This window comes from Sphingobacterium sp. BS-2 (genome assembly GCF_046161205.1).
GTDB classification, from domain to species: domain Bacteria; phylum Bacteroidota; class Bacteroidia; order Sphingobacteriales; family Sphingobacteriaceae; genus Sphingobacterium; species Sphingobacterium mizutaii.
Map to the genome: position 1 here is coordinate 1 of NZ_JBIXGO010000017.1, position 57,671 is coordinate 57,671.

Annotated in this window: 42 protein-coding genes, 1 tRNA gene and 2 rRNA genes (1 of these 45 running past the window's edge); 29 read left to right on the forward strand and 16 right to left on the reverse strand. The window is 42.2% G+C overall.

Annotated features, from left to right (window positions below; translation table 11 throughout):
* Window positions 1-64: 64 nt before the first annotated feature.
* The 4 genes from ACK2WI_RS08815 to ACK2WI_RS08830 all read left to right on the forward strand — a co-directional run bounded on the left by ACK2WI_RS08815 (window position 65) and on the right by ACK2WI_RS08830 (window position 4,710).
* Window positions 65-138 (forward strand) — tRNA-Ala (locus ACK2WI_RS08815).
* Window positions 139-390: 252 nt separating this feature from the next.
* Window positions 391-3,274, forward strand: a 23S ribosomal RNA gene (locus ACK2WI_RS08820).
* A 94-nt stretch (window positions 3,275-3,368) separates the two neighbouring features.
* Window positions 3,369-3,480: ribosomal RNA gene (rrf, locus tag ACK2WI_RS08825) — 5S ribosomal RNA — on the forward strand.
* A gap of 267 nt (window positions 3,481-3,747) precedes the next feature.
* Window positions 3,748-4,710 (forward strand): TIGR01212 family radical SAM protein, encoded by a 963-nt coding sequence (locus tag ACK2WI_RS08830; RefSeq protein WP_185213486.1) that lies wholly within the window; start codon window positions 3,748-3,750, stop codon window positions 4,708-4,710.
* A gap of 48 nt (window positions 4,711-4,758) precedes the next feature.
* On the opposite strand, the gene ACK2WI_RS08835 is transcribed toward ACK2WI_RS08830, so the two are convergent.
* Together ACK2WI_RS08835 and ACK2WI_RS08840 are read right to left on the reverse strand one after the other, a co-directional pair.
* The gene (locus tag ACK2WI_RS08835) at window positions 4,759-5,226 is read right to left on the reverse strand and encodes a nucleoside triphosphate pyrophosphohydrolase family protein (RefSeq protein WP_254528156.1); all 468 of its coding nucleotides are present in this window, start codon (window positions 5,224-5,226) and stop codon (window positions 4,759-4,761) included.
* Window positions 5,227-5,300: 74 nt separating this feature from the next.
* A complete protein-coding gene (locus ACK2WI_RS08840) occupies window positions 5,301-6,797 on the reverse strand; it encodes a pseudouridine synthase (RefSeq protein ID WP_409150414.1) in 1,497 nt (498 codons plus the stop codon).
* Window positions 6,798-7,335: 538 nt separating this feature from the next.
* On the opposite strand from ACK2WI_RS08840, the gene ACK2WI_RS08845 reads away from it, so the two are divergent.
* The 9 genes from ACK2WI_RS08845 to ACK2WI_RS08885 all read left to right on the forward strand — a co-directional run bounded on the left by ACK2WI_RS08845 (window position 7,336) and on the right by ACK2WI_RS08885 (window position 18,605).
* Window positions 7,336-7,980 carry a lytic transglycosylase domain-containing protein gene (locus ACK2WI_RS08845; RefSeq protein WP_409150416.1) on the forward strand — a complete coding sequence of 215 codons (645 nt, stop codon included), beginning with the start codon at window positions 7,336-7,338 and terminating at the stop codon, window positions 7,978-7,980.
* Between the two features lie 468 nt (window positions 7,981-8,448).
* Window positions 8,449-10,596, forward strand: coding sequence for a cytochrome-c oxidase, cbb3-type subunit I (ccoN, locus tag ACK2WI_RS08850; RefSeq protein ID WP_312697971.1), 2,148 nt, complete (start codon window positions 8,449-8,451; stop codon window positions 10,594-10,596).
* 24 nt (window positions 10,597-10,620) lie between these two features.
* Window positions 10,621-10,818, forward strand: coding sequence for a hypothetical protein (locus ACK2WI_RS08855; protein ID WP_093094859.1), 198 nt, complete (start codon window positions 10,621-10,623; stop codon window positions 10,816-10,818).
* Entirely contained in the window at window positions 10,815-11,726 is a 912-nt protein-coding gene (locus ACK2WI_RS08860) for a cbb3-type cytochrome c oxidase N-terminal domain-containing protein (protein WP_409150417.1), read from the forward strand. Before ACK2WI_RS08855 ends, ACK2WI_RS08860 begins: the two co-directional genes overlap by 4 nt.
* A 16-nt stretch (window positions 11,727-11,742) precedes the next feature.
* On the forward strand, window positions 11,743-13,143 hold the full coding sequence (gene ccoG / locus ACK2WI_RS08865) for a cytochrome c oxidase accessory protein CcoG (protein ID WP_409150418.1): 1,401 nt from the start codon (window positions 11,743-11,745) through the stop codon (window positions 13,141-13,143).
* Window position 13,144: 1 nt separating this feature from the next.
* Complete coding sequence (locus ACK2WI_RS08870) at window positions 13,145-13,570, forward strand: FixH family protein (RefSeq protein ID WP_093094864.1); 426 nt, start codon at window positions 13,145-13,147, stop codon at window positions 13,568-13,570.
* 1 nt (window position 13,571) lies between these two features.
* A complete protein-coding gene (locus ACK2WI_RS08875; RefSeq protein WP_409150420.1) occupies window positions 13,572-14,264 on the forward strand; it encodes a sulfite exporter TauE/SafE family protein in 693 nt (230 codons plus the stop codon).
* Between the two features lie 90 nt (window positions 14,265-14,354).
* Entirely contained in the window at window positions 14,355-15,824 is a 1,470-nt protein-coding gene (gene cls, locus ACK2WI_RS08880; RefSeq protein ID WP_409150422.1) for a cardiolipin synthase, read from the forward strand.
* A gap of 78 nt (window positions 15,825-15,902) precedes the next feature.
* On the forward strand, window positions 15,903-18,605 hold the full coding sequence (locus tag ACK2WI_RS08885; protein ID WP_409150423.1) for a carboxypeptidase regulatory-like domain-containing protein: 2,703 nt from the start codon (window positions 15,903-15,905) through the stop codon (window positions 18,603-18,605).
* Window positions 18,606-18,671: 66 nt separating this feature from the next.
* On the opposite strand, the gene ACK2WI_RS08890 is transcribed toward ACK2WI_RS08885, so the two are convergent.
* The 3 genes from ACK2WI_RS08890 to ACK2WI_RS08900 are packed head-to-tail and all read right to left on the reverse strand — an operon-like array spanning window position 18,672 to window position 22,264.
* Window positions 18,672-19,511 carry a DMT family transporter gene (locus tag ACK2WI_RS08890; protein WP_197700980.1) on the reverse strand — a complete coding sequence of 280 codons (840 nt, stop codon included), beginning with the start codon at window positions 19,509-19,511 and terminating at the stop codon, window positions 18,672-18,674.
* A complete protein-coding gene (locus tag ACK2WI_RS08895) occupies window positions 19,511-20,494 on the reverse strand; it encodes a YihY/virulence factor BrkB family protein (RefSeq protein WP_093094871.1) in 984 nt (327 codons plus the stop codon). The genes ACK2WI_RS08890 and ACK2WI_RS08895 overlap by 1 nt, the downstream gene beginning before the upstream one ends.
* Window positions 20,495-20,497: 3 nt before the next feature.
* Window positions 20,498-22,264: a long-chain fatty acid--CoA ligase gene (locus ACK2WI_RS08900; protein WP_093094872.1), complete on the reverse strand. Its 1,767-nt coding sequence runs from the start codon at window positions 22,262-22,264 to the stop codon at window positions 20,498-20,500.
* A gap of 181 nt (window positions 22,265-22,445) precedes the next feature.
* On the opposite strand from ACK2WI_RS08900, the gene ACK2WI_RS08905 reads away from it, so the two are divergent.
* The gene (locus ACK2WI_RS08905) at window positions 22,446-22,949 is read left to right on the forward strand and encodes a hypothetical protein (protein WP_409150425.1); all 504 of its coding nucleotides are present in this window, start codon (window positions 22,446-22,448) and stop codon (window positions 22,947-22,949) included.
* Window positions 22,950-23,376: 427 nt separating this feature from the next.
* Here ACK2WI_RS08905 and ACK2WI_RS08910 read toward each other — a convergent pair whose 3' ends face one another.
* The 4 genes from ACK2WI_RS08910 to ACK2WI_RS08925 form a co-directional block, all read right to left on the reverse strand.
* The gene (locus tag ACK2WI_RS08910; protein ID WP_409150427.1) at window positions 23,377-24,084 is read right to left on the reverse strand and encodes a hypothetical protein; all 708 of its coding nucleotides are present in this window, start codon (window positions 24,082-24,084) and stop codon (window positions 23,377-23,379) included.
* 194 nt (window positions 24,085-24,278) lie between these two features.
* Window positions 24,279-26,015: a M61 family metallopeptidase gene (locus tag ACK2WI_RS08915; RefSeq protein ID WP_409150428.1), complete on the reverse strand. Its 1,737-nt coding sequence runs from the start codon at window positions 26,013-26,015 to the stop codon at window positions 24,279-24,281.
* Window positions 26,016-26,055: 40 nt separating this feature from the next.
* A complete protein-coding gene (locus ACK2WI_RS08920) occupies window positions 26,056-26,553 on the reverse strand; it encodes a dihydrofolate reductase (RefSeq protein WP_409150430.1) in 498 nt (165 codons plus the stop codon).
* A gap of 17 nt (window positions 26,554-26,570) precedes the next feature.
* Complete coding sequence (locus ACK2WI_RS08925) at window positions 26,571-27,392, reverse strand: thymidylate synthase (RefSeq protein ID WP_312697962.1); 822 nt, start codon at window positions 27,390-27,392, stop codon at window positions 26,571-26,573.
* Window positions 27,393-27,571: 179 nt separating this feature from the next.
* On the opposite strand from ACK2WI_RS08925, the gene mtaB reads away from it, so the two are divergent.
* Window positions 27,572-28,891, forward strand: a complete 1,320-nt coding sequence (mtaB, locus tag ACK2WI_RS08930; RefSeq protein WP_312697961.1) for a tRNA (N(6)-L-threonylcarbamoyladenosine(37)-C(2))-methylthiotransferase MtaB — start codon at window positions 27,572-27,574, stop codon at window positions 28,889-28,891.
* Window positions 28,892-29,150: 259 nt separating this feature from the next.
* On the opposite strand, the gene ACK2WI_RS08935 is transcribed toward mtaB, so the two are convergent.
* Both ACK2WI_RS08935 and ACK2WI_RS08940 read right to left on the reverse strand, forming a co-directional pair.
* Window positions 29,151-31,418 carry an inorganic phosphate transporter gene (locus tag ACK2WI_RS08935; RefSeq protein WP_093094881.1) on the reverse strand — a complete coding sequence of 756 codons (2,268 nt, stop codon included), beginning with the start codon at window positions 31,416-31,418 and terminating at the stop codon, window positions 29,151-29,153.
* Between the two features lie 96 nt (window positions 31,419-31,514).
* Entirely contained in the window at window positions 31,515-32,402 is an 888-nt protein-coding gene (locus ACK2WI_RS08940) for an EamA family transporter (RefSeq protein WP_409150432.1), read from the reverse strand.
* A gap of 261 nt (window positions 32,403-32,663) precedes the next feature.
* On the opposite strand from ACK2WI_RS08940, the gene ACK2WI_RS08945 reads away from it, so the two are divergent.
* The 7 genes from ACK2WI_RS08945 to ACK2WI_RS08975 all read left to right on the forward strand — a co-directional run bounded on the left by ACK2WI_RS08945 (window position 32,664) and on the right by ACK2WI_RS08975 (window position 40,101).
* Entirely contained in the window at window positions 32,664-33,251 is a 588-nt protein-coding gene (locus tag ACK2WI_RS08945; protein ID WP_093094884.1) for a C40 family peptidase, read from the forward strand.
* A gap of 108 nt (window positions 33,252-33,359) precedes the next feature.
* Window positions 33,360-33,860 (forward strand): hypothetical protein, encoded by a 501-nt coding sequence (locus tag ACK2WI_RS08950; protein ID WP_409150434.1) that lies wholly within the window; start codon window positions 33,360-33,362, stop codon window positions 33,858-33,860.
* 315 nt (window positions 33,861-34,175) lie between these two features.
* Window positions 34,176-34,901, forward strand: coding sequence for an aquaporin Z (gene aqpZ, locus ACK2WI_RS08955; RefSeq protein WP_093094887.1), 726 nt, complete (start codon window positions 34,176-34,178; stop codon window positions 34,899-34,901).
* A gap of 270 nt (window positions 34,902-35,171) precedes the next feature.
* Window positions 35,172-36,992: a DNA polymerase III subunit gamma/tau gene (locus tag ACK2WI_RS08960; protein ID WP_409150436.1), complete on the forward strand. Its 1,821-nt coding sequence runs from the start codon at window positions 35,172-35,174 to the stop codon at window positions 36,990-36,992.
* A 70-nt stretch (window positions 36,993-37,062) separates the two neighbouring features.
* Window positions 37,063-37,839, forward strand: coding sequence for a 23S rRNA (guanosine(2251)-2'-O)-methyltransferase RlmB (rlmB, locus tag ACK2WI_RS08965; RefSeq protein ID WP_093094891.1), 777 nt, complete (start codon window positions 37,063-37,065; stop codon window positions 37,837-37,839).
* A gap of 2 nt (window positions 37,840-37,841) precedes the next feature.
* Window positions 37,842-38,468 (forward strand): HPP family protein, encoded by a 627-nt coding sequence (locus tag ACK2WI_RS08970; protein ID WP_409150437.1) that lies wholly within the window; start codon window positions 37,842-37,844, stop codon window positions 38,466-38,468.
* 100 nt (window positions 38,469-38,568) lie between these two features.
* Entirely contained in the window at window positions 38,569-40,101 is a 1,533-nt protein-coding gene (locus tag ACK2WI_RS08975) for a glutamate racemase (protein WP_409150438.1), read from the forward strand.
* 40 nt (window positions 40,102-40,141) lie between these two features.
* Here ACK2WI_RS08975 and ACK2WI_RS08980 read toward each other — a convergent pair whose 3' ends face one another.
* A complete protein-coding gene (locus ACK2WI_RS08980) occupies window positions 40,142-41,980 on the reverse strand; it encodes a DEAD/DEAH box helicase (RefSeq protein ID WP_093094896.1) in 1,839 nt (612 codons plus the stop codon).
* Window positions 41,981-42,444: 464 nt separating this feature from the next.
* On the opposite strand from ACK2WI_RS08980, the gene ACK2WI_RS08985 reads away from it, so the two are divergent.
* Window positions 42,445-43,935 (forward strand): amino acid permease, encoded by a 1,491-nt coding sequence (locus tag ACK2WI_RS08985; RefSeq protein ID WP_313367934.1) that lies wholly within the window; start codon window positions 42,445-42,447, stop codon window positions 43,933-43,935.
* Window positions 43,936-44,009: 74 nt separating this feature from the next.
* On the forward strand, window positions 44,010-44,198 hold the full coding sequence (locus ACK2WI_RS08990; protein ID WP_409150440.1) for a KOW motif-containing protein: 189 nt from the start codon (window positions 44,010-44,012) through the stop codon (window positions 44,196-44,198).
* 129 nt (window positions 44,199-44,327) lie between these two features.
* Here the strand turns inward: ACK2WI_RS08990 and ACK2WI_RS08995 are convergent, their stop codons facing one another.
* The 3 genes from ACK2WI_RS08995 to ACK2WI_RS09005 all read right to left on the reverse strand — a co-directional run bounded on the left by ACK2WI_RS08995 (window position 44,328) and on the right by ACK2WI_RS09005 (window position 47,472).
* Window positions 44,328-45,653 (reverse strand): OmpA family protein, encoded by a 1,326-nt coding sequence (locus ACK2WI_RS08995; protein ID WP_093094900.1) that lies wholly within the window; start codon window positions 45,651-45,653, stop codon window positions 44,328-44,330.
* 106 nt (window positions 45,654-45,759) lie between these two features.
* Window positions 45,760-46,617, reverse strand: a complete 858-nt coding sequence (locus tag ACK2WI_RS09000) for a universal stress protein (protein ID WP_409150441.1) — start codon at window positions 46,615-46,617, stop codon at window positions 45,760-45,762.
* A gap of 15 nt (window positions 46,618-46,632) precedes the next feature.
* Entirely contained in the window at window positions 46,633-47,472 is an 840-nt protein-coding gene (locus ACK2WI_RS09005) for a universal stress protein (protein WP_312698088.1), read from the reverse strand.
* A gap of 134 nt (window positions 47,473-47,606) precedes the next feature.
* On the opposite strand from ACK2WI_RS09005, the gene alaS reads away from it, so the two are divergent.
* The 5 genes from alaS to ACK2WI_RS09030 all read left to right on the forward strand — a co-directional run bounded on the left by alaS (window position 47,607) and on the right by ACK2WI_RS09030 (window position 56,256).
* Window positions 47,607-50,222: an alanine--tRNA ligase gene (alaS, locus tag ACK2WI_RS09010; RefSeq protein ID WP_409150442.1), complete on the forward strand. Its 2,616-nt coding sequence runs from the start codon at window positions 47,607-47,609 to the stop codon at window positions 50,220-50,222.
* 5 nt (window positions 50,223-50,227) lie between these two features.
* The gene (locus tag ACK2WI_RS09015) at window positions 50,228-51,334 is read left to right on the forward strand and encodes a redoxin domain-containing protein (RefSeq protein ID WP_409150443.1); all 1,107 of its coding nucleotides are present in this window, start codon (window positions 50,228-50,230) and stop codon (window positions 51,332-51,334) included.
* Window positions 51,335-51,434: 100 nt separating this feature from the next.
* Window positions 51,435-52,127: a response regulator transcription factor gene (locus ACK2WI_RS09020; RefSeq protein WP_093094910.1), complete on the forward strand. Its 693-nt coding sequence runs from the start codon at window positions 51,435-51,437 to the stop codon at window positions 52,125-52,127.
* Between the two features lie 129 nt (window positions 52,128-52,256).
* The gene (glmS, locus tag ACK2WI_RS09025) at window positions 52,257-54,098 is read left to right on the forward strand and encodes a glutamine--fructose-6-phosphate transaminase (isomerizing) (RefSeq protein WP_312698084.1); all 1,842 of its coding nucleotides are present in this window, start codon (window positions 52,257-52,259) and stop codon (window positions 54,096-54,098) included.
* Between the two features lie 4 nt (window positions 54,099-54,102).
* The gene (locus ACK2WI_RS09030; protein ID WP_409150444.1) at window positions 54,103-56,256 is read left to right on the forward strand and encodes a DUF4954 family protein; all 2,154 of its coding nucleotides are present in this window, start codon (window positions 54,103-54,105) and stop codon (window positions 56,254-56,256) included.
* Window positions 56,257-56,320: 64 nt separating this feature from the next.
* Here the strand turns inward: ACK2WI_RS09030 and ACK2WI_RS09035 are convergent, their stop codons facing one another.
* A protein-coding gene (locus ACK2WI_RS09035; protein WP_409150679.1) for a DUF1080 domain-containing protein crosses the window boundary here: on the reverse strand, window positions 56,321-57,671 show its 3' portion. The gene runs 44 nt beyond the window's last position; only the last 1,351 of its 1,395 coding nucleotides appear in the window; its start codon lies beyond the right edge, outside the window; the stop codon is at window positions 56,321-56,323.

Below are 57,671 nucleotides of genomic sequence, written 5' to 3' on the forward strand. Positions count from 1 at the left end.
GTTAGAGCACTACACTGATAATGTAGGGGTCAGCAGTTCAAATCTGCTCGGGACTACCACACACGGGGGATTAGCTCAGCTGGCTAGAGCACCTGCCTTGCACGCAGGGGGTCAACGGTTCGAATCCGTTATTCTCCACAGGTTAGATATGAGAAGTGAGATCTGAGATATGGGACGGTGCAATGCCGGTCCATGCCAGAGGGTCACAAGGAGCTATGTAGGTTAAGGGATTTTATATCTCATATCCCACATCTCGATACTCACATCTGAACAGAGAGTTCTTTGACATATTGGAAGAAAAGAGATTAACAAGAGAAGACAACAGAGGCTCCATACTTTATGTATGGGACCAAAAGCAACCTACCACTTGGCAAAAGGGGTGGTAGCGTGAAGAAAGTAAACAAGGGCACACGGGGGATGCCTAGGCTCTCAGAGGCGATGAAGGACGTGATAAGCTGCGATAAGCCACGGGGATCGGCAAATGCGACTCGATCCGTGGATTTCCGAATGGGGCAACCCGGCATGTTGAAGACATGCCATCTAATGAAGCGAACGCGCTGAACTGAAACATCTAAGTAGGCGTAGGAGGAGAAAATAACAATGATTTCCCAAGTAGTGGCGAGCGAACGGGAAAGAGCCCAAACCGTCCATGTCAAGGCATGGGCGGGGTTGTAGGACCACGGCATTGTACTGTGCTATGAACTGGAAGCAGGTGGGAAACTGCGCGATAAGGGTGAGAGCCCCGTACAGGCAAAGAATACAGGCATAGTGGTATCCTGAGTACCGCGGGACCGGAGAAATCCTGTGGGAATCCGCCAGCACCATCTGGCAAGGCTAAATACTCCTGAGAGACCGATAGTGGACCAGTACCGTGAGGGAAAGGTGAAAAGAACCCCGAACAGGGGAGTGAAAAGAACCTGAAACCGTGTGCTTACAAGCGGTCGGAGCGGAGCGATTCCGTGACGGCGTGCCTTTTGCATAATGAGCCTACGAGTTACTCTTGTCCGGCAAGGTTAATGGCTTAAGGCCAGGAGCCGAAGCGAAAGCGAGTCTGAACAGGGCGCACAGTCGGACGAGGTAGACGCGAAACCTTGTGATCTACCCTTGGGCAGGTTGAAGGTGCGGTAACACGTACTGGAGGACCGAACCGATAAACGTTGAAAAGTTTCCGGATGACCTGAGGGTAGGGGTGAAAGGCCAATCAAACTGGGAAATAGCTCGTACTCCCCGAAATGTTTTTAGGAACAGCGTCGGCATGGAGTCTAGCAGAGGTAGAGCTACCGATTGGGTGCGGGGGAGTCAAATCCTACCAAATCCAGACGAACTCCGAATGCTGCTAGATATGGCCGGCAGTGAGGCTTTGGGTGCTAAGGTCCAAGGCCGAGAGGGAAAGAACCCAGACCATCAGCTAAGGTCCCCAAATCCGTTCTAAGTTGAACTAACGAGGTCCGGTTGCCCAGACAGCTAGGATGTTGGCTTGGAAGCAGCCATTCATTTAAAGAGTGCGTAACAGCTCACTAGTCGAGCGGCCGGGCGTGGATAATAAACGGGCATCAAGAACGGTACCGAAGCTATGGATTGCAATTTATTGCACTGGTAGGGGAGCATTCCATCGGGGGCGAATCCGCGGGGCGACCCGTGGTGGACCTGATGGAAAAGCAAATGTAGGCATAAGTAACGATAAGGCGGGTGAGAAACCCGCCCACCGAAAGACCAAGGTTTCCTGATCAACGCTAATCGGATCAGGGTCAGTCGGGACCTAAGGCGCATCCGAAAGGAGGCAGCCGATGGCCAACGGGTTAATATTCCCGTACTGTTGATGGCTGCGATGTGGTGACGGAGTAGTGACACTGCCGCGAACTGACGGAATAGTTCGTTGAAGGGCAAAGGTATTGGACCGGTAGGCAAATCCGCCGGTACAGCCGAAGCCCGATAGTACAGCAAACCCTCGGGGGCGCTGATAGCGCAGGTAAGCAGACTTCCAAGAAAACCCGCTAAGCTCCAGGCCATCAAGACCCGTACCGCAAACCGACACAGGTGGTCGAGGAGAGGATCCTAAGGTGCTCGAGTGAATCATGGCTAAGGAACTCGGCAAAATGGCCCTGTAACTTCGGGAGAAGGGGCGCTTCCTCCAGCGATGGAGAAGCCGCAGTGAAAAGGCCCAGGCGACTGTTTAGCAAAAACATATGGCTTTGCGAAATCGAAAGATGAGGTATAAGGCCTGACACCTGCCCGGTGCTGGAAGGTTAAGAGGGGATGTCATCCGCAAGGAGAAGCATTGAATCGAAGCCCCAGTAAACGGCGGCCGTAACTATAACGGTCCTAAGGTAGCGAAATTCCTTGTCGGGTAAGTTCCGACCTGCACGAATGGTGTAACGATCTGGGCGCTGTCTCAGCCATGAGCTCGGTGAAATTGTGGTATCGGTGAAGACGCCGGTTACCCGCAACGGGACGGAAAGACCCCATGAACCTTCACTATAGCTTAACATTGGAATTGGGTACAGGATGTGTAGGATAGGCGGGAGTAATTGAAGCGGTTTCGCCAGGAATCGCGGATACGACCTTGAAATACCGCCCTTTCTGTATCCGGTTTCTAATCCCGTTATACGGGAGACATTGTTTGGTGGGTAGTTTGACTGGGGTGGTCGCCTCCAAAAAGGTAACGGAGGCTTTCAAAGGTAAGCTCAGTACGCTTGGTAACCGTACGTGGAGTGCAATGGCATAAGCTTGCTTGACTGTGAGACCTACAAGTCGACCAGGGTCGAAAGACGGACATAGTGATCCGGTGGTTCTGTATGGAAGGGCCATCGCTCAAAGGATAAAAGGTACTCTGGGGATAACAGGCTGATCTCCCCCAAGAGCTCATATCGACGGGGAGGTTTGGCACCTCGATGTCGGCTCGTCACATCCTGGGGCTGGAGAAGGTCCCAAGGGTTGGGCTGTTCGCCCATTAAAGTGGCACGCGAGCTGGGTTCAGAACGTCGCGAGACAGTTCGGTCCCTATCTGTTGTGGGCGCTGGAAGTTTGAGTGGATCTGACCTTAGTACGAGAGGACCGGGTTGGACGGACCGCTGGTGAACCTGTTATGCCGCCAGGTGTACGGCAGGGTAGCTACGTCCGGGATAGATAAGCGCTGAAAGCATCTAAGTGCGAAACTAGCCACGAGATGAGACTTCCTCACAAGGGTCGTCGGAGATTACGACGTCGATAGGCCACAGGTGTAAAGGTTGAGAGACCAAAGCCGAGTGGTACTAATAGCCCGAAGCTTTCCAATGCGGATAGACCTGTTGTCCTCTCTCTTTTTCTGATCTTTTCTTCCAATAACATGTCAATGTACGCTGCCCCAAGGGGCATGTACAAAAAGGTATTCAGGTGCCTATATCGGCGGTGTCCACCTCTTCCCATTCCGAACAGAGAAGTTAAGCCCGCCAGAGCCGATGGTATTGCCGTAACAGGTGGGAGAGTAGGTCGGTGCCTAATTTTATAGAGAGGCCCGCTGTCAACAGACAGCGGGCTTTCTGTTTTTGGGGACTTTGGGGAAGCGGTAAGGGAGCAGGCAGGTCCGGTGCATGGCGGCGGGCGGATGCGATCCGCCCCTACGGAATGGGGGACTTTCAGGCGGAAGTATGTTTTCCATGACGGTCTTGGTATATCCTCCCATCCCATCCATCCTGGTTCAACCATCCCTTCAACTCCCTTAAACTCAATTCATTTATTTCTTTCAAAATTCCTTATCTTTGCATTTCAATGGGTACACAATTAGATAATGGGATCAAGCCTTATAACCACTATGGGGCTTATCTGAAAGAGAAATACGACGGACAAAGGGTCTTTAAGGTTATCGTAGATGGTAATTTTACCTGTCCGAACCGTGATGGTAGCAAAGGTTATGGGGGCTGTACCTACTGTAATGTAGATTCTTTTACGCCTGATACGGCACGCAAGATCCCTTCCATCCGTGAACAGGTGGAAAATGGTATTGAACGCGCGAGGAATAGCTATGGAGCTGAAAAGTTCATTATCTATTTCCAACCCAATACCAATACCTATGCGCCTACGCATCTGTTGAAGATGATGTATGACGAGGCCTTGAGTATCTGTCCGGAACATACCTTGGGTCTATCCGTTGGTACCCGTCCAGACTGCTTGGACTTTGAGAAGATAGCATTATTGGAAAGTTATACCGATCGCTATGATGTGGATCTGGAAATGGGTATGGAATCGATCTATAATGACACCTTGGAACGGATCAACAGGGGTTGTTCGCATGATGAATTTATTTCAACCATGAAGATGTTGGAAAACACTTCCTTGGAACTTTGTGTACATACCATCTTTGGATTCCCATGGGAGACTGAGGAAATGATGTTGAAGTATGCCGATGAAATTAATAAGCATCCGAAGATCAAGTTTGTGAAATTGCACCACCTTCATATTGTAGAAGGTTCTATCATGGGGGTAAAGTATAAACGCGAACCTTTCCATTTGTTCAGCATAGAAGAGTATACCGATTTCTTGGCGAAGTTTATTCCATTATTGAGACCTGATATCATTATCCAGAGGATATTTGGTATCGCAGACAAGGAATTGCTGATTGCGCCGAATTGGGGATTCCCTAAATCGGGTATACAGACCAAGATTGATAAGGGATTGGAAGAAAGAGGAGTGAAGCAGGGTTCAGCCTATAGAGAAGCTGATCTGACGATATAAAAAGAAAAGGATGCCGATTGGCATCCTTTTTTATGTGGTTCTAATTTCTTATTTCTCCACGATCGTCTTCAGATCGGCTGGCGAATAATAAATTGATTTTAAGGTCTTGTCATCTCCTTTTCTGAAGACCAAGTATTTACCATCGATTTCCTTATAGTAAGATTCCACTCCCTTAGCAAGGTAATGTTCTTGGGTTTCGATAGCTTCTTGTTCTGTTTTGCAAGCTTTGCTCATGTTAGAGCGCTGTACCTCATTGAATAGGTCATTGAATTTATCCTTTAATCCAAATTCTAAGATCGCTCCTGAGAGTACATATTGGATATCACAAAGAGCATCAGCGATTTCTACTAAATCTTTGTCCTGTATAGCCTCTTCAAGTTCTTTCAGTTCCTCAGCGATCAAGGATACTCTCAGTTTGCAACGAGTTTCAGATGGGATTGTAGGTTGATCTAAAATCGGGTGCTGAAATGTTTTATGGAATTCAGCCACCGACGTTAAACATTTAGGGTCTGTCATATCAATTCTAATTTTGTTAAAAATACGAAAGTGGGCTCAAATAAAAAAGGCGCAATCCAATTGCGCCTTGTATGCTATTTCATTAAATGCTTTAATTGGATGATTTCCTTCTCTTCAAGGTATCTCCAACGTCCGCGAGGAAGATCTTTTTTGGTCAGGTTGGCATAAACCACACGGTCCAGCTTTTCAACCTCGTATCCTAGGGATTCAAAGATGCGTCTTACGACCCTGTTTTTACCACTATGGATCTGAATGCCAACTTCTTTTTTCGAACCGCCTACAACGAAGCTAAGGTCGTCTGGTTTGATAAAGCCATCCTCTAGTTCAATACCGAATTCGATTTTGTTGAAATCTCCTTGGCTAAGGCTTCTGCTCAACTCAACATTGTAGATTTTGCTGATGTTATTTCTCGGGTGAGATAATTTCTCTGCAAGGTTTCCATCGTTGGTAAGAAGAAGTAAGCCTGTTGTATTTCTATCCAAACGTCCAACAGGATAGATACGCTCTTTGGTCGCTTTAGCAACAAGTTGCATCACGGTTTTGCGCTCTTGTGGATCATCTGTAGTGGTGATATAATCTTTTGGTTTGTTCAAAAGAACATAAACCATTTTCTCACGTTTCAGACGTTCGTCGTTATATCTGATTTCATCTTTAGCGGGGTCAACCTTGGTTCCCAATTCAGTAACCACAACACCGTTTACGGAGATGACACCAGCTTCGATTAGCTCATCAGCCTTTCTACGTGAACAGATACCAGAATTTGAGATATAACGGTTCAAACGGATCAAACCATCATCTTCTGCATTGAAGTTTTTCTCTTGCTTAGGTCTTCTGGAATTGTCTTTACGGAAGTCGCGATCTGATCTTTCATCATTGTCACGGGAATAGCGTTTGTTTCCAAAGTCTTTTCCTTTTCCATCAAACTTTTTATATGGACGGTCGGAGTTGAAAGGTTTTTCAAACTTACCGTCTCTATTGAATTTAGAGTCTTTTCCGAATTTAGAACCTCTTTTAGGTGTAGCTTCATCGCCATACCTTGATTTTCTTTCTGGTCTGTCCTCTCTATTGAAATTTGAATCTCTATCTGGTCTAGAATCTCTTCCGAATTTGGAATCTCTATCTGGTCTAGAATCTCTTCCGAACTTGGAATCTCTATCTGGTCTAGAATCTCTTCCGAACTTGGAATCACGATCAGGTCTTCCTTCTCTATTGAATTTAGAATCTCTGTTGAATTTAGCGTCTCTACCGAACTTCGCGTCTCTATCAGGTCTTCCGTCTTTATTGAATTTGGAGTCTCTGGCGAATTTAGAATCCTTGTTGAATTTGGAATCTCTTCCAAACTTGGAGTCTTTGTCAAATCTGCTCTTGTCAGAATTGGAGTCGCGATTAAATTTGTCGGATTTGTAACTTCTCGATGAGTCGAAGGATGATTTATCATCCTTTTTGTTGTTTCTGAAGCCGTCTGAACTGCTTCTTGATTTTCTGGAGTTGTCGTCTCGACTGTTCCTTTTGCTATTGAATGGCATAATTCGAAAAAATGAGCCACAAAGATAGGCAATTTTTTCACTCATTCATCATTTAAACACAATACTTTGTTAAATATTAGAATGCTTCAACAATAGTATGGGCTAAAACTCTCTTTAACCTCAATTAAGGGCTAATAATCTAATTTATAATGTTTTATAGGTTTTGTTTGAAAGTTCTAAAAATTCGTAATAACATGTTGTTGTAATTGCTCTATTTTATATTGGAATCATTGTTTTTAGTACAAAATAGGTTTACTATGATTCATAAATCATAAATATTCGTTCAAAAATGTTACAAAATGGAGAGTTTGAGAAAAGTTACTTTAAATTGCTTTTAACGTAGGTTTTACTTGGTTTTAACTTTAATTAACTTTCTTTATTAATACTATTGTTTGTGCGTTAAAGTAATAAGCTGTACTTTTGGAGCTTGATTTTTCACCAAGCTACTTTTTGATCGGTATTAACAAGTTCCGTGGATAGGGTGGCAGTAAGGGAATGAATGGTTAAAAAAAGAGTATTATGTAGTAGTGCGCTTTTGATGTTAATGCTAATGTCAAACTTGTACTCGAAACCCCAACCAGAGATGGCCGATCCTTTTAGAAAGGCGTTGGACCACTCGATGAAAGCCAATATTTCTGAAACATTGGCTAAAAAAGAGGCAGAAAACGACCCTTATAGTCAGCTCTCTTTTGCAGAAACTGACATTCCTTTGGAAGAAGTTACTGTACAGAAAAAACTAGACAAGTACCTGAGTAGGTTTGCTTATCTAAAAAAGCCCTCACATCACATTCACAAAAAGGCGGATCAATTACTTCCCCGCATTGCAAAAATCCTGAAAAGTTATGGTGTTCCTGAAGACTTCAAGTACATTGCTGTAGTTGAAAGTAGCTTGAACCCGAAAACAACTTCTCATAAAGGAGCTGGTGGCTACTGGCAATTTATGCCGGCAACCGCGAGATTGTACGGATTGAAAGTGAATGGTAGTGTGGATGAGCGCTTGGACTTGATAAAGTCTACACATGCAGCGGCAAAATATCTGAAATCATTGCACAAAGAGTTCGGTGATTGGACATTAGCAGCAGCAGCTTATAACGTTGGTGGCGGAAGTTTAAGAGCTTCCCTAAGAAGACAAAAGAAAGACAGTTATTATGACTTGAAATTGAATTCCGAAACTGCAGCCTACGTATATAAGATCATTTCCATGAAAGCAACCTTGGAAACGATATAAAGCGCGAAAGCCTAATTTTATGAACAATACCAAATCAGGAAACCCAGAGGTTTCCTTTTTTTGTGCCTTATATAATAGGTATATAATTACTAAACAAATACCTGAAAATTAATATAGGTAAACATTCTATGTTTAGTGGAATTTACCTAAATTTAAAATAATGAAATCCCTTACAGGGATTTTTTGTTGACCTAATGAAAAGCGTATTGAGTGGATTGGAGGAAAACTAAAGAGAAGTTATTTGCCGTATCCCATTTTTTCGAAAAGATCAGGAATTGTCCCTGGTCCTCTATAAGATTATGAAACCTAAAGGACCTGTTAAATCTTCTTTTTATGTTATCCGTTTTTGCGATTGCCACTTTCCTAAATAAAAAAGTGATTGAAATCACATTTTCTTGCTTCTCATTATCATTAGAATGTCATGGGCAGACTGGTAATTTTGAATCGTTAACTTAATATATAAGAATAATGCAGGTAGAGCAATTTAATTATGACAACAAGATTGTCAGAGATTTTGGAATCGCAACTGTAATCTGGGGGATCGTCGGGATGACTGTCGGGCTAATCGCAGCCTTGCAGTTAGTATGGCCAGAGGTAAACTTTGGACTTCAGTATTCCACATTCGGACGTATTCGACCTTTACACACCAACGCAGTAATCTTTGCCTTTGTAGGAAATGCCATTTTTATGGGGGCTTATTATTCCATGCAGCGGGTTTTAAAGGCCAGGATGTTTAGCGATTTACTTAGTAAGATCCACTTTTGGGGTTGGCAATTGATCATTGTAGCCTCAGCAATTACCCTTCCGTTAGGCTTGACCAGTTCACATGAATATGCTGAAATGGAATGGCCAATTGACCTTGCCATTACCATTATCTGGGTTGTGTTTGGTATCAACATGTTCGGAACGATCATCAGACGTAGAGAAAGACATATGTATGTAGCCGTATGGTTCTACATTGCGACTTTCGTTACAGTTGCCGTTCTTCACATCGTGAACTCCATTCAGATGCCAGTGGGTATGTGGAAAAGTTATTATGTTTATTCAGGTGTTCAAGATGCATTAGTACAATGGTGGTACGGGCACAATGCGGTTGCATTCTTCCTTACGACTCCGTTCTTAGGATTGATGTACTACTTCTTGCCTAAAATGGCTAACCGTCCTGTATATTCCTATAAATTAAGTATTCTACACTTCTGGTCCTTGATCTTTATCTATATCTGGGCTGGACCTCACCACTTATTGTATACCTCTTTACCAAGCTGGGTACAATCATTAGGTGTTGTATTCTCCATTATGTTGATCGCTCCTAGTTGGGGTGGTATGATCAACGGTCTATTGACTTTGCGTGGTGCATGGGATAAAGTTAGGACAGAACCTATCTTGAAATTCATGGTGGTTGCATTGACCTGTTATGGTATGGCAACCTTTGAAGGACCAATGTTATCCTTGAAACAAGTTAACGCTATTGCCCACTTTACTGACTGGATTGTTGCACACGTGCATATCGGTGCGCTAGGATGGAATGGTTTCATGACCTTCGCTATCTTATATTGGTTGATCCCTAGGATCTATAAAACTCAATTGTACTCTAAGAAATTGGCAAATGCACACTTCTGGATCGGTACATTAGGTATTTTGTTCTATGCGATTCCTTTATATTGGGCAGCAGTAGTTCAAGGTTTGATGTGGAAAGACTTTACTCCAGAAGGTGTATTGAAATACCCTAACTTCTTGGCTACAACTCTAGAGATCCTTCCGATGCACATGATGCGTGCCGTAGGTGGTATCCTTTACCTGACTGGGGTAATCATGATGACCTACAACTTGGTTAAGACCATCAAATCTGGATCTTTGGTTGCCAATGAGCCTGCTGAAGCACCAGCACTAGAGCCAATCCAAAAAACAGAAAAATCTGCTCACCGTCGTTTAGAGCGTAAGCCTATCTTGTTTATGGTGTTGTCATTGATCGCTATCCTGATCGGGGGTATCGTCGAGATGATCCCAACCTTTACTGTGGCGAACAACGTTCCGAAAATTGCTTCGGTGAAACCTTATACCGCACTGGAATTGACTGGTCGTGACCTCTATATCCGTGAGGGCTGTGTGAACTGTCACTCGCAAACTATTCGTCCATTCCGTTCAGAGACTGCACGTTATGGTGAATACAGTAAAGCCGGTGAGTTCGTATATGACCATCCATTCTTATGGGGATCTAAGCGTACTGGACCAGACCTTCACCGTATCGGTGGTAAATATCCACACAAATGGCACTTTGACCACATGTTGGATCCTACCATCACTTCTCCAGGAAGTATCATGCCTCCATATCCTTGGTTGATCGAACAAGACATCAACTACAAATACCTAACCGGTAAGATGAAGGTGATGAAGAAACTTGGGGTTCCATATTCGGATGATGAAATCAACAACGCAGTTGAACATGCCGAAGCGCAAGCACAAACCATCGTAAAAGATTTAGCGGCAAACGATGTTCAGGTTGAACCTAATAAAGAGATTGTTGCGATGATCGCCTATCTACAACGCTTGGGGACAGATATCAAGGCTGAGCCTAAGAAAGCAGATGACGCGAATAAAGTAGCAGAAAACAATTAATGTAACACAAAAAAAGAAAGAGCTATGTGGAGACAAATCACAAACCTACATGGAGATGAAATTTACTTGATCATCTCGCTGTTAATCTTCTTGACTTTTTTTATCCTGGTAGCCATTATGCTGTTTACCATGAAGAAAAGCTTTGTGGATTACATGAAAGGATTACCATTTGATGAATCCGACAAACAGAATGATAACTTACCTGAATCTGAACGTATATGAATTTAATATTAGTAATGAGCAGTGTATCAGGAACGCTGATTGCAATTGGTACAGGCAACTTATACAACGATATTTTCTATCTAGCTGTATTCTTTGTATTAATCGCCGTATTGGCAGCTGCCATCACCATCAACAAGGCCTTGAGGTCTATGTTGAAAGTGACCATGCCAGAGGTTGTCAAAGAAGAAGAGCGCCTAAAAGCTGAGAAGAAATTATCTAGAAAGAATTATTGGAAGAGCACATGGAACTATATCATGGGCTTGAAACCTCTAGAGCAAGAAAAAGACATGGTGATCAAAAACCATGAATACGATGGAATCGAGGAATTGAACAACCCTATTCCGGTATGGTTCAACGCCTTGTTCTATTCATCTATAGTATTCGCGGTAGTTTACCTATTGATTTACCAAGTATTCGGTTGGGGATTAAACCAGGACCAAGAATATGAACGCGAGATGGCGAAGGCTGAGGTCGCAAAACAAGAGTTCTTGGCACAGTCTGCAAACTCATTTGATGAAAACACCATCGAGGTTGATGAAACTGGAACATTGGCAGCAAATGGTAAAGCATTGTTCACAACGAACTGTGCTGCCTGTCACGGTGCTAATGGGGAAGGAACTATCGGTCCTAACCTGACAGATAGATTCTGGTTGCACGGCGGTGAAATCAAGGATATCTTTAAAACCGTAAAATATGGTGTTCCTGAAAAAGGAATGGTGCCTTGGGAACAAACATTGACACCAGCGCAAATTGCAGAGGTAAGTAACTTTATCCTCACTTTGAGAGATACTAAACCTGCAAATCCAAAAGGTGCAGAAGGCGTTGAAGTCACTGCATACGAAAGTGAAGGAGGTGCTGCTCCAGCTGCTGAAGGCGAAGCTCCAGCAGATAGTACAGCAACAAATTAAAAAATATTAAAAAATCATGGGAACAGTAGTAAATGAATCCAATCAACAGAACCAAATAGATAAATCGAAAAGAAAATGGATATACGCTAAGAAACCTAGCGGGCAATTCTTTAACTATCGACAGGTTGTTGGCTACGGATTACTACTGTTCTTCTTTTTAGGTCCCATCCTTAAAATAAACGGAAACCCTTTCTTGATGTTCAACATCATCGAAAGGAAGTTCTCCATCTTTGGTAACATCTTTTACCCGCAAGACTTCCATATCTTCCTCTTCGGAATGCTGATCGTATTGGTCTGTATCGTGTTGTTTACTGCAGTTTATGGGCGTGTATGGTGTGGTTGGACCTGTCCGCAGACCATATTTATGGAACTCATATTCCGTAGGATCGAATACCTGATTGAAGGAGACTGGACCCAACAGAAAAAACTGAATGAAGGTCCTGATACCGACGTCAAGGCCTGGAAGAAGTTTCTGAAGCATACTATTTTCCTACTGATATCCTTTATCATTTCCAATCTGTTCCTAGCCTATATTATAGGGGTGGATGCGCTTTACAAGATCGTAACAGATCCCGTTGAAAACCATATTGTGGGTTTCCTGTCTATTATCGTTTTCACTTTGGTATTCTATTTTGTATTCGCATTTGTCAGAGAGATCGTTTGTACCCGTATCTGTCCGTATGGTAGATTGCAAGGGGTGCTGTTGGACGATAACTCGGTTACAGTTGCTTACAATGTGAAAAGGGGAGAGCCTAGGGGAAAGATCAGAAAAGATTCTTCTGAAGAGAAAGGTGATTGTATCGATTGTAACCTGTGCGTGAATGTTTGTCCTACAGGGATCGATATCCGTAAAGGTCCTCAATTGGAATGTGTTTCTTGTACAGCTTGTATTGATGCTTGTGATGCCGTTATGGATAAGATCGACAAGCCTAGACGTTTGATTGGATTCTATACCCTGGCAGAGGCAGAAGGTACAGAAACGGAGGATGCCGGTAAGAAGAAAAATACCAGAGCTGTAATTTATACGGGTATTCTGGTGGTTCTGATGGGTATCTTTGGTTTTATGATCTTCAGTCGTTCTGATGTGGATGGTCGTCTATTGCGTGCAAAAGGCAGTACCTATCAAAAACGTGATGATGGAACGGTAACCAATCTGTATACTTTGGAAGTGATCAATAAAACGAGCAAGGACCTAGACTTTGACTTGGTTAGTGCCACAGAGGGTGTCAAAATCCAAGTTGTGAATCCTATTTCTCATTTGAACCGAGAAGGAAGTGCGAAATTAAGCTTATTTTTGATAGCTGACCAGCAATCCATCAAACAATATAAAACTGACGTGAAGGTGGATATTAAGGTTGGCGATAAAGTTTTAGAAACCATGGAGACGACATTTATTGCGCCTCCAGCAAAAAAATAAAATGAACTGGGGATATAAGATAGTATTTGGTTTAGGGGCATTTATGCTATTTATTGTGGGTGCAGGGATCTATATGGTCAGTCATGATTCTGATACCTTGGTCGAGTCTGATTACTATGAAAAAGGATTGAATTACGATGAAACCTTCCATAAGAAGGAAAACCTCCTTGCCGATCATGCTAAACCAAAACTTCAATTGCTCAAGGACAGCTTATTGATCGAGTTTTCAGCGGCAGGGAACAAAGGGAACCTGAAGTTTACCCGCTTGGATGATAAAAACCTCGATCAAGTATTGCCTTTCAACACAACGAACAATCAGTTTAAATTACCGGTTGGCAGTTTCAAGAAAGGGAATTGGAAATTAGAAATCGACTGGGTGCATTCGGATAAATCTTACATTTCCGATCACGCCGTGTTTATTCAATAAAATGACTTATCATTATTTAGCGTTTTTTATGGGCCTTTTGGGCAGTATCCACTGTGCGGTAATGTGCGGTCCGCTACTGCTTGCCGTTCAGGCAGGACAGAAGATCTCCTGGAAAACGACTTTCAATAAATTACTTTATCAATCTGGACGTATCCTGACTTATGGTCTATTAGGCCTCCTGTTGGGGGTATTAGGCAATGCGGCTACGATTCAAGGCTGGCAACAAGGCTTTAGCTTAGTTACCGGCATTATCCTGTTTGCTATCGGCCTGTTTTATATGTTCGGAAAGAGTTCTTCCAAATTGGCTGCTATACAAACAAAGGCCATCCAACCCTTTGCAAAGTTCATGAGCAAATGGTTGTATAGACCCGGCGGAAGTTTTGTGGCCGGTGTACTTAATGGCGTCCTCCCATGTGGTATGGTGTATATGGCATTAGCCTCTGCCGTGAATGCAGATTCCCTGAGCAATAGCTTTCTATTCATGTTGCTGTTTGGATTAGGAACCTTGCCCTTATTACTGGTTTTTTCTTTTGCAGGTAACTATCCGAAACGCATTTTCAAAACCAGTTTTTCTACAGTATTGCCGATTTTGTTCCTGATTATGGGAGCATGGTTTATACTGCGAGGAGCTAACTTGGATATCCCTTATCTGAGTCCCTTATTGCACATGGACGGTGCAATGAATTGTGCATAATTGATTTTCTTTCCTATATTGTATGCTAGCCTAGGGTTTGTCTTTAAAACAAATAGGGGCTAAGTTGGTTATTAGAGATAATTTCTATCTATGCAGGAACACTTAAAGACCGTAATACATTTTCTGGAAATATGGGGCTGGATCCCATTAACGATTATGTATGTTGGAGTTATCATAACTATCTTAATTGAAAACCGAAATCCTACCAAAACTATTTCTTGGGTACTGGTTATTGTCTTTATTCCCTTCGTGGGCCTAATTCTCTATTATCTTTTTGGTCAGAAGTTCTCTAAAGTCAAGAAATTAAAACGGATCAATCAGGAACAGACACTCCGCTTGAAAAAGGAATTCCAGCGATTGGAACCTTTAATGCAATGGTCCATTCGGAATATACAGAGCAAGATCGGTGACCTTTCTCGGGTGTATTCCTATCTTAAGAACGAAAAACTCTCTACCCCAACGCTAAATAACGAAGTCACCCTGCTGGTCAATGGCGAGCAGATGTTTCCGGCATTGTTGGAATCCTTGGCTGCTGCCAAACACTCCATCCACATGGAGTTCTATATCTTTGATTTGGATAATATTGGCACTCAGGTACTTGATTTATTGGAAAAGAAAGCCAATGAAGGAATCATGGTCCGTTTGATAGTGGATAGCTTTGGTTCGCCAAAAGTAGTGCGTTACATGCGCAAAAAGAAAGATAGTAAAATAGAATTCCAGGCTTTCTTGCCCGTGACTTTTACCTCTTTGGCAAACTCTAATTATCGAAATCACAGAAAGATAGCCGTAATCGATGGCTTTGTCTGCTTTACGGGCGGTATCAATATTTCCGACCGCTATGCAAACCCGAATGACTTTGGCTTATATTGGCGAGATACTTCGGTTAAGATCGTCGGAAATGTTGGCGCGATGTTCCAGATCAGTTTCTGGAACCAATGGAATCAAACTGACGGCAAACCTTTTAAATTAGATGAGGGCTACCTTCGTGAAACCCCTGTGGTTACCGATCAACTGAGTGCGGTTGCATTATCTTCAAGCGACCCTGGGTCTATAGGGCCTTTCAATATGGAAGCTCTGCTGATCAGTATTGGGGAGGCTAGCGAGAGCATTAAATTATGTACTCCGTATTTTATTCCTTCGGAGGAATTATCGACTGCATTGAAGACTGCCGCTGCTGCTGGCGTCGATGTCGAATTAATGATACCAGCAGCGGGTGATTCATGGTTTGTGCAACATGCCACTTATTCCTATCTCAAGCCACTATTGGAAAGAGGAGTGAAGGTATACCTTTATGAAAAAGGTTTCCTACATGCCAAAACTTCGATTATCGATGGAAAGATCGCATACGTTGGTACTGTCAACCTCGATTTCAGAAGCTTTTATATCAACTATGAAGTTGCTGCAGTCATTTCCAATCGTGATTTCTGTAGAGATATGGAAAAGCAATTTGATATCGATCGAGAGAACTGTGTGATGATCACCATCAAAGATTGGAAAAAAAGAAAAGCTTGGAAAAGAGGCATCGATTCCCTTTGTCGATTGCTTGCGCCATTGCTGTAGGTATCTGTTAAATTTCCTTAAGGCTTCCCTTGTTCCCTAAAAATTCAATATATTTAGCTTTTTCAAAATTGAATATTGATGAATTTAACTAATCGATTCCTTTTAGCCCTTGTAATTTTTACCTCATTATTCAGCACTGCTAAAAGCCAAGAAAAACCTGCAATTCCAATCAATACTGCAGTAGAAAATGTTCAAAAATATTTCTCGGTTTACCCAGTGGAAAAAGTGCATTTACACTTTGATAAGCCCTATTACGCCGTAGGAGATACATTATGGTTCAAAACCTATCTAAATACCAACCTTTTTAATTACGATCCCAGCAAGATCGTCTATGTCGATATCATCAACAGCAGGGATTCCTTGATGCAGACCTTAAGGATTCCAATGCAAGAGGGTGCCGGAAAAGGTCAATTGGTTCTTGATCCCCAGTTCTGGTCACAGGATAACTATAGATTCAGAGCATACAGTAAGTGGATGATGAACTTTGATATGGACTACTTTTTCAATAAAGTAGTGCCTATCGGCGATGCCATCAATAAAAAGATGGGCGCCAATATCACTTACCAACAAGAAGGAAACCGAACCAAAGCCACTATTCAATTTAGAGGTCCAGATGGACAGGCCTTAGGTCGTAAGAAGTTGAATTGGGAAGCCAATGATGGGTGGGATGCTTTTGATAAAGGTAAGGCAGAAACCGATGACCTCGGTCGTATTACCATCAACCTATCCCATAAAGAAAAAGATAAATTCAAGAGCGGTCGACTGGTTGTGCAATTGGATGAAGGCCAAACTGGACAGTACTCCTTAGCCAATGCCTACCAAGAGGTAGATATTCAATTCTTCCCAGAAGGAGGGGACTTAATCTCGGGTGTTTCTAAGAAAGTAGCATTCAAAGCCATGGAATCAGGAGGCTCATCCGTTCCTGTTAAAGGAAAGATCATCGATAGCAAAAAGAAAGAGATTGCCACTTTTGAAGACTACGGCATGGGTATGGGATCATTTACCATGATTCCGATTTCCGGAGAAACCTATAAAGCAGTAGTGACCTTAGGTAATGGTATAGAAAAGACCGTTGATCTACCAGCGGTGGTCGATGATAAGATCAACGTAGTTGCTGTTTCTCAGGATAAGGAATTTATCAATCTAGGTTTAGTGACCAACGATCAGTATTTCAATACCATCCAAAACAAACCTTACTATGTATTCGGTCAATTGAACGGACATTTGATCTATGCTGCTCAGGCTTCTATCAAAAGTCCAGCAGTATCTGTTAGGATCCCTTTAAAGGAACTTCCTAATGGCGTTGTACAGGTTACTTTGATGACCCCAGATGGTCAGCCAGTATCAGAACGTTTGGTATTTATCCAACCTCAGGAATTGATCGGCATCCAAGTTACTACAGATAAAACTGATTATGCAAGAAAGGATTTGGTGAAAATGAAACTGAATCTGGATACCAAAGTTGATAGCTTACCAGGTAACTTCTCCGTAGCTGTAATCGATGAAACTAAAGTTCCTTACAATGATGACAACGACAAAGGTATTGTCAGCAATATGCTTGTTGCATCAGATTTAAAAGGTTATATAGAAAAGCCAAACTATTACTTCAATCCAAAGAACGAGAACAGATTAGAGGCCTTGGATGCCTTGATGCTGACCCAAGGATTTAGAAGATTCGAATATAAAGACCTAGTTAGTGGAAGGCTTCCTCAAGTGAAGTTCATGCCTGAACAAGGGATTACGATCACGGGGATTCTTCGCCAAAATACAGGTCGCGTTCAGCCTAATGGAGGTTTATTGTTGAGCATTCCTGGTGCAGCGATCAAGAAAGATGCGTATACAGATAATTCAGGTCGTTATACTTTTGAAAACTTAGTATTCGCAGACTCCTTGAAAGCTACGTTGAATGCAAGGGGTAATGACAACTTTAGAAGCTTGGTGATCACCATGGATCCAACCTTGTTCCCTGAAATCGATCAAGGGAACCCTAATAAAGGGGCTAACATCCAAAATATCGATGAAAACCTAAAAGCTTATTTAGACAATAGCAAAAAGGAATTCAGAACGCATAACCTAATCGAAGAGGTAGTTGTGACAGCAACGCAAGAGAAGAAACAAACCAGTAAGGACTTCTCAGCATTGACTGGTCTTTCCATGCCTGAACACCGCATTGACGGTAGTCGATTCAATGGCTGTAATGTCTTGAGCATGTGTTTAAATACCATGTTGACCGGGATTACCTATGATGTCAATACACAGAAATATTATATCACCAGGAATTTCAATCAAGGAAGCCGCGTGCCAGTACAGTTCTTCTTGAACGGTATGCCAATCGACGAGCCTTCTATCAACTCCATTCAGGTGGCAGATATCGAGGCTATCGAGATCTTTATGCGTGATGACCTGGGTACCGTGAGAAACCTGTACAACAACGATGGTGTGGTTTCCATCATTACCAAGAAAGAGAAGAAACAACCGCGTATGACCATGTCACAGATCGAAGCGATGCTGCCTAAATCAAATGTGATTGATTTCTATCCTTTGGGTTATGTGAAGGAACGTAAGTTCTACGAGCCTAAGTATACTACTCCAGAGTCTAAGAATACCAATGATTATAGAACGACGGTATATTGGAACCCAGATGTACGTGTAGATTCAAAAGGTGAAGTCAACCTTGAATTCTTCAATGCAGATGGAACCGGTAAATATAAGGTAGTTGTGGAAGGTAATGACCTGCAAGGCAATGTCGGTAGACAGATCTACTATTACAATGTGAAATAAAAGGATTTCCATATAAAAAGAGCGGGCAGCAATATATATTGCTGCCCGCTCTTTTTATAAAGGACATTACTTGCCGGTCTTCACCCGCAGATTGAATAAAATAGCTAGGATAATCAAGCCTATCCCCAGAAGGGAATACATATTGTATGATTCTTCGAAATAGAAGAAGCCAAACCCCAATGCGTAGACTACCCCTAAATACGTTAAGCTAGATACTTTAGAAAGATTTGCTGTTTGATAAGATAAGGTCATGTAGTATTGCGCCAATTGCGTCAGTATACCCACGAATAAAAGATAAAGCCAATCCATGCCTTCCGGAGTCTTCCAGTCGAAAATACTGTAAATCCCCACAAAAGGAATCGTGATCAATGGGAAATAAAATATAATCACCAGGGGATGTTCGCTGGTTTTAATCTTGGCAATGATATTATAGGCAATTGCAGCAAATAATGCCGACATCAATCCTACGGCTAAATCAAAATTGGATATTCTGGAATCAAAACCTTTCATCATCAAGACCCCGGCGATCGCCATTCCGAAGAACAGGAACTGAATAGGCCTAACATACTGCTTGACCATGAAGATCCCTAAGATCGTAGTGAACAGGGGAGCGGTATAATTAATGGTCACGGCGGATGCCAATGGAATATTCTGCAAGGTATAGAACGAACCAACCAGCCCTAAACAGCCGGCAATTCCCCTTGCGATCAGTAATTTCTTGTTATTTCCAAAAACTGGAATATTTTGTTTCTTCAAGATTGCATAGGAGGCAACCAAACTGAAGACCGATCGGAATAGCACCACTTCCATGGTCGGAAGGTGCGAAACCAATTTGACGCTAATATTCATCAGGGCGAAGAAAAAGCCCGCCAATAACATGTATTGGATGCTTTTTTGGTCTTCCACTATTGTACAGGGTCGCTATGTTTTTTGACTACTTCCCTAATTCCCGTTTCAGGGTCGATTTCCAATTCGGTCTGTTTAACCAAAACAGCAAAGGAGGCAGGTTGAATCCCCTTGCCATATTTGATGGCGTATTCTTTCGTAAACTCCGCGCCAAAGTACAAAATGGCAGCAGAGTAATAAACCCATGCCAATAAGATAATAATGGATCCTGCGGCTCCATAAGAGCTCGCCGTGATGTTCTGTGATAGGTATAGGGAAATCAGGAATTTCCCGAACATAAATAATAAGGCAGTAAACAATGCTCCCCCTAAAATATCTTTAAACCGAACCTTTGCATCTGGAAGAAAGGCATAGATAATCCCAAATAAGGAAGATATCACCAGAAAGGTTATGGCGGTGTTCACCCAATCGATCAAGCTAATGTCCCAGTTTTCCATAAACTGATTGAAATAACTGGTCATGACACCGATCAAACTGGATATAATCAAAGAAGCCAACAATAAGAATACTAAACCTAGGATCATGGAGAATGAGATCAATCTATTGATGATCAATTTCAACCAGCCTTTTTTTGGCTTAGGCTTTACTTTCCAGATGGAATTGATTGAATTTTGGATGTCTACGAAAATAGTGGTCGAAGTGAACATCAAGGTGCCTGCACCGACGATGATGCCAATATTCGAACGACTGGAAAGAGAGAGATTATGAACCGTGGATTCCAGCAAGGTGGCGATTTCCTTTCCAAACAATTGATTCAACTCATCAATTACCTGCTCACGCGCACCTTCGCTACCATCTAGGGCACTGCCATAGAAAAATCCAAGTGTCCATGTTAAGATCAACAGCAATGGACCAATTGAGAATACCGTATAATACGCAAGGGAAGCGGCTAGCTTCATGCAGTTGTCATCAGCAAATGCATTGCCCGCATTCAGTAGGAGTTGCCAGAATTCTTTTATCTTGGTCCAAATTGTTTTTAGCATAGATTATCCCTGTTCAGAATAGATTGATTTTATTACCTCTTCATTCTTTTGCAGGATAACTTTCCGTTTAAGACTTAACTTCGGAGTCAACTCACCAGCGTCGATGGTCCACTCTTTCGGCAACAACTTAAACTTCTTCACCTGCTCCCAATGCCCAAAGTTAGCCATTGATTGTGATATAATCTGTTCGTATTTGGTTAAAATGTCGCTGTTCTTGATCAAATCCTCTTTAGAGCTGTAGCTGATACCCTTGTGATTAGCATATTTTTCAAGCTCCTCATAAGCTGGGACGATCAATGCAGCTGGGAATCTCTGGTTCTCACCAATCACCATCACCTGCGCAATCAAGGTAGATTCCATCAGTTTGTTTTCCAAAACTTGTGGAGCTACATACTTACCGCCAGCGGTTTTGAACATCTCTTTCTTACGGTCTGTAATTCTCAAGAAACCATCCGGAGTCAGTTCGCCAATATCACCGGTATGCAAATATCCATCCTCGGTAAAGGCTTCTTTCGTTGCCTCATCGTTATGGTAATAGCCACTGGTCACGCTAGGTCCTTTAACCAAAATCTCTCCATCCTGAGCGATCTTGACATCCAAGTTGTCCAACACCCTACCGACAGTACCAAACTTCACATCTTCTTCTTTCCATGAGTTTACAGCGATTACCGGAGATGTCTCGGTCAATCCATAACCTTCCAATACCTTGATGCCAGCAGCCCAGAACACTCTCGCTAAGCGCTCCTGCAAGGCAGCACCACCAGAAATAATCAATTTGATGTTTCCACCTAATGCATCTTTCCATTTCGAAAAGATCAATTTCCTTGCAATACCCAGTTGGAAGTTATAAAATCCGGAGTTCTTTTTAGGTTCTTGATAACGAAGGCCCAAGTTCAATGCCCAGAAGAACAATGATTTCTTGATCCCTGTTAGGTTCTTACCTTTTTCAACTACCTTGTCATACACTTTTTCCAATACACGGGGAACCGTTGTAAATAGGTCAGGTTTCACATCATTGATGTCAACCACGATATTATCCAGGTTTTCCGCATAATAGATCTGAACCCCTTTTGAAAGGTATAGGTACACCACCATACGTTCAAAGATGTGGCATAAAGGTAAGAAACTCAATGCTTTCTTGTATTCATCCGTTACCAAATGATTACATGCCTCCACATTGGAAATGATATTGTTATGGGATAGGTAAACTCCTTTTGGTTTGCCCGTAGTTCCCGAGGTATAGATCAAGGTCAATAGGTCATCAGGTTGCACCGCATCTCTGAACGGTTGCAGATCTTGATCGTTCTGTTTCCCAAGGCCTAATACTTCAAGATAGTTCTTGCGGTCTTGGATATCATCAAAAGTGAATACCTCTAATTCTTGGTTGTTTTCCTTCAATGCCAAGTCAGCCTTTTTGGCCAACTCTTCATTGCTAACAAACAATAGCTTTGCTCCGGCATCGTTCAGGATATAGATCAGGTCCTGATTAGAAAGGGTAGGGTATAATGGCACAGTAGCCACACCCAATTGGTTACAGGCAAAATCAATGAAATTCCATTCCGGTCTGTTTCCCGACATCAAGGCAATCCTATCGCCTTTCTGAATTCCTTTTGCCAATAAACCCTTACTGATATAATCGACGATTTCAACAAATTCATTGCTGGAATAGGTCTTCCAACCATCCTTAGAGCGACCAGCAACCATGATGTCCTTGGCAAAGTCCTTCTGATAGTTACTGATTAAATCGAATAATCTTTTATTATTGCTCATAATGTTTATCTCCCCTTAAAAATACAAAATTGGTTATACATATCTAGGTAATGACTAATATATAATTTTTTGAAGAAAAACTATGCGTTCATAATAATTTTTGACTTTAATTATACCGAAAATCGGTTTTAGGCGTTTAAAAAATTAATAGTACTTTTGATGAATAGAAATTTGTTTTTAAATGAAAAAAATCTTACAACTAACATTAGTTTTTATCGCTATTTTCGCTTCAACTAACCTTGCCAGCGCGCAGTTACCATCCCAACATGCAATTGGTGCCCGATTTGGTTCGGCAACAGGATTGACATATCGTTATACAATGAATCCTAACAAAGCTTTGGAAGGTATCCTAAGCATTCAGGGCAACTCGGAATACAGCAGATTCCGCTTGGTAGGTCTCTATGAAAACCACATGCCATTGTACAATGATTTCTCTTGGTTCTGGGGTTTTGGTGGTTCCATCGGTTCTTATACCAGTAAAGCATTCACCAACAAAGAAGGACAGCGTTTCGACAAGCATTCTGAAATGGCACTTAGTGTCGATGGTATCGTCGGAGTGGAATACAAAATTCCGGAAGCTCCACTAGCATTGTCACTAGATATCAAACCCTATTTCGATTTCCTACAAGAAAGTGGATTCAGGATCTGGGATGGAGTTGGATTCTCGATAAGATATACGTTTTAACAACCAATAACGCCTTGCTTTTTGAAAGCAAGGCGTTATTGGTTGTTAAGAGTATTTAGTAATAAGTATTTAGTATTTAGACCTATGGCTGCCATAGAACCTTCCTAGTATTGATTATTATTAAATTCATTCGACATGCTATTTAAATCACCACAGCAAAATAATTGTCCCCTTGAGGTAGTGTAAATCGCAACTCGTCTCCATAGTAAGAAATCCGTTTTTGTCCAATCTTATTCTGAGCATTTAGCGAAGAATCTGTACGGTTGTTCCCCCTAAGATCCTGTCATCCTTAACCGAAGGTTAAGGAGCTGTAAACCAATACAATGCATGGTATTTTTTATTTTGTAGTTTTACATGTTGAGATACCACAAATGAATATCCAACTCTACCGTCTAAATACTAAATACTAACTACTAAATACTAAAACCTAAATCCCCTTCTCCGTATCCACCGCATTATGCTCCCGATAGACTTTTTCGCCTATGACACCTTCGTCGCCAAGTGCTCTTCCTTTGATGAGCCAGGAGATCCCAAACATCCAAAGGGCTAAGGCTTCAAATACAAGGGTCGAGTAGGGGAATAATTTTAGGGGTACCATGACCACGCATACAATAATCCCATAGCCACAGAATCTGTAGATGCGGTTCTCATTGAACATGCTGACGGGGATATCAGTGTTTTTTTGTTGCCCGATGGTAAAGACATTAATGGACAATAGGGCAAAGATGGAAAAGAGAACGCCAGCAAAGGCATAGTGGAGCCAAGTTAAGCTGAAGTTGATCAAGGTGCACTTCAAACAGGAATCTGAAATGGGGTCCGTTGGAATGAAAGCTACCCCGAATGCCATGATTCCAGCGACGTTCGTCAGTAAATTATCGTTTTTGAAGATCGATTTATTGCCATTTCCCTTATAGCAGATCAAAAATAAGCCTACTGCACATAAGGTACCCGTAAAGATCTCTCGAAGGTTTGTATAGTAATAGTGGCTGATGGAAGGCTGTATTTTGGTCGTAAAGAATTTGATGAGGGAGAGCAGTACTAAAATAGTGGGTAGGAAAATACCTAGATAGCCTATTGCTCTACGGAGCCGCCGATAAGCATAGAGGTTGTGGTTTTGTATGGGTTTTATTTGCATGGCCGTAATTGGTTAAACGGTACGGAACCTATAATTGGTCTTAGGTTCGATTCTGTTAATTGTGTGCCATTAAAAATAATGAAAAATTTGAAATAAATTATTGATAATGAGTGACTAATTAGTTTTGATGAGCGAAAACAAAATACCCTGCAACGAAAGGAGTTCCATTGCAGGGTATTGGTATATTGTTAAGATTATAGAGAAAGCCAGATATCACCTAATCTTCTCTGCTCTTCGGTGCTGTCTTCTTTTCTTTCAATGACATAGGAAACCTTTTCACTAGCTTTTAAATGGATCGTGATTTCACGCATTAGGCCATCTCTAGCAACCAAGATCTGCAAGGCATCGCCAATTTGGCTGTTGAGAACAGCTTGATCCAATTCTCTTCCCATCGGATCTAATCGATTGCCATTCACTGCCACGATCTCATCATCCACATTCAATCCATCCACCCATGCTGCGGAATTGCGGTCTACATTCTTGATGATGGTACGCCCATCCTGATGGGATACCTTGATCCCTATGCTCGCAGTTTTTGTGGCTTTGTTGGTATCTATAAATTGATAACCTATAGCATTGAAATAGGCATTATAGTCTATCTCCTCGGTGGTATACACGGCATCAAAAATCTCTTTTAGGGATATTCCCGAAACTTCTTCTGCTAATTCCTGGAATTCCTGCTCGGTGATTCCTCTATTCTCAATAAGGTAATATCTATCATAGGCGGCTTTCAGGACATTGTCCAAGCGTTTGCTGCCCTTTGTTTTTGCAATAATACTGATATCGATCATGGTAGCCAACATCGCGCCCTTATTGTAATAGGAAATGCTGACGTTGGATGAGTTCTCATCCGGACGATATTGTTTGATCCAGGTATCAAAACTGGAAAGACCTACCGATTGCACCTTATGACCAGGGCGGTTCAACACCAAGTTGAATTCTGAAACCAATTCGTTCAGATATTCCTGTTCATTCCTAAAACCACATCTTCGGGTTATCAGGTTGTCGTAATAAGCGGTGAATCCTTCAAAGATCCATAACAAAGCTGTGTAATTCTCCTCATCATAGTTGAAAGGACCCAAATTGGCTGGTCTTAAACGCTTGACATTCCAGAGGTGGAAATATTCATGGGCGACCAAGCTCAAGAAATTATTATAAGTGATGTTATTGGAATATGCTGATCTCGAAGCTGCCAAAACAGTCGAATTCAGGTGTTCCAAACCACCATGAGAGCTTTGGTAGTTATGGGTGATAAAAACATATCGATCATTCGGATTCGATCCCCAGATCGCCGTTTCTACCTCTACAATTTTGGTAATATCTTCCGACAAGCGGTCCCTGTCGTAGTTCGCCGTTCCCACCATGGCAAATTCATGCGGAATACCGGCAGCATTGAAGGTCCAGCTATCTTGGTTTCCGATCTCTAAAGGAGAGTCAAACAGGATGTCAAAATTATCCGCAAAGAATAGGTTCAGTTTACCTTCCACCAAATCCAGGCCGGTGGAAATCTTGGACCAAAAACTTGGAAGCTCGACCTGTACGGTCGATGCATGGTCCAGATAGCCATCAAGATACAAGAAAGTACCAGCAGGACTGATAAAGGCATGTTGATCATCCACAAAATTGGTGCGTACCGATCTTTCAAAGCTATAAACCCGATAGGAAACCTTTACCTGCGAACCTTTTGAATGAACTCTCCAGGTATTCTTGTTGATTTTATCAAATTCAAGTGCTGTTCCTTTTGCGTCTTCTACTTTCATCTGCTCCACATTTTTCGCAAACTCACGGATTAAGTAGGAGCCAGGGGTCCAGACCGGCATCTTGAGGTCAAGGTAATCTTGACCAAATCCTTCTAGAATCATTCGAACCTCCACATAATGTGCTTGGGGTTCAATAAAAGATAATTGGAACTGTATACTGCTATTACTCATAATTCTTTAACGTAAAAAGGGAAACCTTGTTTGGTATCCCTTATTTTCTTTTATAAACTTCAAAAGTATAGTCGAACTTGTGCTTTTCATCCTTATGATGGGGGTCTTGGCTGACCAATTCCCATTCATTCGCCGGCAATTCGGGGAAGAAAGCATCTGCATTAGGAATGTCGGTGTGAACCCGGGTAAAAAGGACTTCGTCGGCCAGAGGCAAAGCCTGTTTGAAGATCTCTGCTCCACCAATGATGAATATTTCCTTTTCATCTCTACAGTAGTTCATGACTGCATCTATACTATTCGCTACATCAACTTCCTCGGCTTTAAATTGAGGCTGTCTGCTGATCACGATATTCCTTCTGCCCGGCAGGGCTTTGCCGATGGATTCAAAGGTCTTCCTGCCCATGACAATGGAATGGTCCATGGTCTTGGCTTTAAAGTATTTGAAATCATTGGGTAAATGCCAAGGCATTTGGTTATCTATTCCAATTGCATTATTCTCGGCTGCCGCCACAATAAATGTAACTTTAGGATAACTCATTTAAATATTTTAGTTTTTTATACAGCTACGGGAGCTTTGATATGCGGGTGATGTTCGTAATTGACCAATTCAAAATCTTCAAATTTGAAATCGAAGATGTCCTTAACCTCAGGATTGATCTTCATTTGCGGAAGAGGTTTTGGGTCACGAGACAATTGCAGTTCGGTCTGCTCAAAGTGGTTGCTGTAGATATGCGCATCCCCAAGGGTATGGACAAATTCAGCGGCTTCCATATCACATACTTGTGCCACCATCATGGTCAAGAGGGCATAGGAAGCGATATTGAAGGGTACCCCTAAGAAAATATCGGCACTGCGTTGGTATAATTGGCAGGAAAGCTGCGGTTTCATTATCCCTTTCTCCGGCTGCGCTGGAGCCACATAGAATTGGAAGAAAGCGTGGCATGGCGGCAAAGCCATGTTTTCGATTTCAGCCACATTCCATGCCGAGACAATGATCCTACGGGAGTCCGGGGTGTTCTTCAATTGATTGATCACTTGGGTGATCTGGTCAATATGACGGCCATCAGGAGTAGGCCATGAGCGCCACTGTGATCCATAAACTGGACCTAAGTTGCCGTTTTCATCTGCCCATTCATCCCAAATGCTCACGCCATTTTCCTTGAGGTATTGGATGTTCGTCTCGCCTTTCAGGAACCAGATCAACTCATGGATAATGGAACGTAAATGTAACTTTTTGGTCGTTACAAGTGGAAAACCATCTTTCAAGTTGAAACGCATCTGATACCCAAATACACTTTTAGTTCCTGTTCCAGTTCGGTCCGTTTTCTCAACACCAGTCGTGTATACGTGTTCAAGTAAGTCTAAATACTGTTTCATTGATTCCCCTTGATTTTTTTCTCCTACGAAGATACCCTTTTTTTTGAAAATGTATTTTGCTTTTTGAGGCCTTTGCGGAACTTTCCGGTTTTTTTACACTCCCGGGTTAAATCATTAAAATATCACAATTCATCAATACTGAACATTTTGCATCATTTTATGTATTTTTGCAAAATATTATGGGAAAAAAAGTTGCTTTCTATACGTTGGGATGTAAGCTGAATTTTTCAGAAACCTCCTCTATAGGTCGTATCTTTAAGGATGCGGGTTATGAAACTACGCCTTTCAATAGTGCGGCAGATGTTTATGTGATCAATACATGTTCGGTTACCGACCATGCTGACCGCAAGTGCCGAAAGGTCGTGAAGGAAGCCCTGAAGCATTCCCCAAATGCCTATATCACCATTGTTGGCTGTTATGCGCAATTGAAACCCAAGGAAATCTCTGAAATACCAGGCGTGGACATGGTCCTTGGTGCTGCTGAAAAATTCAATATCATCGAACATATCGATGACCTGACCAAGAACGAAAAAGCAGTGGTCCACAATGCGCCTATCGATGAAACCAATCAATTCGTTTCTGCATTCTCCATTGGCGACCGTACCAGAACCTTCTTGAAAGTTCAGGATGGCTGCGATTATTCTTGTACCTTCTGTACGATTCCTTTGGCACGTGGTGCCAGCCGTTCAGGCAAGATTGAGGATATCGTTCGCCAAGCCGAAGAGATTGCCGCTTCAGGTGTCAAGGAAATCGTTTTGACCGGAGTCAATATCGGTGACTACGGCATCCGTGATGGAAAACGACAAGATCGTTTTGTGGATCTGGTAAAAGCATTGGATGAGGTGGAAGGAATCGATAGAATCCGTATTTCCAGCATCGAACCCAATCTGTTGACCAATGAGATCATTGAATTTGTCGCCCAGTCCAAAAGATTTGTGCCGCATTTCCACATGCCCCTACAGTCGGGAAACAATAAGGTGCTTGCCCAAATGAGACGCCGTTACAAACGCGAATTGTATAGCGAACGGGTAGCTAAGATCAAATCCTTGATGCCAAACTGCTGTATTGGAGTGGATGTAATCGTAGGATTCCCTGGCGAGACCCGCGAAGATTTTATAGATACTTACAACTTCTTGAATGAGATGGATACCTCTTACCTACATGTATTCACTTATTCCGAACGTGAAAATACCATTGCCGCTCAAATGGAAGGTGCCGTACCGGGTGCCCAACGTAGCGATAGAAGCAAGATGTTGCATATCCTTTCTGAAAAGAAACGTAGAGCCTTCTACGAATCGCAGTTAGGTGCTATCGATGAGGTGCTATTTGAAGGTGATATCAAAGATGGTTATATGCATGGTTTCTCCAAGAACTATGTGAAAGTGCGTACACCTTATGATCCTTTGTTGGTAAACGAGGTGGTTCCCGTTAAGTTCATTTCCATTTCTGAAAATGGGGATGTGGATATCGAGGAATTGCCAGAGGTATTAGCGCATTAATCGGATAGAAGATCCCAGATTTTTTTTGGTTTTATTCTGACTTGGTTCGGGACTTGTTCGAGTCTCATTCGAGGCATATTCGGAAACGTTCGGATTGGATAGAATTATTTCTAACCATTTCCCGAACATGTCTCGAAGCAATCTCGAATAAGGTCAAGATTTAGACCATTCCTTTTGGTCTAAATCCTGCCTTTCCTTATGCTATTTTTGTGCCCTTTGTAATGGGGATTGATTTCTTTGATGAGTTGAATTTGAGCTGCTAAGCATTTCTTCTTCTGAAGCTATCAAACTCTTTGTGCAGACGCATCAACTTGAAGGTTGAACTGATCAGCTCATTGGTTTCAAGAAGGATGGAGAAGTACAGCCTGCTGTTTTTTGGACTGTTTTCAGAAGTCCTGATCCGGTCTATCTGTTTGTCCAACAGGTTGTTGATGTATTCTTGGATATCTTCTCTTTCTTTGATAATCTCGTCTATTTTGCTGAAATCCAATCGCTTATAGGTCATGTTGATTTTTGAGAACCATTCAGCGATTCTTTCTACCACATATTTCAAGTCTTTTGCTTGGCTGATCTTCAGTGGTTTATGGTTGTTGTCAACATGCGACATGGCATTGGAGTTGATGACTGCCACGTTTTCCACCATATCCTGTTGGTAACCTAGGGAAATGATGTAATAGCGGCTTCCCTTAACGGAGTTATCATCCAAGCTGCGGATATAATCATACATCGCATTGTTGGTCGAATTCAGGTCGTTCTGCAATTTCTTGATCAGCTTTTTGTTGCTTGTCAGAGCATCCAGGTCTTCCTTGATCAAGGAGTCTATGGCTTCCTTAAAGAAAAGGTTGGTCTTAGAGAAGGTTTCACTGATCTGTTGCGCAGAGGTTTCAATAACCTGTTGCAGACCGATGATGTCGCCTTTTTCCAGGTTCAGTTCTTGCAATGCCTTGGCTTTGATCTTGCGGTCATGGCTCTTGGCATTTCTATAGAGCAATAGGGCAAGGACAATTAGGGAGATCACAAAGGTGACGATACCACCAATCTTCAGGAAGAAAGCAAAGATAACCGCCCCAGCGAATGCACAGCCCGCAGTCACGAACCAACCGCCGATGACATGGAACACTCCCGATACACGGTATACCGCACTTTCACGGCCCCAAGCGCGATCTGCAAATGCAGAACCCATGGCCACCATAAAGGTAACATAGGTGGTAGAAAGTGGAAGTTTCATCGAGGTACCTAAAGCGATCAGACTGGAGGCAACCATGAGGTTGACCGAAGCCCGGATCATATCAAACATAGGTTCATCTTTTGACTTCTTTTTCTTTCTATGAGCTGTCAATAATGGATTTTCAAATTTCTTGTCCAAGCTAGCTTGCAAGGTTCGTGGCATCAAATAGCTCAGACCTGAGCCAATTCTGATAAATCCCCTAACGATACTACGCGATAGCATATTGGACTTGAATTTCTCCGTGCCATCCCCTTGATTAGAAAGGCTCATTTCAGTTTCGATAACTGTCTTAGCCTTTTTAGAAGTCCATAAGGTGATTACCATAATGATACCTGCACACAATAGGATCCAGGTAGGAGCGACGATTTCGCTGGACGCCAAAGCATCCATCATATAAGTTTCGGAATTGGCTCCTGGAATGGACTGGAAGATCTCTACCGATTGAGCCGCCGCAACGGGTACACCGATAAAGTTGACCAAGTCGTTTCCAGCGAATGAAAGCGCTAACGCGAAAGTACCGATGCCGATAATTACCTTTAAAATATTATAACCCAATAGGTTGATGATGTAGCTCAAGATGGTGAAGACCACGAATGATCCACCTAGAAGTAGCAATTCATGGGTCGCAACCCAATCTTTAACATCAGAACCTATGAAGGATACGCCTTTCATCCCTTTGATCAGGATGAAGTAGGAGATAGATGCCATGGCGATACCGCCAAAGAATACGCCAATGGTCTTTAATTTTTTTTCAAATTGGAAAGTGAACAATACCCTGGAAATATACTGTACGGCCATACCAACGGTAAAGGAAATGACGACGGACAATAGGATACTATAGACAATTTCGGAGGCTTTATCCGTATTGATATAGGAAGAAAGGGTAGACCAATCACCGTCCTTAATGGCAATATTGTAGATGGCCAAACAGATGGCAGCACCTAAGAGTTCGAATACAATGGATACGGTGGTCGAAGTTGGGAGGCCGAAATAATTGAAGACATCTAATAAAATGATATCCGTAATCATGACGGCGAGAAATATGGTTATTACATCATCGAAGGAGAATTTACTGGGGACGTAGATGCCGCTCCTGGCGATTTCCATCATTCCGCTCGAAAAGACCGATCCGAAAAGGATACCCAAACTGGCAATGATCATAATGCTTTTGAAAGGGATGGCTTTCGATCCAATGGCTGAATTCAGGAAGTTTACAGCATCGTTACTAACACCGACCATCAGGTCTATAATTGCTAAGACAGCAAGCGTGATGAGTACGAGATAAAGGTAGTTCTCCATAATGTATTTGTTTTCAATCTAGATTGTTATGGGTGATCAGACTAAAACTGAAATATAATTTCTAAAACTGCAAGTATAGCGTAAAAACCTTAAAATTTAGCTATTTGTTTTCAAATTATTCTTCCAGAATATCGTCAGAAGAATAAAAATAACACCGACCCATTTAACCCAGCTAACCGATTCTTGCAGCACCAAGTAGGACATGCAGACTGCCACTGGCAATTCTACGGCACTCAGGACGGCCCCAAGGGAATAGCCCACTTTAGGCATTCCATAAGCAAAGAGCAAGGGTGGGATAACGGTTCCAAAAATGGAAAGCAACAAGCCATAAGGCAGGATGCCGATGAAAGTTTCGGGGCTGAACAAGCTAAAGGGTTGTAAGCTGATCAGGATCAGGAACAAGGCTCCGCTGATCATCATGGCGCTTTTATGGATTGGATGGTAATCATTGCCCACGCGACCATTGACGATCATAAAGATGGAATAGGCCGTTGCAGCCAACAGACCGTAGCCAATCCCCAACAAAGAGAAGGATTCAAGGGGTTCCTCGATCATTCCAGTAGCGAAGACGGTACCGGCAAGGATAGCGAGGATAACGATGATTTGGCTGAGCTGCGGTTTTACCTTAAAGAAAATCAGTTCGATAATCTGCCCGATCCAGATGTACTGCATCAGCAAGACGATGGCTAATGATGCAGGCACCAGTTCTACACATTTATAATATAATATGCTGACCATCCCTGTGCTAATACCACTGAGGTAGATTTTCCATTTCGGACTTAGGGGTACTTGGGATTTCTGTTTCTGGGAGTTTTTAATGAGTAGCCAAGTTAGCCAGAGGAAGATGACCCCTAAGAGGGCTTGGATTCCGGTCACTTCGCCTAGGTTGTAACCTTGGGCATAGGCTTTTTTAACAAAGGTGGATAGAATTCCGAAGCTCGCGGCTCCAATGAATACGGCTATTGCGCCTTTTGTTTTATTCATGGCGCAAAAGTAAATGAAATAAAGACTATGCGCTAAGGGTAAAAACAGTTGATGACACAGAAAAGACAAATCAAATCGTTCAGGTAAAAATTAGCGTCCATAAAATTTGGTTGTCACGACAAATATTTTGCTCCAAAAACCGGTTTTTAAGGATTATTAACCTATATTGTGCGGCTTAGGCAAATAATTAAATCACATTTGTGGAAAAAAACAGGTGGCATTTGATTGTATAGCTTGATATTTTTGATTTGGAGGTTTTGGATGAAGATTAATTACAGCTTATTACTTTTTCTTTTGGCGGCAATTGTGTTGAGTTCCTGTGGAGCGAAACGAAAAACTGCGGGCGGAGCTTCCTATGGAAGTGTAAAGCCTAAGAAAGGAGCACCGATTTCGGATGCCAGTGATGCGCGCGGGATGGAGTATTCGGGTAATAAGTTGGATAATTATGCGGAATTATTGGGCGTGAAGACCAAAGATCTGGATAATAAGAGTCTGTACCTGATGATCGACGAATGGATGGGCACTCCACACCGAATGGGTGGAATGGATAAAAGAGGGGTGGACTGTTCGGGTTTTGTGACCTTGATGTACGATAGGATCTATGGAAAAGAGCTGCCGAGGACATCCAGGGACATGGCCGACAATGTGAAGCGCAAGTATGAGAAGCAATTGAAAGAAGGGGACCTGGTGTTCTTTTCATTTGGTGGGCGTAATATCGATCATGTGGGCATCTACTTGCACAATGGCAAGTTTGTGCATGTGTCTACGCGTAAAGGCGTGATCATTTCCAACCTGAACGATAGTTGGTATTATAAATATTTCAAGCGGAGCGGTACGCCAAAGGGATAGTGGCTGTTGTTTTATGACAGTATTATGTCCGATATTCGGCTTTATTCTCAAATAAGCCTGTTATAATCTGTACAAATCCCTATTTTTGTGCACATTTTATAGCGTATCATGTCAGAAAAAACTAAAAAGATTTTCTTAGGGCTATGTGTAGTAGTTCCATTTTTAATTTACTGTGTGTATTACTATTCATCGATGGTGAAAAATGCACCATACCGGTATTCGGATTTCGACCATATCGAAATTACTTATGGATTTCCGGATTCGATGTTGAATCACTTCAATTCCAAGACACAGGAGTACGATTACCTTACTAAAGACAATAAGCTGGTAGAGGATAGCTTGAAACTTCGTGACAATGACCTGTTGTATCTACACAGGAAAGCGCAGGAGTTGGGCTTCTGGAATTTACCAGATGATATGACGGTTGATTTAAGCAAGAGGGCAGCTGGCGAGCGTAAGCCAAGGTATAAGCTGACCTTCGCATATAAAGAAAAAACGAAGACTGTAACCTTTGATCCGGACTATCCGGGACCAGATAAAATGGTGGAAGCAGGCCGTACCACGATCGATGAAGTGGTAAGGATGCTGGCGACGGCAAAGGCGAGATAAAAGGAAATTTATTATTTAATTTTCTCTTAACAGTAACTTTAACCAATAGCCCTACTTTTGAGTCAAGTAATTTGTTTCAATAAATTGTTTGGTGATTTAAAGGTTATTAGGTAAAACAATTAAGAAAAAGGGTCGATGTGATATCGGTCCTTTTTTTTATTTATTGAATTTCGATTAATCTCCTGAAAACTAAAATGATGCTCCCTTCCCTTCTGAAAATAATTGAGAATCTCCGTTTTTGTGGAGATAATTCTACCGTTATTTTATGAGGTAATTATTGATATTAATTGTTAATTTGTATCCAAATAATAAATTATGGAAACAAAAACATTATCAAAATTCATTGCTGAACTGATTGGAACATTTGGTTTGGTATTGTTTGGCTGTGGTGCTGCAGCGGTTGCCGGAGGTGACACGCTTGCACATACATCAGGCCTAGGGTTATTGGGGATTTCCTTGGCATTTGGTTTATCCGTGGTAGTTTTCGCCTATGCGATTGGCGGTGTATCGGGTTGTCACATCAATCCGGCGGTTACCTTGGGTGTCCTAGTCTCGGGCAGAATGTCAGGAAAGGATGCTATAGTTTATATTGCTGCCCAAGTATTGGGTGGTATTTTAGGTGCCTTTGTGTTGAAGACTATTTTGTCCGGTCAGTTAGCAGGTTTCAGTGCTGGCGAATGGGCTTATGGATCGAACGGCTGGGGTGCAGGTTATCAAAATGAATACGGCATGATGGCGGCGTTTATTACCGAAACGGTATTGACAGCGCTGTTCTTGTTCGTTATTTTGGGGACCACATCAAAACTTGGAAATGGAACGATGGCGGGTTTAGCGATCGGTTTTTCCTTAGTGTTGATCCACATGGTTGCTATTCCTATCACAGGGACTTCAGTAAATCCTGCTAGAAGCCTTGGTCCTGCGATCTTTGCGGGTGGAAATGCAATTTCTCAGGTTTGGTTGTTCTTGGTTGCTCCGTTTGTGGGTGCCGTAATTGGTGCTGTACTTTGGAGATTGGTGCAGAACGAACCAAAAACCGCGTAATTGAAAATATTATTTTGATTAATTTAAATGGAGAGAGTTGCCTGAAAAGGTGACTCTTTTTTTTGAACCAGGATTGGGGTCGACTCCGCTCACCCGACGAGGATGGGAGGATGGACCAAGATCATGGAATGAACCAGGATGTGGCTCGACTCCGCTCGCCAAACATAGATGGGAGGATGGACCAAGATTGTAACTCATTCCTTCGTCAAGAGAAATGTTCTGAAAACGGTTTTTGTTTGTGCCAAACTTTGAAAATGATTATCTTCGTGCATGGATAATTTCATTGTCTCTGCGCGCAAATATAGGCCGGTCACTTTTGACTCGGTAGTAGGGCAGCAACACATTACCGGAACACTTAAGAATGCAATACATAACAATCAGTTAGCTCAGGCATTTCTGTTCTGTGGTCCTCGTGGTGTTGGTAAAACTACTTGTGCCCGTATCTTGGCCAAGACAATTAACTGTGAGCATATCACGGAATCGAATGAGGCTTGTGGGCAATGTGATAGCTGTAAATCTTTCCAGAATGGAAATTCTTTCAGCATTCATGAGCTGGATGCAGCTTCGAATAACTCCGTAGATGATATCCGTTCATTGATTGATCAAGTGAGGATCCCGCCTCAAACGGGAAAATACAAGATCTATATTATTGATGAGGTTCACATGCTTTCGCAACAGGCTTTCAATGCGTTTCTGAAAACCTTAGAGGAGCCACCTTCTTATGCGATCTTTATCTTAGCGACCACTGAAAAACATAAAATCCTCCCTACGATCCTTTCCCGTTGTCAGATCTTTGATTTCAATAGGATCAAAGTGGATGATATGGCAAGCCATCTCTCTGCTATTGCAGAGAAAGAAGGGGTGACCTATGAAATGGATGGTCTGCATGTAATTGCTCAAAAAGCGGACGGCGGTCTTCGGGATGCGCTTTCGATGTTTGATCAGATCGTCAGTTTTTCAAACAAGAACCTGACTTACCAAGCAGTAATCAACAATCTTAATATCCTGGATTATGATTATTACTTCCAACTGATGGATGCCATCGCCAGACAGGATGCTGCCAATACCTTGTTGATTTTTGATAAGGTGTTGAACAATGGATTTGATGGCGGACATTTTATTGCAGGTTTATCTTCGCATATCCGTAACCTATTGGTGAGCAAGGAACCAAGTACCTTGAAGCTGTTGGAGGTGAGTGAAAACGTGAAGAAAAGATATCTGGAACAGTCACAATCGCTTTCCAGCGGTTTATTGCTGTCTGCCCTGAATATTGCCAACCAATGTGAGGTCAATTATCGCAGTAGTAAAAACCAAAGATTGCAGGTAGAACTGTCCTTATTGAAAATGTGCCATATAGCGAGTGCCATTCAACTAGGAGCAGAAGGTCTACCAGCATTAGCTGAATTAAAAAAAAAACTCCCTAACCCAGGTATAAGCCCTAGTGCGGCAAATGGCTCTGCGCCAGCTGCAACGGGGAAAATTGCTTCTCCGGTGGCTCAACCCGCTTCGCAACCGGCAGCAATGCCAAAACCGGTGCCTAGTGCGCCTGTTGCTAAACCGGCTGTAGTTAGCTCAAATCCAGCTCCAGCGACAGATACTCCTAAACCAGCTGCTAGGGGATGGGGCAATATCAAAACTTCCATATCGGTACCTAATCTGAACACGATTTTTGACGATAAAAAGTCAGAAGCTGATGAAGAAAATGAATTGGTAGAAGGAAATGAGTTCTATGAGGTGACTCAGAACAGTTTTTTGAGCAAGTGGAATGAGTTTGCTGAAATCCTGCGTAGTGAAAGCAAGATTACGCTGTATACCATCATGACTTCGAATGCCCCAGTGCTAGAAGGGACAACGATCAAGGTAGAGGTGGAGAACATGGTGCAGATGGAAGAGCTGAAATTGGGCAAGATCGATATGTTGAACTACCTGAGGGTGCAATTGCGCAACTTCTCCTTGGATATTGACGGGCTGATGGTGGAGAAGACCAAAGAGCGCAAACCTTATACTTCACAAGAGAAATATCAAGCCATGGTTGCCAAAAATCCTATGCTTGATGAGTTGAGAAAAACATTTGATTTGGGTTTAAGCTAATCATTTTTCTTTTCTACCTTTGTACGAATTATTTTCAGGCTGTTAAGGCCTTTATCCATAACAATAACACATGCAAAATTTTCAACGTAGGGACAGGTCCGAAAAGCGTGAGACAAATCAGATGGTATTTGGGATCCGTGCTGTCATGGAAGCCATCGATAGCGGAAAAGAAATAGAATCCTTGTTTGTTCAACGTGGTCTGTCGGGACCTTTGTTTGCAGAATTCAAAGCTTTAGTAAAAGAGCAGAATCTAGCATTTCAACAGGTACCTATTGAAAAATTAAATAGAATTACCCGCAAGAACCATCAAGGGGTTATCGCGGTAATCTCTCCGATCACTTATCAGGACATTGAAGATCTATTGCCGACGATCTACGAAAAAGGAGAGACTCCTTTGTTGTTGATGTTGGATGGAGTTACGGATGTCAGGAATATGGGAGCGATAGCCCGTACAGCGGAATGTGCTGGCGTGCACGCGATCATTGTTCCTAAGAAAGGTTCGGCGGAGATCAATCCGGATGCAATCAAGACTTCGGCTGGAGCACTTTATAAGATTCCCGTTTGTAGACAGGACTCCTTAGGCCGTGTTGCCAAATTCTTGATTGATTCAGGAGTGCAATTGGTGGTGAGTACCGAAAAAACCAAAGAATCGATCTACGATGTGGATTATACTACCCCTAGCTGTATCATCATGGGAGCAGAGGATGTTGGTGTATCAGACGATTTGATCCGTATTGCGGATAAATTGGCTAAGATCCCAATGTTCGGCGAGATTGAATCCCTGAATGTTTCGGTTTCAGCAGCAGTGGTTATTTATGAAGCGGTTAGACAGCGCAATATCTCCTAACCTTGGTTGATAGACTTAAAAAATCAGTAACTAGGCATTTTAGGGTCTACCGGTACGTGATGTACCGAGAGACCTTGGTGGATTTTAGGGAGCATTTCTGGTCTTTCCTGGGTGCATTTGTCGGTATTGGGCTGATAGCCTTTATACAGTCGCTTCACTTTCCTCCTTTAGAAAATGTATTTTTAATTGGCTCCTTTGGAGCCTCTGCTGTTTTAGTGTATGGTGCTATCCAAAGTCCATTGGCGCAACCTCGGAACTTGGTGGGTGGACATGTGGTGTCGGCCATCGTAGGGGTGACCATTGCCAAACTATTGCCGGATGTGATCTGGTTGACAGCACCATTAGCAGTAGCCACTTCCATCGTAGCGATGCAATTCAGCAGGACCCTGCATCCTCCAGGTGGTGCGACCGCACTGATTGCTGTCAGTGGAGGCGCTAAAATCACGGAGTTGGGCTATTTATATGTATTGGCCCCGGTTTTATTGGGTGCTCTGATCTTGCTGCTAGTGGCCTTGATATTTAACAATATTACCAAGAAACGGCATTATCCGGTGCGATATTCTAGACTAAGGCGATCTAGGCGAAAGCAGTTGAAGCAAAGATTTGAAAGATTTAAGGCCAATATTTGAATATTGGTCTTTTTTATTTGCGATAATTGCACGTTTCTGCGTTTTTTATTTTGAATTTCAGAATAAACGGATAACTTTACGGCAATCTACCGAATATCCAATGAAGCACCTAACTATCCTAAATGGCTTGGCCATTTTTGCGCTTTCGCTTGGGAGTACATGTTATGTCCAGGCACAAAGTCCTTTAAAGATTGAGGAAGCAATCTTGAAGGACCAGAAAAACTTTTATTACGTTGATTTCAAGAAATATCCTAAATCATTGAACAATCTACCGATCGGTGTTTTTGATTCCGGTACGGGTGGTTTGACGGTGTTGGATGCCCTTGTGAATTTTGATGAGCATAATAATCAGTCGAGATCAAAAGAAAAGGATGGGTTACTCGATTTTAAGCAAGAGAATTTTATCTATCTAGCGGATCAGGCGAACATGCCTTATGGGAACTATCATGCTGCTCAAAAGGATGAGCTATTGATCGAGCATATCATCAAGGATTTCCAATTCTTGCTTTCCAATAAGTATTACCCGAACTATCAATCGGCAAAATTCAATAATGATAAGGAAAAGGTAAAAGCGATCGTGATTGCCTGCAATACGGCAACTGCCTATGGTTATAAGGATGCTGAGGCTTTTATGAAAAAAACGAACCTGGATATTCCGGTTATCGGAGTGATCAATGCTGCTGCCCGTGGGACATTGGCGCTCTTTGATAAGGAAGAATCGGGTTCTATAGCCGTTTTTGCCACGGTAGGGACCATTGCTTCTGGAGGATATGAGCGAACGTTGAGGGAACAGATCGCCAAATCGGGCCATACAGGGGATTTGCAAATCTTTAATCAAGGTGGGCATGGGGTTGCCGAGGCAGTGGATGAAGAGCCGGATTTCATTAAGACGAGTGCCAACGCACCTAGATCAGACTACCGAGGTCCATCACTGGATAACAAAGACTACAAGATAGACCGCACGCTGTTGGATATCTATAATTTTAATTTTGATAAGAACCAGATGCTTTGCGATAGCAAGGATACGGAGGATTGCACCATGATGCAGATCAATTCTTCGGAAAACTACATCCGTTACCATTTGGTGAGCTTACTGGAACAGATGCGTAAGACGGAAGGGGCAAAGCCATTGAAAGCAATGGTGTTGGGTTGTACGCATTATCCTTATCTGGTCAAGGAGATCAACCAGGTCTTAGGCGAGTTGAAGGAATACAAGGGTAATGATGGCGAATATAAGTACCGAGCATTGATCGATAATGAGGTGCATATCATTGATCCATCTGTCTTTGTGGCTCGTGAATTATATGAAGCGCTGGAAGAACAGGATTTGTTTAATTCCAAGGGAGATATGTTGAAGAATTCGGAGTTTTATATCTCTGTTCCAAATCAGGATAATAAATCGGTGCAGTTGGAAGGGGGAGAGGCCAGGTTTACCTATGACTATAAATATGGCAGGACGGAAAATGAGATCCAGGAATATGTGAAGGTGGTGCCTTTTGACCGAGGGAATATCTCGGATATGACCTTGGAAAGATTTAAGTCGGTTATTCCAAACACCTATCAGTTGATGCGTAACTTTTCAAATGGCAATAGCAAGATGAAAAGGCATGCTGAAGAGATCAGGATCAAGTAATAAAAAAATAAGCTCCAATTTGGAGCTTATTTTTTATTTTCTAGTATCTGTTTCTAGATTCTCTGTCTCTGCGTTTTCCGGAGAAATCACGGAAACCACCGCCTCCAGATCCACCTCTGTCGCCTCTATCGCTTCTGTCTCTACGTCCAGAACCACCGCGAGATCCTCTGTCACCACCTCTATCACCTCTATCTCTACGGTCGCCACCGAATCCTCCAGAACGACGTCTTCCGCCTCTGTCTGATGAAGGTCTGTCGCCAGAAACTTCGATTCTTACGTTTCTTCCGTTGAAGTCAACATCTTTAAATCCTTGGAATACACTGTCTACGTCAGCATCAAGTACTTCGAAGAAAGTGAATACACCTTTAAGGTCTATTTTACCAACTGATTTGCCTGAGATTTTACCTTTGTTACAGATGTAAGAAAGCATATCTCCACGGCTGAACTCATCCACAGAACCAAGGTTGATAAACAAACGTGTATAACCTTTAGATCCAGAGCGACGATCTCCTCTTTCACCTCTTTCACCACGCTCGCCTCTAGCATCACGTGCTTCCATGTTCAAGTCAGGAGCATCTTGGTAATAGTTCAGGAATCTGTTGAATTCCAAAGAAGCAAATCTTTTGATTACTTCCTCTTTAGAAAGATCTTGCAAACTTTCCATGATTTGAGGTAAGAAAGCTGTGATTTGGTCTTCATGTACCTCTACATTGTGTACTTTGTCCACAAGAGAGAACAATTGTTTTTCACATACTTCAGTACCCTGAGGAACTTGTTTGCGGATAAACTCTTTTCCGATAATCTTTTCGATATGACGGATTTTGCTCATTTCTTTCACATTGATCAATGAGATCGAAATACCAGTTTTACCGGCACGAGCAGTACGACCAGAACGGTGCGTATAGTTTTCAGTTTCGTCTGGTAAAGAATAGTTGATAACGTGTGTTACGTCATTAACGTCGATACCACGTGCTGCAACGTCAGTAGCAATCAATAATTGCAAGTTGCGCTCGCGATAGCGTTTCATTACCTTATCACGTTGCTGTTGCGAAAGATCACCGTGCAAGGAGTCGGCGTTGTAGCCGTCTTTGATCAATGCTTCAGCGATTTCTTGCGTTTCAATTTTAGTACGGCAGAATACGATACCAAAGATCTCTGGGTAATAATCGACAATACGTTTAAAAGCAGCGTATTTGTCTTTCGCCTTGATCATGAAGTATTGGTGCTCGATATTCTCGTTACCCGTATTCTTAGTACCTACAGTTAACTCTTTCGGGTCGTTCATGTAGTTTTGAGCGATACGGCGCACTTCTTTAGGCATGGTTGCGGAAAACAACCAAGTTTTTTTGTCGTCAGGAGTCTCAGAAAGGATATTGTTAATGTCCTCTTGGAATCCCATGTTCAACATCTCGTCAGCTTCGTCAAGCACCACATAGCGAACATTGGAGAAGTCAATGGCGTTACGGCCAATGATATCCAACATCCTACCAGGAGTTGCAACCACGATTTGTACACCACGACGAATCTGGCGTAATTGATCACCGATATTGGCACCGCCATAAACGGCAACCACATGTACGTTATCGATGTACTTGGCAAATTTTTCTAGGTCTCTTGCGATTTGCAAACATAGCTCACGCGTTGGACATAGAACCAATGCTTGAGGTTGTTTTGATGAAAAGTCTAGTTGTTCTAAAAGTGGAAGACCAAATGCCGCTGTCTTCCCTGTACCTGTTTGGGCTAATCCGACAAAATCGTCGTTACCAGTCAGTAATACAGGAATGGCTTTTTCCTGGATGGGAGAAGGTTTCTCGAAACCTAACTCAGTGATGGCATTAACAATCTCATGACGGATTCCCAGTTCTAAAAATGGGTTCATGAAATAAAATATACAATAGGCACTATTGCCTAAGGCGGTGCAAAGGTAAATACAATAATTGATAAATCCTAATTTTCAATAGTTTGTATGATAAAAAATGTGGTTTTCCCGATTTTCGGTTCCTGCAAATTAATGCAGCCCCCACAATTTCTTTACCTATCTATTAAACAAGCTTTTTTTCTTTAGGTTTTGGTTTATAAATCAATACTTATAAAAGAAAATTGAAGATTTTGCTCGATGTAGCAAAAAAGTGATAAAGGAACTGTTTTTAATTGTTTTGATATGATCAGTTTCTGCCAATAATTATTTTGTAAATGCTAGCGGAAAACGAATGATCGCAAGGAATAAGGATTAAATCATTGTAGTTTTTAATTTATTAGCGCCATTGATAATGAATTGATAATGAATTGGATTCTATTTTAATTTTTTTGTAGGTTTGATTCTTTAATTATTCATCTAAATTTATGTGGTATAAAAAATCTATTACAAAATTGATTTCTGAGGCTGAGCAGAGCGGCGAAGGAACCCTGAAACGGACCTTATCGAGTTCTGGTCTGATCGCTTTAGGAATTGGAGCCATTATTGGAGCTGGTCTATTCTCTCTGACAGGGATTGCTGCGGCTGACCATGCGGGTCCTGCGGTAATGATATCTTTTATTATTGCTGCGGTTGGTTGTGCATTCGCGGGGCTTTGTTATGCAGAGTTTGCTTCCATGATTCCTGTTGCTGGTAGTGCCTACACCTATTCTTATGCGACCATGGGTGAGTTTATGGCCTGGATAATCGGTTGGGACCTTGTACTTGAGTATGCTTTGGCTGCTGCAACAGTAGCGGTGAGCTGGTCGCAATATGTGAACGAGCTGTTCTTGCTGATGGGGATACATCTCCCCCAAGAGGTGCTGGCGGGTCCATTCGAAGGCGGGGTAATCAATTTGCCAGCCATCATCATCGTTTGTTTGCTATCGCTATTGCTAATGCGTGGAACGCAGGAGTCTTCCTTTGTCAATAACATCTTGGTTATTTTGAAGGTTGCTGTTGTGATCTTGTTTATCGTATTAGGATGGCAATTTATTGATCCTGCAAACCATACACCATTGATCCCTACCAATGAGGGTGAGGAAATGGTGAAATCGGGTCAAATGGGATTCTGGGAGTTCTGGAATAGTGATTATCGGGGACACTATGGCTGGACAGGGATTCTACAAGCTGCAGGGGTTGTATTCTTTGCATTTATTGGTTTTGACGCGGTAAGTACTGCGGCGCAAGAAGCGAAAAATCCTAAGAAAGGCATGCCTATCGGGATCATTGGTTCCTTGATCGTTTGTACTATATTATATGTATTGTTTGCTTATGTAATGACTGGTTTGGCTCCTTACACTGTGTTCAGTGGCGATGCAAAACCGGTAGCTACAGCATTTGAAAAAACTGGATATCATTTCTTGAATACTGCGATGATCGTGACGATCATTGCTGGGTATACTTCGGTAATCCTGGTGATGTTGCTTGGTCAAAGTCGTGTGTTCTATTCGATGAGTAAGGATGGTCTACTGCCTAAATTGTTCTCGGATCTTTCTAAACGTCAAACGCCTTGGAAAACTAACTTGATCTTTATGGTCTTTGTAAGTTTATTTGCAGGCTTTGTTCCGGTTTCGGATCTAGGACATATGGTAAGTATCGGAACCTTATTTGCCTTTACTTTGGTATGTATCGGTGTATTGGTGTTGCGTAAGACTAACCCGAAACTAGAGAGACCATTCAGGACGCCTTGGGTGCCTTTGATTCCAATCTTAGGTATCTTGGTATGTGTGCTGATGATGGCTGGTCTTCCTATTGAGAGCTGGGAGCGTTTGGGGATCTGGATGGCAATAGGTGTTGCCTTCTACTTCTTGTACGGACATAAACATTCCAAAATCAGGAAAGAAAAGGAAGCTGAGGCTTCTGGAACTTCTGAATAAGGATAATCATATTGACAAATGGGGGTAGGGCTTGGGCTTTCTACCCCTTTTTATTTTTACTTAATTATTTGCTGATGGAGAGCATAAAAGATGGGGATTATTGCCGAGTATTGGGCGGAACCCATAAAGGAAAATCGGGTAGGGTGAATGATTTGCATGTAAGCAAAACAGGGCATCAGACCATAACGGTAGAACAGAGTTCTGGAATCAGGTTTAAGACGCTTTTGATAAATGTGCAAAAGATAGAGCCAGAAGAAGAGTAAGTCTAGTTGGGACATTCTTAGCAGATACAATACTACCGTATCTAGAAAAAGATATAGGATAAATAAAAAGGACCTGCAATTGCAGGCCCTTTTTGGTTGTATGTTGTTTAGCTTAATGCAATTTTATGCCTAGAATAAGGTAAATTCAACACGTCTGTTCAACTGACGTCCTTCTGGAGTACTGTTGGTAGCGATAGGTTGGTTTGGACCATAACCTGTAGCTTCGATACGTGATGCATTTGCTCCTTTAGATACTAAGTAAGCTTTAACTGATTCTGCACGTTCTTTTGATAGACGTAAGTTCAATTGTAATGAACCGGTGTTATCGGTGTGACCAGCAAGTTTTAAGCTGAAGTTTTTCTCGATCAATAAAGCTGCAACTCTATTCAATGATTCGTAAGAAGTAGGACGGATGGTAGCTTTACTTAAGTCAAACTCAAGATTTTTGATCGCTTCATCAACCACTTTTCTGTCTTCTTCAGTAACTACGATTTTCTCAACAACTTTAGTTTCGTGTTTCACTTCTGGAAGTGGACATCCTGCTCCGTCAACTTTAGTTCCTGCAGGTGTATCTGGACATTTATCGAATTTGTTTGCAACACCGTCTCCATCGTTATCTTCTAGACCAGCGTTGATTTCGTCCATGTTGGATTGCAATTTTTCATTTGCAGCAACCAAAGCATCACGCTCAGCTTTTAACTCATCGTATCTAGCAGCCATAGTCGCTACAGGGTTTGAGTTGCCAAGGTAAGGTTTGTTTCCATCTCCTAATGCGATTTCTAGACCAGCGTGAGCATACGAGAACAGGTCGTTTTTGTATTGACCGCCACGGATACCATCAAAGTTCTGGTTAGCCCAGTTCAATTGGTAACCCAAGTCGATGTTGATTCCTTTCGCTACAGCGAATTTGAAACCTGCGTCAACTGGTACAAATAATTTTGTTGAAGATTCTGCAGTAGTTGAAGTTTCTCCTGTTTTTGTAGTTGTTTCGAAACTCAATGCACCTACACCGACAGCGAAGTACGGTTTGATGATGCTGTTAAAGAATCTCCAGTTGGTGTTCGCCATCGTGAACTCTCCAGATACAGCAGCTGACCAAGGCATTTTTGTTTCAAACTCAGAAATTGCTGCACCAGCCGTTTCGTTCACTCCACTAACTTTACCGCCCATGTATTGAGCTTTAATACCGAAAGAAGGAGAGATTTGGTTTTTTACATAAGCCGAATAACCTACGTTGTGGTTTAATTTATCGAATCCAGCTCTGTTGAAGCCGAAAATGTTGGATTGATTAAGGACCCCTGCGTTGATACCGATAGACCAAGTTCTGTATTGTGAAGTTGGACCTAAAGTAGTCGTGCCTTCAACAGTAGCCGTGTTGGTTTGTGCGAAAGTAGCAGAAGAGATTAAAACAGCAGCAGCTAATGCGCTAACTTTTTTAAAGTAAAGTGTTTTCATAATATTATATGCTTTTATGCCAATGGCATGGCAAATTTGTTGCCAAAACAACTTGTTTTGGCAACTCAGCCTAAAATATCATGATTTTGTAGTCGAAAACCTATATTTATGCCTTCAAAACCCTTGCGAAGAATGTCGGGATTTGAATGTTAAAGGCCATTTTCTTGATCACATTGGACTCTGTCAATTGTCTGAAGACACTTTTCTTGCTCTTGGTCAAAATCAAGATGTCCACCTGTTCATCCAATAGTACGGAAGTGATTGCTTGTGCAACAGTTTCTTTCTGGCGCATGAACAAGGTTTGTGGTTTGATAATATAAGAGATATCGGAGATGCCCAATTCGCTTTCGATTCTATTGATCCATTCCTTGAAGTCAGCATCAATATCTTTAATGGCTCTGTCGTTGGTATTTACATGGATCAATACCAATCTATAATCTGTTTTGAACAAGGGTGCAGCCTGTTGCAAAGCAGTAAGCTCAGCTTCTTTAAAATTGCATAGCAAGGCGATATTGTCTTTTTTATATTTAGTGCAGGTTTCTGGAACGGCCAATACCGGAGTAGTGGTGTTTAAAATGGTATCATAGGTATTGCTACCGATAAAAACAGCATCTAAGCCAGAAGCGCCTTGTGTACCCATGACAACGGCATCGTAAGGAGTTGCATTGGTTACCGCTTTGATTCCATCGTAAAGATTACCATCCTTAAATATGCTATTCAGCTTCACAGTAGGGAATTCTTGTTGATACTTTGCGATCGTATCTACCATGTTTTGTTCAGCTTCAGGAACACGAGGGTCGTTCAATGGAGTTTCTCCTTTCACATTGGCATAGGTATTCGAATGGGAAGAGAACACGTGGATCAAGTCGATTTCTTGTCCAGCTTGTTGAGCGACTTGACAAGCGTAATGGATTGCGTTGTCAGAATTCTCTGAAAAGTCAATAGGTATAAGTAGTTTGCTCATGCTGTATAGTTTTATTTATATTTTGTCGAAAAAAGCTGGTTTATTAAGTTCCAAAGCTAAGGCTTTGGAAACAGAACTTTTGAATAACCTTTCGAAGAATGTTTTTCTACTGGGTGTGATCAAGATGATCTGCGGGTTAACCTCGGAGATAACTTTGCTGACCACCTCCGGCACTGAATCTAATTCGATATCCTCTTTATTGATGGATTCTGCGATGGTGTTCACCTGTTCGATGGAGCCCATCTCACGGATATTAAATGCCCAAGAATCCAGATCGTCCTTAATGTTTTCGGATTTCTGGCTTTCTTTGAACACGTGGATCAAGGTCAAGTCATGTGGTACTCCTATAATTTCCTGAAATTCCTTTAAAGTATCCAATTCGGCCGCTTTAAAGTTAGTTAATAAAGAGACATGGTTTATCTCGAAATTGAAGGGCTGGTTCGGGATTACCACGACCGGGACTTCTGATTTTGAAGCGACAGCAACAGTGGTACTTCCATAGTAAATGGACTTCAACTGGCTTTCACCCGAAGCGCCCATTACGATCATGGCATATTTGCCGGATTGGGATAGTTCTGTCAATTTGTCGATGATCAAACCTCTGGAGCATTCAATGCTGATGTGCAATGTGGGGAATTTCCTGAGCAGCTGTGTCTGCAATTCTTGTATCTTCTGATCTGCCAAGAGGCCAGTGCCATTGGTTTCTTCAGAAGCATTTTCTCCTACTGAGCTAGAAGTGTAGCAATGTAATAGGTGGATGTTATGTTCTTTTTCCTTAGCGAGCTGGCAGGCATAATCTGCAGCAAACCCAGCATTTTCAGAAAAATCAGTAGGGACAATAATTGTCATCTTCATGAATTATTTTGTTGTGTGTTTTTACAGAGATAAATTTAGGAAAAATATGCGTCATATTAATAAAAATTGGCTTGATTGGCGAGTTTACTCATCAAATTTGAGTAAGTTTGCAGCTAAAATTAGACACGAATTAAATGACTAGTAGAGATATACGTCAAGCCTTTTTAGATTTTTTCAAAAGTAAAGGACATCAAATTGTTCCTTCAGCACCAGTAGTCGTGAAGAACGACCCTACATTGATGTTTACCAATGCGGGGATGAACCAATTCAAAGAATTATTTTTAGGAGAAGCTGTCGCCAAATTCCCAAGAGTGGCTGATACCCAGCGTTGTCTACGTGTTTCTGGAAAACATAATGACCTCGAAGAGGTAGGGATTGATACCTATCACCATACCCTTTTCGAGATGCTTGGTAACTGGTCTTTTGGAGATTACTTTAAGAAAGAAGCCATCGAATGGGCTTGGGAGTTATTGACTGACGTGTTGAAATTAGATAAAGACCGTCTTTATGTGACGATCTTTGAGGGGGATGTAACCGAAGGCTTGCAAAAAGATGAGGAAGCCTTTAACCTTTGGAAAGCATTGATTCCAGAAGATCGTATCCTATTAGGAAACAAGAAGGATAATTTCTGGGAAATGGGTGATACGGGGCCTTGTGGTCCTTGTTCCGAGATCCATTATGATATGCGTTCAGATGCAGAGCGTGCTCAGGTAAAAGGTCAGGACTTGGTGAACATGGATGATCCACAAGTGATCGAGATCTGGAACCTGGTATTTATGCAATTCAACAGGTTAAAAGATGGAAGCTTGGTCTCTTTACCGGCAAAGCATGTGGATACCGGAATGGGTTTCGAACGTTTGGTTCGTGCCATCCAAGGGAAGTCGTCCAACTACGATACAGATGTATTCCAACCTTTGATTCAATTTATTGCTACTAAATCAGGTATTGCTTATGGTACAGATGAGAAGACCGATATCGCAATGCGTGTCTTGTCAGACCATATCAGGGCGGTAAGTTTTGCTATCGCTGATGGGCAATTACCATCAAATAATAAGGCCGGTTATGTGATCCGTAGGATCTTGAGACGTGCCGTTCGCTATGCCTATACCTTCTTGCATTTCAAGAGTCCATTTATCCATGAGCTGGTTCCAGTATTGGCAGAGCAGTTTAAAGGGGTATTCGATGAATTGTACCAACAACAGGATTTTGTAGAAAAGGTAATCTTGGAAGAAGAGGTTTCTTTCTTAAGGACCTTGACGCAAGGGATCCAGCGTTTTGAAGCTTATTCTGCAGATCATGACGCGATTGATGGTGAATTTGCTTTTGAACTGTTCGATACCTTCGGGTTCCCAATTGACCTGACCGAATTATTGGCTAGGGAGAAGGGGATGACCGTGGATATGCATGGTTTCCAACAGGCATTATTGGCGCAAAAAGAAAGATCGAGAGCTGCTACAGCGATTGATACTGGCGACTGGGTTATTGTAAATGATGAGGCGGAGAGTGAATTTGTGGGCTATGATAACTTAACGGCAACCACCGAAATCCTAAAATATAGAAAGGTTTCTAGCAAAGGAAAAGATCAATTCCAATTGGTACTTGCTGAAACGCCATTCTATGCAGAAGGGGGAGGTCAGGTTGGCGATAAAGGCTATATCCGTTCATTAGAGAACAATGAAAAGGTTAGCATCTTAGATACCAAAAAAGAAAATGGACTTTTCATACATTTCGTAAACCAACTTCCATCTGTCTTGAGCGGCGAATTTGAAGCGGTTGTGGATATTAAGAAAAGAAAAGATACAGAAGCCAATCACTCTGCGACGCACTTATTGCATGCAGCATTGAAGCAAGTCTTGGGCGATCATGTGAACCAAAAAGGTTCGTTGGTTTCTCCAGATGTATTGCGTTTTGACTTCTCGCACTTCTCGAAGTTGACTTACGAGGAGATCAAACAGATTGAGGACATCGTGAATGCGAAGATCCGCCAAGATGTTCCTTTGAAGGAAGAAAGGAATGTTCCATTCCAAAAAGCGATCGATTCTGGGGTTACTGCTCTTTTCGGGGAGAAATATGGCGACCATGTCCGTGTGATCACTTTTGACGATTCCTATTCCAAGGAGTTGTGCGGTGGTACGCACGTTGCAGCAACAGGACAGATCGGTTTCTTCAAGATCCTTTCGGAATCTGCAGTTGCGGCTGGAGTAAGAAGGATTGAAGCGATTACTGGAACTCGTTCCGAGCAAGTGATCCGTGAACATTTTGAGTTGTTAGATAACCTAAAAGAGCTATTGAACAATCCTAAGGATTTTGTTTCAGCCTTGTCGAAAACTTTGGATGAGAACAACGCCTTGAAAAAGGAGATTGAGAACTACGTCAAAGAAAAGTCGCAAGGACTGAAAAATGATATCGAGAAGAAGTTGGAAAAAGTTGGGGACATCAATTATGTCGCTACCATCGTTGATCTGCCAAGTGTAGATGCGGTTAAAACTTTAGCTTATACCCTCAAAGGTGCGATCAATAATCTTTATGCCGTATTAGGAGCGGTGATTGATGGAAAACCAAGCATCACGGTTATGATTTCTGATGAACTGGCTAAAGAAAAAGGTCTGCATGCTGGTAATATCGTGCGCGATTTGGCTAAAGAAATCCAAGGTGGTGGCGGTGGCCAACCATTCTTTGCTACGGCAGGTGGTAAGGATGCAGCTGGATTAGAAAGAGCGATTTCAAGATCAAGAGAGTTTATTAAATAAGAAAAATGAAAAAGTTTGCAGTATATATTGGATTAGTGGGTTTGTTGTCCGCTGGGTTGTCTTCATGTTCAAATTCTGATACGATTCAGGTTGGCGGTGTGATCGAGAACCCAGGGAATGTGAAAGTAGTCAGCTTCTATGAAGGTGAGCAGAAATTAGATTCAACATTTATTGCGGATGGCAACCGTTTCAAGTTCGAAAGACCGGCTACCCAAGAAAGGCTATTGACCTTGGCTGTCGGGAATAACAGATATCCTATTATTCTGGAACCTGGAAAAGCAGTGGAATTCAATGTGAATTTGCAGAATCCAGAACAGTATGAAGTAAAGGGTTCGGAGCTGTCCCAGAAGTTGAAGGACTTCGCGGTGCAAAAGTCTAGGATTGATTTCGTTCGGGACTCCTTGCAACAGGCTTTTTCAAGTGCTACCAATAATTTAGATGCCAATGGCATCCAAAATCTACGTTCGGAAATGCTCATGAAATTTGAGCCTTTCTTTAAGAACTATATCGCAGAGGCGGTTTCATTTGCACAAAAGAACAATGACCTCGCTGGTTTTTATGTGATGAGTACCTTGGATCCAGAGATGGCCGAACCGGAGCTGATTGCTTATGCCGACCAAATCAAGGAAGAATTCCCAAACAATCGCTATGTAAATGAGTTCAAGACTGAGGTTGATAAGTTGAGAAAGCTGGCCGTAGGTCAGGCTGCACCGAATATCGTGGCCTATACACCGGATAATAAAACTGTAAAGCTTTCAGACTATAAAGGAAAATACGTGTTGGTGGACTTCTGGGCGTCTTGGTGTATGCCATGCCGTGAAGAGAACCCAAACATTGTGAAACAATATAATAACTTCAAAGACCATAATTTTACTGTTTTAGGCGTTTCTTTGGACAACAATCCAGGTTCTTGGATGCGTGCAATTCAAGATGATAACCTGACCTGGACTAATATTTCAGACCTTCAAGCATGGAGCTCTCCATTGATTATAGATTATTCCATTAAAGGCATACCTGCATCCTACCTTTTGGATGAGCAGGGCATCATCATTGCTAAGAATTTGAGGGGTAAGCAATTGGAAGATTTCTTAACGAAAACCTTAAAAAAATAAGAATCAATTGTTAAGTCTATTTTAAGGCTTAACAATTTCATAACTTTTGGGTAACTTTATTTTATAATTAAGTATATACCTTAGCAAAAAAACAGCTTATATGGCCAATAATCAAAAGATTCTTGTGGTTGATGACGAGTCCGACATTGTTGAACTCATTTCATACAATTTAACTAAGGAAGGTTACCAAGTATATACCGCTTCTAATGGGAAAGAAGCTATTAAAGTTGCCAAAGAGGTTTTTCCAGACCTAATCATCCTTGATGTCATGATGCCTGAGATGGACGGAATTGAAGCTTGTCGTTTGATGCGCTCCATGCCCGAGTTCAAACAGGTCTTTATGGTATTCCTAACAGCAAGAAGTGAAGAGTATTCCGAAATTGCTGGTTTCCATGTAGGTGCAGACGATTATATTGCCAAACCTATCAAACCTAGGGCTTTAATGAGCCGAATCAATGCGATCTTAAGAAGAAATACCACTGAGGTTATAGATGATCAGGTAACTGATAAACTGGAGATCTCCGATCTAGTGATCGATAGGGATTCTTTCTTGGTATTCCGTGGCGATGAGAAATTTGTACTGGCTAAAAAAGAATTTGAATTGCTATACCTATTGGCCTCCAAACCCAACAAGGTATTTACTCGGGAACAGATCCTGAAAGCCATCTGGGAAGACTCCGTGGTTGTTACCAATAGGACGATTGATGTGCATATCCGAAAGCTCCGAGAAAAGATTGGCGACAGCTATGTAACTACGGTCAAGGGAGTTGGCTACAAGTTTGAACTAGAATAAAGAAATTTTAATTACAAACCGGACCAGATTGGTTCGGTTTTTGTTTTTAAAAGCGCGCAATCGTTTGCACTAATATATTTTATATATTTACTCAAAATTTTAAAACTTAAATTAAAACGAGAAAAACATATGTGTGGAATTGTCGGTTACACCGGAACGCGCCAAGCTTATCCCATCGTGATAGACGGCTTAAAGAAATTAGAATACAGAGGCTACGATAGTGCTGGTATAGCGCTTCAACAAGGAGACTCCTTGAAAGTTTACAAAAAGGCAGGTAAAGTCGCTGCATTAGAGGAGTTTGTAGGTGATCAATCCACTGCTGGCACGACAGGAATTGGTCACACCCGCTGGGCAACCCACGGAGAGCCCTCAGACCGAAATGCTCACCCTCACGTTTCCAAATCAGGAAAACTCGCCATGATCCACAACGGAATCATCGAGAACTATGCCCAACTAAAGAACGAACTTACGAAAGAAGGATACGAATTTAAATCCGATACGGATTCCGAGGTCCTACTTAACTTCATTGAAGACATACAAGAAAAAAATGAATGTGGTCTTGAAGAGGCGATCCGTATTGCCCTAAAAAGGGTTACCGGTGCTTATGTTATCTTGTTGATCGCTGCTGATCAGCCGGATACCATTATCGCTGCACGTAAAGGAAGCCCATTAGTGATCGGGATTGGAAAGAATGAACATTTCTTAGGTTCTGATGCTTCCCCGATGTTGGCTTATACCAAAGAGGTGGTTTATATCAACGATTATGAGTTGGCTATCGTAAAGCCTGATGAATTGATCTTGAAAAACCTAGGTAATGAAATCATCACGCCATTTGTACAAAAGCTGGATCTAGAATTAGCAGCTATCGAAAAAGGTGGTTATGATCATTTCATGTTGAAGGAAATCTTTGAACAACCTACCACTATCGCGGATTCATTAAGAGGTCGTTTGATCTTGAATGAGCATAGAATTATCCTGAGTGGGGTAGATGCTATCCAAGATAAATTGGCGAATGCCCGCAGGATTATTATTGTGGCCTGTGGTACGAGTTGGCATGCTGGCTTGGTTGCAGAATATGTAATTGAGGAATTATGCCGCGTGAATGTGGAGGTGGAATACGCTTCGGAATTCAGATACCGCAATCCGGTAATCAGTTCTGATGATGTGATCATCGCGATTTCCCAAAGTGGTGAAACCGCTGATACCTTGGTTGCCCTTGAACGTGCTAAAGAGCAAGGCGCAACAATCTTTGGTATAGTGAATGTTGTAGGTTCTTCCATTGCGCGTATCTCCCATGCAGGTTGTTATACCCATGCAGGTCCTGAGATTGGCGTAGCGAGTACTAAAGCCTATACAGCGCAGCTTGCCGTGTTGATGTTGTTTGCCTTGAAGCTGGCAAAAGCGAGAGGAACCATCTCCGATGAACGCTTTGACGAGCTTTGCCAAGAGTTGCACGATGTTCCAGAGAAAGTACAATGGGTATTGGAAAATGAGGTTGATAATATCAAAGCGATCGCTTACAAATACAAAGATGCCCGCGATGTTCTTTATTTAGGTCGTGGCTATAATTTCCCAACTGCACTTGAAGGCGCATTAAAGTTGAAGGAGATTTCTTATATCCATGCCGAAGGCTATCCAGCTGCAGAAATGAAACATGGTCCTATTGCCTTGGTTGACGAGGAATTGCCAGTAGTTTTCATTGCCAGTAAGGATGCTTACCATGAGAAGATCGTAAGTAATATACAAGAAATTAAAGCAAGAAAAGGAATGGTAATCTCCGTAATGACAGAAGGAGATGAGGTGACTCCAACCATTTCAAATGATGTCATGGTTGTTCCAGAGGCTGATGAAGTTATTGCTCCTTTATTGACGGTTGTTCCATTGCAACTATTGTCGTACTATATCGGAGTGTACCGTGGTTTAGATGTAGATAAACCAAGGAACTTAGCTAAATCAGTAACTGTGGAATAATATCATGGGATATATAATAAAGATACCATTAAATCGGATCGGGTATGATTTCATACCCGTCGATTATCTACCAAAGGGAAAAGACGAATACTACCTTCGTTTTCAACAAAACAAATCCAACAAGAAATATAGAAACCTGACGGAGGAAGAGGTTCGCATCCTCGAGCTCAATCATAATGAATCTACCGATTGGAATGATGTACTCGTCACGGATAAATTTCTTCCGAAGCAGATCAAAAGGTCCAAATTCTTTGGCTTGGTGCGTATTGGCGATATGGAAGAGGTTTACCTGGAATATCGTGATATCCGCTTGCCGGTGGGAATCTACAACTCCCAGATTATTTCATGTGATCTAGGGGATTGTGTAGCCCTGCATCAGGTCCGTTATATTGCCCATTTCATCGTTGGGAACGAGGTTATCCTGCTCAATGTAAATGAAATGGAAACCAGTTCAAATGCTAAATTCGGTAATGGTATCCTGAAAGCGGGTGACCCTGACACAAGCCGGATCTTTCTTGAGCTATGTAATGAGAATGGCGGACGTTCGGTCCTTCCATTTGATGGCATGCAAGCCGCTGACGTATATCTATGGACTCGCAATCGACAGGATAAAGAATTACAGCAACGTTTCTTTGATATCACCAATGCGAAATTCAATGATATCAGAGGCTATTACAGTGAGATCGGCGATCGTACCGTAATCAAGAACTCCCATACCTTCAAAAACGTTAAGATTGGTTCTGATGCCTATATCAAGGGAATCAGTAAACTCAAAAACGTAACGATCAACTCCACTGCAGAAGCCTATACCCAAATCGGGGAGGGTTGTGAGCTGGTTAACGGGATTATTGGCTATGGCTGTAGGGTGTTCTACGGAGTGAAGGCAGTCCGTTTTATCCTATCTTCCTATTCGCAGTTGAAATATGGCGCCAGATTGATCAACTCTTTCTTGGGCGACAATTCTACCATCTCCTGTTGTGAGGTCCTTAATTCGCTTATTTTCCCTGCGCACGAGCAGCACCATAATAACTCCTTCCTATGTGCGGCCTTGATCAAAGGTCAGAGCAATATGGCAGCGGGTGCTACGGTTGGATCCAACCATAACTCAAGAGGTGCAGATGGAGAGATTATCGCAGGTCGTGGTTTTTGGCCAGGACTATGCGTAAGCTTAAAGCATAACTCCAAATTCGCTTCATATACCCTGATTGTAAAAGGTGATTTCTTACATGAACTGGATATCAAATTCCCGTTTTCGTTGGTGAGCAATGATGTCACCCATGATCGCTTGATTATCGTTCCGGGCTATTGGTTTATGTACAATATGTACGCGTTGATGCGTAATACCAATAAGTTCATCAGTCGTGATAAGCGTTCTTTCAAGAACCAGTATTTCGAATATGATATCTTGGCACCGGATACCGTCAATGAGATCTTTACAGGAATCAAGGAAATTGAGAACGCTGTAAGCAAATCCCTGAATACCGAAAATCCACTAGAATGGTTGAACAGTAAAGACAAAGCAGCCGAGGAAATCTTCTTGGACAATGCCGAGTTCTCTAAGCGCAAGGCGGTTCTATTGAAGCCAAAAGAAGCTTATCAATTATTCAAGAAGTTGGTTCGTTATTATGCGATCTGCCAGGTATTGGAGCATGTTGATCCAAAGGAATTCAAAGATAGCATCCAGACCTTGACCGAATCCGACTTGAAGCGGGAGGAATTTGAAAATGTGGGCAGCCAATTGGTTCCAGTAAGTAAATTGGACCAGCTCCTACAGGACTTGAAAGACAAGAAAATCAATTCTTGGGATGAGATGCATAGCAATTACCATCAATTGAGCGATAGCTATATCCTTGATAAATTAAAGCATAGCTTGGCTTCTTTACAAGAGGTTACCGAAACAGATACTGCCGACTGGAACGCTGATTTCTGGAGCCATCTCTTTGATGAGGCCTTGGAAACCAAGAAATGGATCTGTGATGAAATCTATAATTCCAGAAGCAAGGATTACATCAATCCTTTCCGCTTGATGGTCTATGAAAATGAAGAAGAGATGAATGAGGTGGTGGGCCGATTGGAAGACAATAGTTTTATCAATCAGCAAAGCGCTGAATTCGCAGGATTCCAAAAGAAAATCCAAGCATTTAAGGCTCAATTCTAGAGCTCCTTATAAAAAGGAAAAGGACCGAATGCATTTCGGTCCTTTTCCTTTTCTATTTTATTTTCTATAATTCTTTAATCTTAATGCTCCTAAAGGCAACGGCATCACCATGATCCTGCAAAAGGATATGTCCTTGTTCCGCCTCGCCAAATTTCTCCCAGTCTTTATATTTACTACCGGCTACCAATTTCCTGAAATCTTCCGAACCTCTCACAAAATCCAACATCTTGAAGCCATTTAGGTAATAAGTGACATGATTATCCGGCGTCACCACGATTCTGCCGCGGTTCCATTCCCCAATTGGTTTCCTAGGTCTTGGATTGCGATCCGAAGTGATCAGGTCATACAAGGAAGCCAAGGTACGATTGCCATCTTTTCCCAATTTTGCATCGGGATGCAATTCATCATCCAAGATCTGATATTCCGGACCGATGGCAGAACCTGCTGTTTTTTCGTCCAGGGTTACAAAGTATTTCACGCCTGAATTAGCTCCGGGAGTCAGTTTAAAATCAAAGGAAAGGTCAAAAGCCTTGTACTGTTTATCGGTCACGATGTCGCCACCATTGGTCGACTCCGCGCCATCCGATTTCTGCACTTCAATCAGGCCGTTTTCGATCTTCCAACCCTTTTCAGGAAATTTATCGCCACGGGCACTGTGCCAGCCTTGGCTATCCTTGCCATTGAACAGCAAGCTATATCCAGCGGCCTTTTCAGCTTCCGACAGATCATTAGCACGGGTATTCACCACATACACATCCTTAGGGAATTCTTGGGGCTTCAGGTCTTTGGTCTGAATGCGGATATTCTTAAAAAAAACCTTTTTGCCATCCAATGAATCTGGAATAGCATGTACCTGTAGGGCAATAAATCCAGCATCATCCAAGCTATCTACCACAAAAGCTGCTGGCACACCATTCACCCAAGTCCTGGTTTCATTGCCGATGGCCTCGATCCGGTAGTGGTTGAATTCATTTGGTTTATATGCTGTTTTCGCATTCGGGTTTAGGTCCAAGGGGTACAGCCATTCTCTACGGCCTTCGTCATAGATTCCCCCGGTCCATGCTCTAGCAGTTGGATCGATGTCCATTTGGCGACCATAGACCCTTCCAGCGCCGTTGTTGGCGGTTGAATCAAAATGGCTTCGGGTCTGAACACCCGAATTAGTGGTGCTTCCCTCCAGTTTGACATCCAGTTCCAATATAAAATCGCCATATTCCTTATCCGTTACCAAAAAGGAATTTGGCGTACCTTTCGTCATTACTCCAACGATCGCATCATCTTCAACGTGATAATCTGCCTTCCCAGCCAAAGGCTTCCAGCCGTTCAGGTCCTTGCCATTGAACAGGTTTTCCCATCCATCCGCACTTTTATTTGCTTGTTGGCAGGAAATTGTCAATGAACTCAGTAGAAGAAGG

Bases quoted from the DNA above. Each gene is read 5' to 3' on its own strand.
- ACK2WI_RS08830 (WP_185213486.1), top strand. From the start codon at position 3,748: ATGGGTACACAATTAGATAATGGGATCAAGCCTTATAACCACTATGGG.
- ACK2WI_RS08835 (WP_254528156.1), bottom strand. From the start codon at position 5,226: ATGACAGACCCTAAATGTTTAACGTCGGTGGCTGAATTCCATAAAACA.
- ACK2WI_RS08840 (WP_409150414.1), bottom strand. From the start codon at position 6,797: ATGAGTGAAAAAATTGCCTATCTTTGTGGCTCATTTTTTCGAATTATG.
- ACK2WI_RS08845 (WP_409150416.1), top strand. From the start codon at position 7,336: ATGGCCGATCCTTTTAGAAAGGCGTTGGACCACTCGATGAAAGCCAAT.
- ccoN (WP_312697971.1), top strand. From the start codon at position 8,449: ATGCAGGTAGAGCAATTTAATTATGACAACAAGATTGTCAGAGATTTT.
- ACK2WI_RS08855 (WP_093094859.1), top strand. From the start codon at position 10,621: ATGTGGAGACAAATCACAAACCTACATGGAGATGAAATTTACTTGATC.
- ACK2WI_RS08860 (WP_409150417.1), top strand. From the start codon at position 10,815: ATGAATTTAATATTAGTAATGAGCAGTGTATCAGGAACGCTGATTGCA.
- ccoG (WP_409150418.1), top strand. From the start codon at position 11,743: ATGGGAACAGTAGTAAATGAATCCAATCAACAGAACCAAATAGATAAA.
- ACK2WI_RS08870 (WP_093094864.1), top strand. From the start codon at position 13,145: ATGAACTGGGGATATAAGATAGTATTTGGTTTAGGGGCATTTATGCTA.
- ACK2WI_RS08875 (WP_409150420.1), top strand. From the start codon at position 13,572: ATGACTTATCATTATTTAGCGTTTTTTATGGGCCTTTTGGGCAGTATC.
- cls (WP_409150422.1), top strand. From the start codon at position 14,355: ATGCAGGAACACTTAAAGACCGTAATACATTTTCTGGAAATATGGGGC.
- ACK2WI_RS08885 (WP_409150423.1), top strand. From the start codon at position 15,903: ATGAATTTAACTAATCGATTCCTTTTAGCCCTTGTAATTTTTACCTCA.
- ACK2WI_RS08895 (WP_093094871.1), bottom strand. From the start codon at position 20,494: ATGCTAAAAACAATTTGGACCAAGATAAAAGAATTCTGGCAACTCCTA.
- ACK2WI_RS08900 (WP_093094872.1), bottom strand. From the start codon at position 22,264: ATGAGCAATAATAAAAGATTATTCGATTTAATCAGTAACTATCAGAAG.
- ACK2WI_RS08905 (WP_409150425.1), top strand. From the start codon at position 22,446: ATGAAAAAAATCTTACAACTAACATTAGTTTTTATCGCTATTTTCGCT.
- ACK2WI_RS08910 (WP_409150427.1), bottom strand. From the start codon at position 24,084: ATGCAAATAAAACCCATACAAAACCACAACCTCTATGCTTATCGGCGG.
- ACK2WI_RS08915 (WP_409150428.1), bottom strand. From the start codon at position 26,015: ATGAGTAATAGCAGTATACAGTTCCAATTATCTTTTATTGAACCCCAA.
- ACK2WI_RS08920 (WP_409150430.1), bottom strand. From the start codon at position 26,553: ATGAGTTATCCTAAAGTTACATTTATTGTGGCGGCAGCCGAGAATAAT.
- ACK2WI_RS08925 (WP_312697962.1), bottom strand. From the start codon at position 27,392: ATGAAACAGTATTTAGACTTACTTGAACACGTATACACGACTGGTGTT.
- mtaB (WP_312697961.1), top strand. From the start codon at position 27,572: ATGGGAAAAAAAGTTGCTTTCTATACGTTGGGATGTAAGCTGAATTTT.
- ACK2WI_RS08935 (WP_093094881.1), bottom strand. From the start codon at position 31,418: ATGGAGAACTACCTTTATCTCGTACTCATCACGCTTGCTGTCTTAGCA.
- ACK2WI_RS08940 (WP_409150432.1), bottom strand. From the start codon at position 32,402: ATGAATAAAACAAAAGGCGCAATAGCCGTATTCATTGGAGCCGCGAGC.
- ACK2WI_RS08945 (WP_093094884.1), top strand. From the start codon at position 32,664: ATGAAGATTAATTACAGCTTATTACTTTTTCTTTTGGCGGCAATTGTG.
- ACK2WI_RS08950 (WP_409150434.1), top strand. From the start codon at position 33,360: ATGTCAGAAAAAACTAAAAAGATTTTCTTAGGGCTATGTGTAGTAGTT.
- aqpZ (WP_093094887.1), top strand. From the start codon at position 34,176: ATGGAAACAAAAACATTATCAAAATTCATTGCTGAACTGATTGGAACA.
- ACK2WI_RS08960 (WP_409150436.1), top strand. From the start codon at position 35,172: ATGGATAATTTCATTGTCTCTGCGCGCAAATATAGGCCGGTCACTTTT.
- rlmB (WP_093094891.1), top strand. From the start codon at position 37,063: ATGCAAAATTTTCAACGTAGGGACAGGTCCGAAAAGCGTGAGACAAAT.
- ACK2WI_RS08975 (WP_409150438.1), top strand. From the start codon at position 38,569: ATGAAGCACCTAACTATCCTAAATGGCTTGGCCATTTTTGCGCTTTCG.
- ACK2WI_RS08980 (WP_093094896.1), bottom strand. From the start codon at position 41,980: ATGAACCCATTTTTAGAACTGGGAATCCGTCATGAGATTGTTAATGCC.
- ACK2WI_RS08985 (WP_313367934.1), top strand. From the start codon at position 42,445: ATGTGGTATAAAAAATCTATTACAAAATTGATTTCTGAGGCTGAGCAG.
- ACK2WI_RS08990 (WP_409150440.1), top strand. From the start codon at position 44,010: ATGGAGAGCATAAAAGATGGGGATTATTGCCGAGTATTGGGCGGAACC.
- ACK2WI_RS08995 (WP_093094900.1), bottom strand. From the start codon at position 45,653: ATGAAAACACTTTACTTTAAAAAAGTTAGCGCATTAGCTGCTGCTGTT.
- ACK2WI_RS09000 (WP_409150441.1), bottom strand. From the start codon at position 46,617: ATGAGCAAACTACTTATACCTATTGACTTTTCAGAGAATTCTGACAAC.
- ACK2WI_RS09005 (WP_312698088.1), bottom strand. From the start codon at position 47,472: ATGAAGATGACAATTATTGTCCCTACTGATTTTTCTGAAAATGCTGGG.
- alaS (WP_409150442.1), top strand. From the start codon at position 47,607: ATGACTAGTAGAGATATACGTCAAGCCTTTTTAGATTTTTTCAAAAGT.
- ACK2WI_RS09015 (WP_409150443.1), top strand. From the start codon at position 50,228: ATGAAAAAGTTTGCAGTATATATTGGATTAGTGGGTTTGTTGTCCGCT.
- ACK2WI_RS09020 (WP_093094910.1), top strand. From the start codon at position 51,435: ATGGCCAATAATCAAAAGATTCTTGTGGTTGATGACGAGTCCGACATT.
- glmS (WP_312698084.1), top strand. From the start codon at position 52,257: ATGTGTGGAATTGTCGGTTACACCGGAACGCGCCAAGCTTATCCCATC.
- ACK2WI_RS09030 (WP_409150444.1), top strand. From the start codon at position 54,103: ATGGGATATATAATAAAGATACCATTAAATCGGATCGGGTATGATTTC.